The sequence below is a fragment of the Corynebacterium tuberculostearicum SK141 genome (genome assembly GCF_000175635.1).
GTDB lineage: Bacteria > Actinomycetota > Actinomycetes > Mycobacteriales > Mycobacteriaceae > Corynebacterium > Corynebacterium tuberculostearicum_C.
The window spans coordinates 1-52,204 of record NZ_ACVP01000035.1 but is presented as its reverse complement, the minus strand read 5'-3'; the positions used below and the strand labels follow the sequence as shown (position 1 = coordinate 52,204).

Genomic DNA, 52,204 nt, shown 5'->3' with positions numbered 1-52,204 from the left:
CCGTTTAGGCTGAGGTCATGCTTTTTGATTCGCTGCCGCGACCGAGTGTGCGTGTGGCTCCGGGGGTGGGGCATGTGCCGGAATGGGTGGGCGTCGAAAAGCAAAAGGCTTTGGTAGAAGAGATGCGCGGCATTGCGCGCGAGTATGCGGGTACGCCGATGGCGATGGTGCGGCCGCGGCTGAAATCCGGCGGGCAAATGAGCGTATTTCAGCTGCATCTGGGCAGGTATTGGCATTATCCCAGCTATCGGTATGTGGACAATATGGATGGCACGCGGGTTCCGCCGGTGCCGGAGAGCCTGCGGCAGATTGCTCCGGGAGCGCTGCGCGCCGCGGCTGAGGTAGCGCCCGAGCTAGAGCCGTGGGTGGAGAACTTCGTGCCGGAAATGGCGCTAGTTAATTACTATCCGCCGGGCTCGGCCATGGGCATGCACGTGGATGATTCGGAGGAGTCACCCGCCCCGGTGATTTCGCTATCTATTGGGGATGAGGCTCTTTTCCGCATGGGGCATACCGAGTCGCGCACGCGGCCGTGGGATGATATCACCCTGTGTAGTGGGGATTTGGTGGTCTTCGGTGGGCCAAAGCGCTTTGCCTACCACGGGGTGGTGCGCGTTAATGACGGCACGTTGCCGGAGGGGTGCGGGTTGAGTGAAGGACGTATCAACATCACTATCAGACAAGTATCTGCACGGGCGGTAAGCTAGGGATGTTACATAAAGCTTGAAGGAAAGAAGGTTCTCTTATGTCTCGCATCGGCATCATCATCGGCACTACCCGCGATAACTCGGCCGGCAAGGTAGTAGGTGAGTGGATTTATGATCTTGCCCAGGGGCGCCAGGATGGGGTGGAGTACACCCTGCTGGACCTCAAGGAGTTTGATGTTCCGCTGCTGACCACTGACGTCATTCCTGCCACCGCCAATAAGCAGTATGCGGATGAAAAGGTGCAGGCGTGGTCCGATGCAGTGGATGCCTGCGATGGTTTCGTATTTGTTACCCCGGAGTACAACCGCTCGGTGCCGGGTCCATTCAAGAATGCCTTCGACTGCTTGGCCGGGGAGTGGACCGCTAAGCCGGTTGCGTTCGCCGGTTACGGTCCGGCAGGCGCAATCCGCGGCGTGGAAGCATGGCGCACCATCGTGGTCAACTTCTCCATGCCGCAGCTGCGCAATCAGCTCGACTTCGGCTTCTTTACTGACTGGACCGACGGCGAATTCCGCCCCGTGGATGCCAAGGTGGAACGTACCAATTCCTTGCTGGCCGAACTGGAAGACTCCGTCACTGCATAATCAGTTCGCACAGCGGCCACGTTCTGGCCCCGCAATAGACGAACGAGACCGATAGCGTGGCCGCACGTTGGCCAGATACACTTCAGCCCCCGCGCTCTTTCCGAGCAGCGGGGACTGGCTTTTATGTGGCCGGCTTAGTTACTGCAGGCCGAACTGATCCCAAGCGGCAGGGGAGAGGTTCTGGTACACGTGCTTGTGCTCCTGGTACTCGGCCAAGCCGGTGGGGCCAAGCTCGCGGCCGTTGCCGGATTGCTTGAAGCCGCCCCACTCTGCCTGCGGCAGGTACGGGTGGAAGTCGTTGATCCAGATGGTGCCATGGCGCAGGGCGCGGGCAACGCGCTCGGCGCGGCCGGCGTCGGAAGTGTAGACGGCACCTGCCAGACCATATTCGGTGTCATTCGCGATGGCGATGGCCTCCTCCTCGTTGGTGAAGGTCTCGATGGTCACGGTCGGGCCGAAGGCCTCGTCGTGGACGCAGTCCATCTCGCGGGTAGCTCCGTCAATGATGGTTGGCAGGTAGTACACACCAGCGCCTAGGTCGGTGGCGCCGGTGCCATGCTGGCCATTGGTGTCCTCGCTGGTAGCGGCGCGGCCACCGGTGAGGATCTTGGCGCCCTGCTCGCGAGCCTTGTCCACGTAGGCGGCAACCTTCTCGCGGTGCTCGGCGGAGATGAGCGGGCCGGTCTCTGCCTTGTCATCGGTCGGGCCGCCGATCTTGATCTTATTGGCGCGCTCTACCAGGGCGTCGACGAACTTATCGTGCAGGGACTCTTCTACGACGATGCGGGAGCCGGCGGAGCAAACCTGGCCGGAGTGGAAGAAGGCGCCATTGAGGGCGTTGTCCACGGCGACGTCGAAATCGGCATCGGCGAAGATGACGTTCGGGTTCTTGCCGCCGAGCTCGAGCGCGGTGCGCTTGACGGTCTCAGCCGCATTCTTGGCGATGATCTTGCCGGTGACCAGGCCGCCGGTGAAGGAGACCATGTCCACGTCCGGGTGCTGGGAGAGCGGGTTGCCGCAGTTAGCGCCAGCACCGGTGATGAGGTTGCCTACGCCGTCCGGCAGGCCGCACTCCTTGAGGGCGGCCATGAGCAGCATCGCGGTGTGCGGGGTGAGCTCTGCCTGCTTAAGGACGAAGGTATTGCCGGCGGCTAGGGCCGGGCCGACCTTCCAGGAGACCTGCAGCAGCGGGTAGTTCCATGGGGTAATCAGGCCGCAGACGCCGACGGGCTCGGCATCGATGCGGGAACGCAGGTTGGGATCCTGTGGGTCGACTACGCGACCGGCCTGGTGCTGGGCCAGGGTGCCGAAGTACTCAAAAGCGTTGGCGATGTCATCCATATCGCCCAAGGATTCCTCGTAGCGCTTGCCGGTATCAGCGGACTCGGCCTGCGCGAAAAGCTCCTTGTGCTCGCGGATGAAATCGGCCACGCGGATAACCAGCTTGCCACGCTCGGCAGACGGGGTATTGGCCCACTCGCCGTTATCGAAGGTTTCACGGGCAACCTTGATGGCGCGTTCGGTGTCCTCGTCGGATGCTTCGGAGACTAAACCGACGGTGGAACCATCGGCCGGGCAGATAATGGTGCGGGTTTCGCCGCTCTGGGCGGCTTCCCACTTACCGTTGATGAACAGGGACTTCGGGGCGCCATCGGCATGCACGCCCTTCAGCAGCTCGGTCTGGGTGGGGTCGAACAAAGTGTTCTGGGTGCTCAAGTGAAAAGCAACCTTTCTCTCATAGAGGTAGTTGTAGTGGCCAGCTTAGCTATCTTCGCGCCAGGTGCGCTCGGGCTCGGCGCCATCGGAGACATCGGAGTCGCCCGGCTGGGTCTGCTGCATGTAGAGGAAGGCCAAGTGGCGCTCGTAGAGATCCAGCACATTGTTAATGATCTGGTTCTCGGAATAGCCGTAGACGTCATAGCCCAGCGAACCAGTCATGTCATAGACCTCAAGGCGGTAGTACTCGTCGCCCTCGCCCGCGCTGAAATCGGGGCGTTCGGCCGCGACCGGGAAGAGCTGGTAGCGGAACATGCGCTCATTGTGCAGCTTTACTTCTAGGTCGAGCTGGGGCAATTCGACGTCGGGAAGCTCGCTGGTGAGCAAGAGGGCATCGTAGCCGCGGCTGCGCATGTGCGTTGCTACCTGCTCCAAAGCGTAGGTGGCGGTATCGCGCAGGTAAGTATCCATCTCCTTCTTGGAAGGGAAGGTATTGGCGCGGTCGAGGCGGTTCTTCCACAGGTTGGAATCCGAAGGCTCGCGCTCGGTGCGGGAGGAAATCACGCCGTGCATAGCGGTGGTGCGGGCCTCGCGCTGCACGTTTTCTAGGCGCAGGGACTTCCACAGGGAGAACATGATGAGGTAGACCACGAAGGCAAAGGGCAGGCCCATCACGACGGTCGCGGACTGCACGGTGGCGATGCCATCGATCTGTAGCAATGCTAGGGTCAGCGCACCTACGGTTACGGACCAGAAGATGCGCAGCCAGCGTGCGCCATCCTGGCGGTTATCGGTGATGCGAGAGGTGAAGTTGGACATCACCAGCGCGCCGGAGTCGGCCGAGGTGATATAGAGCAGTAGGCCAATAAAGGTGGTCAGGAAGATGACGATGCCAGAGCCTGGGAACTCGTGCAGCATGTCGTAGAAGCCTTGTTCTGGCACGTTAATAGCGTTCTCGGCGAATTCGGGGTAGTCACCGGAGCGGACCATGTCCAAGGCAGTGTTACCAAAGAAGGACATCCACATCAGGATGAACAGGAACGGGAAGGTGAGGGTGCCGAAGATGAACTGGCGCAGGGTGCGGCCGCGGGAGATGCGGGCCAAGAAGAGGCCAACGAAGGTCGCCCAAGCAATCCACCATGCCCAGAAGAAGAGGGTCCAGGACTGCATCCAGGTATCGGCTGCCGCCTGGTCCTCGGCGAAGGCAAAGGTTTCCATGGTCCAAGACGGGAACTTCGAGACATAGTCGCCGATATTGGTCACGATGGCATCGAAGAGGTAGGCGGTCTTGCCAAAGACCACGACGTAGACCATCAGCGCGATGGCCAGGTAGACGTTGAGCTCGGAGAGGAAGCGGATGCCCTTATCCACGCCGGATACGGCCGAGAGGGTCGCAATAGTAATGGCGATGATGATGAGCGCGGCCTGCAGACCGAAGCCCTGCTCAAAGCCGAAGATGAGGTGAATGCCGTAGGACAGCTGCACCACGCCGATACCCAGGGAGGCGGTAACACCGAAGACGGTGCCCAGCATGGCGGCGATGTCGACAGCGGAGCCAATAGGGCCGTGCACGCGCTTGCCGATGAGCGGGTAGAGCGCGGAGCGAATAGCCAGCGGCATATTCAGGCGGTAGGCAAAGTAGCCGAAAGCCATGCCCATGAGGGCGTAGAGGGCCCAGCCGGTCAGGCCATAGTGGAACATGGCGTAGACCACGGCTTCCTTGGCGGCCTGCATGGTCTCGCCCTCGCCCACGGGCGGCGCCATGTACATGGTGACCGGCTCGGCGACGGCGAAGAACATAAGGTCCACGCCGATGCCGGCGGCAAAGAGCATGGATACCCAGGAGAAAGTATTGAATTTAGGCCGCGAGTGGTCCGGGCCTAAGCGAATATTGCCGGCATTGGAGATGGCAATATAAAGGACGAAAACCACGGCGATGGTGGCGGTGAGAACATAGAACCAGCCGAGGTTGGTACCAATCCAGCCGGTGACATTGGCCAGGGTCTCCGCCGCTGATTCACGGCCAAAGCCGGCGTAGAGCACCATGGCGATGATTAACACGCCAGAGATAATAAATACCGGCCAGTTGGTCTTGGGTGCGGGGACCTCGCCCGCGCCTACATCATCGCCGGTTTCTGCCTTGTAGCTGCCGACGAGGGCGCGGACTTGGTAGCGCGGGCTGCGCTTTTTGGTATCCCCAGAGGGGGTTGCGAGAGAGGTGTCTTTACCCCCGTGTTGGGGGGATGTGCTCGAAGTGTGGGGCTCCTCAGGGTCGTGAGGATCGAAGTTTGCCATCTACTTCTCCTAGTGTTGGTTGGTTTGGGCCGAATCTTTCGCACGAGTGCCCCAAAAGTCTCACAAGATCGCAGGGAGAGATAGGTGAGTGAAATGAATCATATGTGGGTGATTTATGCGAAAAGACTTCGGATTTCATCTGCAGAGACGTCCATCCGAACAAGGCAAATATACCTTATTCTGGGCAAACTTCTAGGGGGATGTGTACTCTGGAGATAGTGCCCACACATAAGGCGATGTGGATATTTACAGACTTTTGTATAAATTACAAAATATTCACTTTCGGTGGGGCCATCTTGACGTGTGAGATATTTCACAGAAAGAAGGGGATTTATGGGTTTTATGGACAAGCTGACCAAGAAGCGTTCCGCTAAGAAGGTCACCGATGAAGTAAGCGACGTAGTCGTCGTTGGCGGTGGCTCCGCAGGCTCCGTCATCGCCGCACGCCTGACCGAAGACAAGGACACCCGCGTGCTGGTCCTCGAGGCCGGCCGCCCAGATTCCCTGTGGGATCTGTTCATCCACATGCCATCCGGTTTCTCTTTCCCAATTGGTGCAAAGAACTATGACTGGATGTACGAGTCCGATCCGGAGCCGGAGATGAACGGCCGCCGCGTCTACCATGCCCGCGGCAAGGTTCTCGGCGGATCTTCTTCCATCAACGGCATGATCTTCCAGCGCGGTAACCCGATGGACTATGAGAAGTGGGGCCAGAACCCAGGCATGGAGAACTGGGATTTCGCCCACTGCCTGCCGTACTTCAACCGCATGGAAACCGCCGCTGCGGCCGAGCCGAACGATCCGCGCCGTGGCCACGATGGCCCGCTGTACCTCTCCCGCGGTCCGGCTACCTCCGAGCTTTTCCAGGCCCTGTTCAAGTCCGTGCAGGAGGCCGGTTTTAACCTGACCAATGACGTCAATGGTTACCGCCAGGAGGGCTTCGCTCCGTTCGACCGCAATATTAAGAACGGCAAGCGTTGGTCCGCTGCCCGCGCTTACCTGTACCCCAATATGGATCGCGAGAACCTCGAGATCCGCACCCGCGCTTTCACCACCAAGATCCTCTTCGAGGGCCAGAAGGCCGTCGGCGTCGAGTACGAGTGGCAGGGTGGCGTGCACCGCGTCTACGCCGAGAAGATCGTGCTGTCCGCCGGTGCCATTAACACCCCGCAGCTGCTGGAGATCTCCGGCATTGGTGACCGTGAGATTCTGGAGAAGCACGGGATTGACGTCATCAAGCACCTGCCGGGTGTGGGCGAGAACCTGCAGGACCACCTCGAGGTCTACATCCAGTATGAGACCACCAAGTCCACCGCCTCCTCCCAGCCTTACCTGGATAAGTGGCGCTGGCCGTTCATGGGTCTGCAGTGGCTGCTGACCCACAAGGGCCCGGTTGCTACCTCCCACTTCGAGGGCGGCGGCTTCGTGCGCTCTAATGAGAATGAGGCATACCCGAACCTCATGTTCCACTTCCTGCCGATGGCTGTGCGTTACGACGGCCAGAAGGCGGACGTCAAGCACGGCTTCCAGTGGCACGTGGGCCCGATGTTCTCCGATACCAAGGGCCACGTTCACATCAAGAGCGCCGATATCCACGACAAGCCGTCCATCCTCTTCAACTACCTGAAGACCGACCAGGACCGCCGCGAGTGGGTTGAGGCCGTACGCGTTGCCCGCTCCTTGCTGGATACCAAGGCAATGGAAGAAGTTGGCGCCCGCGAGTTTAGCCCGGGCGTGGATGTACAGACCGACGAGGAAATCTTGGAGTGGGTCCGCAACGACGGCGAGACCGCGCTGCACCCATCCTGCACCGCCAAGATGGGCGCGGAGTCCGATCCTATGGCCGTGGTTAACCCAGACACCATGGGCGTGTGGGGCGTCGAAGGCCTCTACATTGCGGATGCCTCCGTCTTCCCGTCTGTGACCAACGGCAATATCTACGCCCCAACCATGATGGTGGGCGAGAAGGCTGCCGACCTCATCGCCGGCCGCACCCCGCTCGAGCCGAACCACGCCGAGTGGTACAAGGCTAAGCAGGATATGCCGCTCTATGCTGAGGGCGAAGCAGTCCGCGATCACAAGCACTCCATCCAGGGCGCTGACCACTAAGCAGCCTCCCGCCGGATTGCTTTAGCGCCGCGTTCCCCATCCTTGGGGGCGCGGCGCTTTTGCTTGCCGACGTCCCCTTTCCCCGTGCACCTCTCCGCTGGGCCAGAACCATGGTTTAATCGGCGGGCAAGGAAGCGGCCCCGCTGGATTGAAATGACAGAGTAAAGGAGGACATTGATGCTCAGTATTATCGCTTTAGTCATTAGTATCGTTTTCGCCGTATCCGTTCTGAGAAAGCTCGATGACATCGATGCGCACTTAAAGGAGCTGCTCGCCTCGCGCGAAGATGACCAAACACCGTGTTAAGCGTGTGGGTGGCTAAGGAGACGGTGAACAAATTTCGAATTAACCAACTGCAAAAGGCCCATACCGACCGTGAAATGGAATTTTCCTGCGATGTAGCGTGAAGGGCTATGGCTTCGTAGACCAAAGTGGTTTCCAAGCAGTAGTTCCAGTACTTCGTACGCGGGGTAGCCAACACCGCCGACTTCAAGGAAGTATCATTCCCGGATACCAGCGAAAAGAGATAGTCATTTGGCTATTAGAAAGCTTCGCTACGTGTGGTTCGACCCGTACGCAATGTCCGTGAGTGTCTAGCCCTTGATGGAGAACCTGGTGTCAGTGTCGCTAGCCGTACCTACGCCGCCGTCATGTCCGCCGACACCCTGTTCATCACCCTCCCCACAGGGGTGGGTGTGGACATCCACGTGAAGATTCTGGAGAAATTCGCCGCCCATGTCGCGCCCCCCGCGTTGGGTTGGCAGCCGAACCGCGAAGGACCAGTCATCGGCTATCCCCTCGACTAATTCTTGCAGGTCGCAGGACTTTCGCGTGACTGTTAGTTCAGCCCATTTTAAATAGTTCACCGCACACTGTATAGTTCAGCACATGCTGACTATTGCTTCGCGCCTCGACGTCATGAACCGGCTCGGCCGGGCCATGGCTGATCCGACGCGCTCCCGAATCCTGCTAACCCTACTAGACGGTCCGAGCTACCCGGCTGTGCTCTCGCAAAGCTTGGATCTGACGCGCTCGAACGTTTCGAACCACCTGTCTTGCCTGCGCGATTGTGGCATTGTCGTCGCTGAGCCGGAGGGCCGTAAGACCCGCTACGAAATCGCCGATCCGCACCTCGCGGCAGCGCTCGAAGCGCTAGTCAACGCGACACTGGCCGTCGACGAGAACGCCCCCTGCATCGACACTGAGTGCTCGGTGCCCGGCTGCGGCGAGAAAGGAGCGGACGTATGAGTTCAGCATGTGGATGCGAACACGAACCCGCCACGGAGATCGACGAGCTCGATCGGCCATGGTGGAAGGACCCTGAGCTACTGCTGCCGATCTTCTCCGGCGTAGCCCTCATAACAGGACTGGCGCTGGACTGGTCCGACTTGGAGACGCCCGCGACGGTACTGTATTGGGTTGGGCTGCTGTTGGGCGCTTACACGTTCGCGCCTGGAGCGATCCGGAACCTTGTCACGAAGCGCAAGCTCGGCATTGGCTTGCTAATGACGATCAGCGCGGTCGGTGCGGTGATCCTCGGATTCGTCGGAGAGGCCGCGGCGCTAGCGTTCCTGTACTCGATCGCCGAGGCACTGGAAGACAAGGCGATGGACCGGGCCCAAGGCGGACTGCGGGCGCTGTTGAAGCTGGTACCGCAGACCGCGACGGTGCTGCGCGACGGCACAGCGGCCGAGGTCGAAGCGAAGGACCTCGAGGTTGGCGAGCTAATGCTCGTGCGCCCCGGGGAGCGGATCGCCACGGACGGCATCATTCGATCCGGGCGCTCCAGCCTTGACACCTCAGCGATCACCGGAGAATCCATTCCGGAGGAGGTTGCGCCCGGCGACGAAGTGCCTGCGGGAGCGATCAACTCCGCCGGGGTGCTGGAGGTCGAGACGACCGCAGCTGGAACGGACAACTCGCTGACCACACTCGTGGACCTAGTCGAGCAAGCGCAGGCGGAAAAGGGCGACCGCGCCCGGATCGCCGACCGGATTGCCCAACCCCTAGTGCCCGGGGTGATGATCCTGGCGGTGCTGGTCGGCGTTATCGGCTCGCTGCTGGGCGACCCTGAGACGTGGATCACCCGTGCGCTGGTAGTCCTGGTCGCAGCGTCGCCGTGCGCGCTGGCAATCTCCGTGCCGCTGACGGTCGTGGCCGCGATCGGCGCGGCCAGCCAGTTCGGAGTGGTCATCAAGTCCGGCGCGGCGTTCGAGCGACTCGGCGGCATCCGTCACCTGGCAGTGGACAAAACCGGAACCCTTACCCGCAACCAGCCTGAGGTTACCGGAGTGGTCCCGGCAGACGGATTCGATCGGGCCCAGGTGCTTTCCTTCGCGGCGGCAGTTGAGCAGCAATCGACACACCCCCTCGCCGCGGCGATCGCGGCAGCGGGGCCCGAAGCGCCCACCGCCTCGGACATCAGCGAGGAAGCTGGGCATGGCATCGGCGGCACCGTCGAAGGCCGACGGGTGCTGGTGGGCAGCCCCCGATGGATCGACGCCGGGCCACTGAAAGCGCACGTTGAGCGCATGGAGTCCGAGGGCCAGACCTGCGTCCTAGTCACCGTCGATGACGCTCTCGCCGGGGCGATCGGGGTCCGCGACGAGTTGCGGCCCGAGGTGCCCGAAGCCGTGCAGGCCCTGCACGCCAACGACGTGGAAGTAAGCATGCTCACCGGCGACAACACTCGCACCGCCCGGGCGCTGGCTGGAATCGCCGGAATCGACGACGTGCGCGCCGAGCTGCGCCCTGAGGACAAGGCAAGCATCGTCGCCGAATTCTCCTCCAAGACGCCGACGGCGATGATCGGCGACGGCATCAACGACGCGCCGGCACTGGCGGGCGCGACGGTGGGCATAGCGATGGGAGCGACCGGCTCTGACGCCGCGATCGAGTCCGCTGACGTCGCCTTCACCGGCCACGACCTCCGGCTAATCCCGAAGGCGCTGCAGCACGCCCGCCGAGGAAGCAGGATCATCAACCAGAACATCGTGCTGTCTCTGGCCATCATCATCGTGTTGATGCCACTGGCGATCAGCGGCGTGCTAGGCCTGGCCGCCGTCGTGTTGGTTCACGAGGTCGCCGAAGTGATCGTGATCTTGAACGGCCTGCGGGCTGCGCAAGCGAAGCGCTGAGGCTGCGACCGGCAAGTCTCATAAGGGTTAAACCACACGCCGAGCGGACACACCTTGGGCCAGGCACGTCATTCTAAAAGATAGATTGAGAAGCTACCTAAATCACAGAACTTACCTGTTTCGCTGCAGGTGAGAGACTTCTTATAGTGGCATGTGTTAATCCAATCGCATGCGAGTATGGAGGTGTTAGGTGGCTATTAGCGCCCTGGTGACCTTAATGGGCGTGTGGTTCGCGGCGATTGCCTCGCCGGGCCCAGACGTAGTGCAAATCATTCGCTTAGGTGCGCGTTCTACGCGCGCAGCCGTATGGGCGGCGCTTGGTAGTACCACCGGCCTTACCATTTGGACCGTGGCCTCCTTGGCGGGTCTATCCGCGCTGATTTCTGCGCATCCGGGGATCCTCGTGGCGCTGCAGGTTCTCGGTGGTTGTTACCTGCTGTGGATGGCCTATACCGCCATTACCGGCGGCATCAAGGAGCGCCGCGCGCCCGCAACCGTAGTGGGCACCGAAACCCGCGCCCCACAGCCGCGCGGGTTTACGCCGGACGGCATTATCAAGGCGGCCACCGCCTATCGCATGGGTTTTATCTGCGATCTCTCGAACCCCAAGGTGGTCATTTTCTTCGGCGCCATCTTTGCCAATTTCATCGATCCTGGCATGGGCATCGGCGCCAATCTCATGGTGGGTGCCGTCCTGATCCTGGAAAGCCTCGTGCTCTTTGTAGGCGTGGCTTTAAGCACCCGCGCGGTCTCGAAGTGGATGGCTAAGAACTCCGCCTGGGTGGATATTGTCAGCGGTGCGGTCTTCCTTCTGCTGGGTGTCATCATCCTTTTTGAGGGAGTGCGTGGACTTATAGCCATGTAATCTGGGGCCATGATTTTTACCACTACCAGTACCGTCGACGGCTATGAGGTTACGGACTATATCCGCATTATCGCCGGGGAAACCGTCATCGGTATTAATATGCTCAAAGATTTTGGCGCATCCATCCGCAATATCACCGGTGGGCGCTCCGCCGGGTACGAAAGCGAGGCCATTAAGGCACGCGAGGCGGCACTCGATGAGCTGTGGCGCCGCGGGCAGGAGCTCGGGGCCGATGGCGTGGTGGGCATCGCCTTTGATTATTCGCCCATGGGCACCTCGAATGACATGTTGATGGTCACGGCCACCGGCACGGCGGTGAAGCTGCGCGCCCGTGATTAAGGTAGGCAAGAAAGCACTGGCTCTATGCGCTGGGTTATGCGCGGCCGCCGGGCTCATGGCAGGGTGCGAGGAAGAACTGCCGCAGCCGGGCAGCGTGCCGAATGAATCGCAAGGCGCGGCCGATGGCTATATCACCACGCTGCCGGATCAAGGCACAACGGCCAATGGTCAGTACCAGATCATTAACCTGCAAAATCATCGCAGTTTTGTGGTGCACGTGCCGTTTAATGCGGATAAGCGCCACCGATTGCCCGTGGTCGTGGCGATGCACGGCTATGAGATGGATGCCGGCAATATGTTCAAAGGCACCGATCTCTCCCAGGGCGATGCCATCACGGTGTTCGTCCAAGGCGCGGGCAAGGCGTGGGCACCGGCACCCTATGCGGTAACCAGCTTGGAAGATGACCTCAAGTACGTGGATGACACGATTGATTTCGTCCGGCGCCATTATCCCGCCACGGACACCACCTATGGCGTGGGCTTTTCCAATGGCGGCGGATTCGCCCGCGCGGTGACCTGCAAGCGGCCGGGCCTATTCGATGCGGTGGCCACGGTTTCGGCGGCAAAATATGACCGCGTGGAAAAAGACTGTGCCAGCGAGCCCACCGATTACCTGGATATCCACGGCACTAAGGACGCGCTCATGAAATATGGCGGTGGGCGCCAACACGGAGCGCACTACCACTCGGTCAAACAATCGCTGCGCGGGATTGCGAAAGAGAATGGGTGCAATCCGTTTCCAAAGAGGCGTCGGAAAGAAGCGGTGGAGCACTTTACCTGGCGGGTATGTGATGCGCGCACCGAGCAGTACACCATCCACGGCGGCACGCACACGTGGAACGGCGGAGCCACGGACCATTCCGGTTTGGTGAAAGCGGAGTGGACCACCGATACGGTGCTGGATTTCTTCCATATCGCCCACCCGTAGCGATAGCCGCGTGCGGGCTGGGTAAGCTGGGCGGCATGCTAGACATTCCTATCAACGGCGACTCCATCAAATTGGGCCAGTTCATCAAGCTGGCCAGCTTGGTGGCTACCGGCGGCGAGGCCAAAGAGCTCATCGCAGAAGGCGTAGTTACGGTCAATGGCGAGCCCGAGACGCGCCGGGGCGCCATGCTCCACCCAGGCGATGAGGTGTGCATCGAGGACGCCTGCGCGCGCGTGGGCGAGCCGGACGATGACGATGATTACTTTGATGAAGCCACGGCCGACGATGACTTTGATCCAGAAAAGTGGAGGAATATGTAGATGCCAGCATTCGAAGCTGAAGTGGGCATGCCCTACTGGATTGACCTGACCACCTCGGATCCGCGCAAGTCCGCACACTTTTACGAGCAGGTACTGGGCTGGGAGGTTTCCGCCGAGTCCGCAGAGGAAAAGCCCTATCAGATGGCGCGCCTGCAGGGCCTGCCCATCGCCGGGCTTATTCCGCAGCCGGAAGAGGCACCCATGCCGGATACCTGGGTGACCTACTTCTTATCCAAGGACATCGCGGGTGATTGCCAGCGCGCGCAGAACCTGGGCGGGCGCATCCTCGTGGAGCCGCAGCAGGTGCAGCTGGGGCACATGGCCCTGCTTGTCGACGCCGCCGGGGGCATGTTCGGCCTCATCCAACCTGCCGGCCCAGAGCACTTCGTGGCCGCCGGCGAGCCCGGCACCCCGGTCTGGCACGAGCTCACCGCTACCTCGGGCTTCCAGAGCGCGATGGATTTTTATGGCGAGCTATTCAACTGGGAGATCCGCGCCATGCAGTCCGAGGATGAGAACTTCATCTATGCCACCGCGGAAGAAGACGGTGCACCGTTTGCCGGCCTGTGGAACGCCGAGGGGCAGTTCCCGCCGCAGGTCCCGAGCTTCTGGCAGACCTATTTGGGTGTGCGCGATATCGACGCCGCTGCGAAGAAGGCCGTGGAATTAGGCGGCGAGGTCATCCGCGAACCATGGGATTCGCCCTTTGGCCGCATGTGCCTTTTAGCCGATTCCACCGGTGCAACCATCACCCTCGCCGAGGTCGAAGACGCCCCCGAAGAAGAGCCCACCGAGTCGGATGACGTGCTGGGACTCGACCCGCAATAATTGCGATGAGTGAGTCGCCACTGGTCAAACGCGTATTGGCGGTCGTTGCTGTAGTCCCACCCGGCAACGTCACCTCCTATGGCGAGGTGGCCAAGGTAGCCGGCTGCGGCGCGCGCAATGTCGGTACCGTACTAAAACGCCACGGTGCCGGCGCTGCATGGTGGCGCGTTGTCCGCGCCGATGGCGCCTCCCACGATCCCGCCCGCGCCGCGGAGTTCTGGGATCGCGAGGCCATCGCGCACGCCAACGGCCGCGTTAAAATGCACGAGCACGGAATCGACGCCCGCGAATTACAGGAGTTGATGGAGTGAGGGCCTGGGTCATTCTCTTTCTTGCGATTGCCGCCGAAGTCGTGGGCACCGTCGCGCTGAAATACGCAGTGGATCATTTTTGGATCTATGGCGTGGCCGCTTTTTGCTTCATCCTCGCCTTCGCGCTGCTGCACCGCGTGATGCAGGAAGGCGTCAACGTGGGCGTGGCCTATGGTCTCTGGGCATCCGGCGGGGTCATTTCCACCGCGTTGCTGTCCGCCGCGCTATTTGGCGAGCCGCTCGGCGCGGTAAAGCTCGCCGGCATCGCGCTCATCATGGCCGGCGTATTCTGCGTGGAAATGGGTGCGAAACCAGACGAGGATCAAGACCACACGGTGGAGGTGGCGCCGCAATGATCTGGTTTTTGCTTTTCCTCGCCACCGCCATCGAGGTTTCCGGCACGCTGTGCCTGCGCATGTCCGCGGTAACCGGTCGCCGATTCTGGGTGGTGCTCGTTGCCCTGTGTTATGTCTCTGCCTATGGATTCTTGGCGCTCGTGCTCAAAGCCGGCATGGATCTTGGCGTGGCCTACGGCATCTGGGCTGCCACTGGCGTTGCGCTTACCGCCATTGCCTCCTATCTCCTGTTCAAGGAGCCGTTTACTTGGTTAAAATCTTTGGGCGTGGTGCTCATTGTCGGGGGAGTGCTGCTCGTAGAAGCCGGGGCGTAGCACTGACAAAACAAGCACGTTTCGTCTCTCACGGGGTGTGAAAAGGGCGAAACGTGCTTGCTTTACAGAGTGGTCGGTGGCTTTAGTGCACGAAGACGAGGGCGTCGTCGGCAGTGCTGTGGCTATAGCTCTCATCGCATCTGGCGAGCTTATTACCGCGCAGCACCAGCCATATGCTCAGCGGGTAGAGGATAAGCGCTACCGTGACGGCCTGGATGATGGCGGCCACCTCGGAATCGTGCAGGTAGTTCCAGCAAAAGTGCAGGAGGAAAGCGGCGGCTAGGCAGCCGAGAAAGACGCCGATGCGCCACCACAGCGGCTTGGCGGCGGCGTAGAGCGCCCAGCCGATGCCCCAACCAGCCAGCGCGGTGAGCAAGACGTGCAGGCCCGGGCCGGCTACAAGGCGCAGGCCCCACATCTCAAACAGTCCCTGGACATCGCTATCGGGGTGCATGGTGGCGCCCATGGCGCCGTAGAGGATGTTTTCGCAGGCCTCGAAGCCTAGGCCCACCACTGCGCCCACTATCCAGCCATGCCAGGGGCGGTTGAGCTGGCGGAAGGACATGAGTACGAAGATGACGCCGGTAGCCTTGGAGATTTCTTCTGGGTAGGCGCCGCTCCAGGACATCATGGCATCGACCCAGCCGGTGCCGATGGCGAGCTGCATGACCGGCCCAGCGCTAATAAGCGCCAAGGAAACGGCCACCCCGCCGCCCCAAAGGAAAGCCAGTAGGGCCCACAGGCGCGCCGGGCGTGCCCACATGGGGCTGCGTTGCAGCAGGTAGATGACCAGTGCTACGAGCACGGCGGCGATGAGCAGGCTGAGCAGGCCCATCAGGGGAGAGATTAAGAATGTGCTCAGCGTCTGGACCAAGAACGCGATGAGGCCAACACCGGAGAGGATCCACAGCGTGGTGCGAAAGAGCTTGGACATCTAATACATCAACTCCCCGGAGAAGTCAGCGAATTCTGCCTCGGCATCGGCGGGCAGATCCTCTTGGCCGAAGGCATGCCAGATGCGCGAGGCGGTGGCCCGGGCCTGATCGCCCTTGCCGGTCACGGTGACCACCCAATCCTTGTTTTCATCCTTGCCGGTGCCGTCGAGGGAGAGGGCGGCGGTGGAGGAGGGGGCGTCGGCAAGCAGGAGTGCTCCATTCGTGCCGTCGAAGGTAGGGGCGTCGGCCGGCAGGGAAGCCATGGCGAGGGCGCGAACCATGCGACGCAACGTGGTGGCATCGTCCTTGGCATCCTCGGTGAGGGTGGCCTGTACGCTGACATCACCGCAGGTCCAGCCGATGCTGGCGAGGGATTCATAATCGCGCTCGCAGTAGAGATCGGCAACGTCAATCTCCCAATCCTGGCTGGGCTCGGTCAGGGTGACCTGCTCGACGTCCGCGGAGGGATCCGCCAGCGCCGCCTGCACAATTGTGGGCAAAGCGAGAACCACCGCCACGAACGCAATGACGGCGAGGAAAAGGCGCCGCGGATGCGCTGGAGGAAAGCGATAAAATTCCATAGCCCACACCTTATCTTGCTGCTTTGACCTAGAGTGGCAAGCATGAAAGATCTTTATCAACTAGTCAATGGACCCTGGCTGGAAAGCCACGTCATTCCCGATGATCGCGGCGTGGATGGCACCTTCCACGCGCTGCGCGATGAGGCGGAGGAACTCGTGCACGAGATCGTGGACAAGGACACCGGCCGCCCGGGCAAGCTCTATGCCTCCTTTATGGATACCGAGGGGGTCAACGCGGCCGGCATGGCTCCATTGGACGCGGATCTGGACCGTCTGAGCGCGGCCGACCCAGAGGAACTGGCGCAGCGCCTGGGTGAACTTGAGCGCACCGGTGTCGGCTCCCCGGTGACCTTCTGGGTATCCAAGGATTCCGGTTCCGAGGACGCCATTGCTTATGTCATCCAATCCGGCTTGGGCCTGCCGGATGAGGCTTATTACCGCGAGGAAGCCCACGCGGAAACGCTGAGCGCTTATGAAAAGCACGTGGCCGAAATGCTGGAATTCCTCGACCCAGCCCGCCTCTTTGGCCTGGGCGCCGAGGTAGCAGCCCACCGCATCGTCAGCTTGGAAAAGGAGCTGGCCGCTGGCCATTGGGACGTGGTCTCCACCCGCGATGCGGTTAAGACCTATAACCCCTGCGAATTTAGCGAGCTGCCCACCATGACCCGCGCTCTGCTCTCCGGCGGCAACCTGCCAGAGCACCGCGTGGTCAATATGATGCCGTCCTACCTCGAGCACTTCGAGAGCCTCTTTACCAGCGCGCGCATGGCCGATTGGCAGCTGTGGGCCACCTGGCACATCCTGCGCTCCCGCGCGGCCATGCTGCCCGAGGAAGTAGGCGCGAAGAACTTCGAGTTCTATGGCACCAAGCTCTCCGGCGCCACCGAGCAGCGCGACCGCTGGAAGCGCGCCGTGGGCTTGGCCGAGTCCCTCGTGGGCGAAGAGATTGGCCAGGTATTCGTGGATAAGCACTTCCCGGCTTCCTCCAAGCGCGAGATGGATGAGCTGGTGGACTACCTCATCGCCGCCTACCGCGAGCGCATCTCTCAGCTGGAGTGGATGACGCCGGCCACCCGCGAGCGCGCGCTGGAGAAGCTGTCCCAGTTCAAGGCCAAGATTGGCTTCCCGGATTCCTGGCGCGATTACTCCGGCCTCGAGGTCTCCGGCAAGGGCGCGGACCTGCTGGCCAATGCCCGCGCCGGCTCCGCCTTCTCCCATGACTTTGAGCTGGCCAAGATTGGCAAGCCGGCCGACCGCGATGAATGGGTGACCACCCCGCAGACGGTCAACGCCTTCTATAACCCGGTGGTCAATGACATCACCTTCCCAGCCGCCATCCTGCGCCCGCCGTTTTATAACCCGGATGCCGATGCCGCAGAAAACTTCGGCGCCATCGGTGCCGTCATCGGCCACGAGATTGGCCATGGCTTTGATGACCAGGGCTCGCAATTTGATGGCCAGGGCAACCTGAACTCCTGGTGGTCCGAGGAGGACCGCGCGGCCTTTGACAAGCTCACCGCGAAGCTGGTGGAGCAGTTCAATGGCCAGGTACCGACGGTGCTCAAGGAAGCCGGCATCGACTCCACCGGTGTCAACGGCAGCTTCACCCTGGGTGAAAATATCGGTGACCTAGGCGGTTTGGGTATCGCTGTGGTGGCTTTCAAGAACTACTGCGCCGATAAGGGCATTGATCTGCAGGGCAAGGAGGAAAAGTTCGAGGTAGACGGTGCCGAGCCGGAACTGGCCGAGCATACCTACAACGGACTGCAGCGCTTCTTCTTGTCCTGGGCCCGCGTATGGCGTACCGCCATCCGCCCGGAGATGGCCACCCAGTACCTCGCCATTGACCCGCACTCGCCGGCGGAGTTCCGCTGCAACCTCATCGCTGCCAATATCGCGGAGTTCTACGAGGCCTTTGACGTAGCGGAGGATTCTGCGATGTACATTGCGCCGGAGGATCGCGTCACCATCTGGTAGCCCTTTTAGCCGGTAGGCGGTGCGCGTAGGCTCGGTGGCATGACTAACGCAGATGCTAACCAGGACCCGCACCGCCCGCTGGAGCCCGGCCAGGAGTGGCACATCGGCGGCCAGGACCGCCAGATGGAGGAAAAGGAACAGCTCGAGCAGCTTGTTGCCTATATCGACGCCCACTATGACACCCCGGATTTTCGCCCGCCGTGGGCCGGGGGAGGCTCCCCTGAGGCGGATCAGTATTGCGCGCTCTTGCCGGATCGCATTACCCATGCGGCAATGATGGTGCTCGGTACTGCGGTGGACCATGCGCTACCGGGCACTGCATACACGGAGGGCATTAGCGTAGAAGAGTCTGAGGTGGGCGCCATTTTCCGGCCTAGCACCCCCACCGGCCGGTGGGCGGTCTCGCTCCATTCGGGCGGTTGGTGGCGCGGCAGTGGTCAAGCGCTGGAGATGCAGTGGCGCCCCGAGGTAGCCGCCGCCGCGCAGCTATCCGGCACCACCATTATTGACGTGGATTATCCGCTCGCCCCCGAGCACACCGTGGCGGAGATGGTCACTGCCGTGCAGCAGGCCATTGACTATGCCCGCGCGCAGGGTGCTTCCAACGTTACTACCTGGGGTTATTCCTCCGGCGGGGCGCTAGCGGCGCTGGCGCCTGCCGACGCCCTCCTGCTCACCTTCCCCGACTTCGGCGCCCTGGCACATCTGCCGGAGGACCTGCGCGCTGGATACGACATCCCAGCGGACCTATCTGAGCTAGGTCCGCACACTTTCGTGCAGACCGCCACCGAGGATGAGATTGCCGCGCGCGTTTCCGTGCCCGGTGCCGCGGCGCGCGATTATGTTTCCACCCACCGTGTGTCCACCCCGGCGGTGGCGCGGCAGCGCGTGCGGGATGCGGCCGCGTTCCTGGCAGGCGAGCTAGAAAAATAATAGGTTCCTGGCGGTTCCATACTAAAAGGGAACTAGTTTCAACAAGGGTGCGACTAGTTCCGCATGACTATATCCACCCATGGCGCGCTATCGCGCCTGCATAAATTCGCCGGCGTGATCATCGCGCCCTTCCTCATAGTCGCAGCGTTAAGCGGCTTTCTCTACGCCTTGGCACCCACCTTTGAACCGTGGATTTACCACGATGAGGTAACCGCCACCGCGCCAGGCAACCCACGCAGCCTAGACGAGCAGATAGCCGCCGCCCAGCGCGAGCACCCAGATGAGCACGTGGTTCAGGTCGAGCCTTCCGAGGATCCGCAGGAAACCACCCGCGTGCTATTCGCAGACCCCAGCGCACCTAACGCCAGTTACACCCACGCCGTCTTTGTGGATCCGGTGGATCTGCATATCACCGGCGAACTACAACAATATGGCGGATCCCGCGCGCTACCCTTCCGTACGTGGGCCTCCAATGGCCACCGCACCCTGTGGCTGGGCGAGCCTGGCCGCCTCTATGCCGAACTTGCGGCCTCGTGGCTCGGTGCGCTGAGCATCCTTGGCCTTTACCTGTGGCTTAAGCGTAAGCAGAAGAAAAGAAAGCGGCCTTCCAAGCCGCTGACGTTGCATGCCCGCGTGGGCACTTGGTTGCTGCCAGGCTTTCTCTTCCTGACCGTCACCGGCCTGACGTGGTCGCTGGTGGCGGGTACCGCGATTGGCAAGGTGCGCGAGGAGTTGAATTGGAAGGAACCGTCCGTGGCAACCTCCGTTGCGGAAGCGGGCGCTAGCAACGAAGCGAGGGAGCATTCCGGCCACGCTGGTCACAAGGGACATGCAGGCCATGGGGGTCATGCGGGACACGAGGGCGCTGCGAAACTCGCCGGGGCCCAAACCGCATTGTCGGCAGCTCGCAGCCAAGAATTGACCGGGGTTCTGGAGATGACCCCACCGGAAAAGCCAGGCGATGCGTGGGGCGTGCGCGAGGCTCGTGCGGCCTTCAAGCTGCGCAGTGATGCCGTTGCAGTGACCCCGAATGGAGAGGTCATCGACCGCATCAATTCCGCCGACTGGCCACTTGCCGCACAGCTAACCTCGTGGCTTATCCAGCTGCACATGGGGACGCTCTTTGGTATCTATAGCCAGATCGCCTTGGCGGCGCTGGCCTTGGGATTGCTCGTGGTGAGTGGCGCAGGCTTGTGGATGTGGTGGATAAAGCCGCGCCGCGGCCTGCCCGAGCTAAAAATTACCCCCGCCGTGCTGGCGGGGGTGGTGGCCTATTCGATCATCGCGCCGCTCTTTGGCGCCTCGCTTGTGATCTTTTTCCTAGGCGATTGGATTGTGCGGCGGTTGCGCGCCCCGCAGTGGGGCCGAGGCGCTGCCGCAGGTGAGACTACTCCTCGCCCTCGGGGCGGATCTTCATCTCGGAGTCTTGCCACAGACCGGAACGGGTAATGTCCTCATAATCGATCTCGGCGGGGACTGGGGCATTGCCCTGTGAATCGGTACGCAGCTCGTACTTTTCAATGGCGCCCCAATCGCGGGCCCAGTCATTATTGAGGTAGCTCGGGATCTCATAGGAGTAGTTGACCGCCTCCGCGGTGGACATGGCGCCACCGCCGGAGAAGGACTGGAAGTCCGTCAGCGAGGTCTGTGCCGAGGAATCCGGCAGGATGCGGTACTCCGGGATTTCCGTGACACCGGCAAAGTGGTCAAAGGTGCGCTGGCACGGGAACTGCAGGGCTACGGCCCAGTCCAGCAGCGCCGGGGTGTCCTTGGAGAACTGGTTATTGATGGTATCCAGCTCCGGTACGCGCGGCGGGGTAAAGGCCAGCCAATCTTCCTCATCGGTGGAATCATCCGTGGCTACCAGGCGCACCACATTGGCGTTCTTGGGTAGCTTATCCAGCGGCAGGCGCAGGTTGCGCCACTTGGGCGTGGCGCCGACGGCGGAGAGTTCTTCCTCGCCGGTATTGGTGACCTTGCCGGAGTCATCGATGGTGCCGTACTCGAGGCTAAGCTCCATGCCTTCCTGCTCCACCCCGTTGACATCGTGGTGGTGGATATTGCCGGCTGCGGACACGGCGAGCACCGGGGTATTGTCCTTGGTCTCTGGCAGGTTGTACCACTTGGTGGTCACCTCAGAGGTGGAGTCTTGGTCTTCGTTATAGGAACCGAGCACCGGCACCTTGGTGTAATCCAGGTTGAACGGCAGGTGCATGGTGGAACCATTGACGCCCTGGGTGCCGCGCACGCCGCCCTCAGAGGTATTGGTGGTTTCCTTGGACTTCTTTTCCTTCTTTTCCTTCGACTCCTGGGAATCGGCGGAACCGCTCGCGCCGCCGGATTCAGCATCCGCGCCGGAGGTAGCGGTCTCGGCGCTATCGGAGGAGGAATCGCTGGAGCCATCGGCGATGGCACCCACGGAGGCGGAGTTCTGGTTTTCCGGCTCGATGGATTCGGGGATGAAGTTCGGGTCGAAACCAGTGTGGGTTTCGTCCTCATCCACCAGGGAATCGCCCAAGTCGCCGTCCACCGGGGTCAGGAAGGAGTCATTGGTATTGGTCTCCACCATGGTCTGATCCGCCAGCGCGCAGGTATTGCCGCGTAGGGAAGCCAGGTTGCCCTTGCCCACGGAGTAGGAATCCGCCTGGGAGACGGTGGCCTTGGCAAAAGAAGCACAAGAAAGCGCTACCACGATGGCGCAGGCCAGGGCGATGGGCGCGGACATGATGCCGGCCGAACGCGAGACCTTGGCGGCGGCATTCTTTTCAAATTCAGCGAGTGCGCCAGCCTCTTCCGCCTGGGACTTGCGGTAGCTATGGCGCAGGGACTGCACCACGCCGATGGCGAAGATAATGAGGGCTATGGCGAGGAGCACCTTATTGGCCTCGATGGCTTTGAGCTGCACCGTGCGATCCCACCACGGAATGCCAAAGGAGGATACGTACCACCACGCGTTCCAGCCGGCGAAGGAGATCGCGAGCAAGAAGACCACCGCGGCGATGGCGAAGGTGCGAGCGCGCGGCGAGCGCAGCGCAAACTGGGAGAGCACCACGGCACCGAGCGCCGCAATGACACCGGCCACGCCGGCGTAAATGCCAAAGTGGTGGGTCCACTTGGTCGGGGTGAACATGAGGAAGAACATGGACAGCGCCACGATGATGAGCAGGCGCTGGGTCGGGCCGACGGCAGCGCCGACGACGCGACGGTTCTTGATAAAGGCCGCCACGATGAGCACCAAGCAGAAGAGCATGGTGAAGACCGCGAAGCGGCGGGTCAGCGAGCCATCCACGGATTCCTGGAAGAGGGTGGAGTAGCGCGCGTACTCGGCGTACCACGGCAGGGAGGGGCCGACCTCGGAGCGCACGCGGGTGGATTCCAGCACGGTGGAGAGCGTTTGGTCACCAAAGGCGGCGACCATGATGGCGGTGCCAGCGCTCAGGAACGGCGCAATGAGCGAAAGCCAGCCCAGGGCGCCACCGCCCATGGATGGCACGCGCTCGGCCATGGCGCGGAAGAGGTGCGGCAGGCTGACCAGGAAGACGCCCACGGCAAAAAGGCCGGTGGGGCCGGCGGCCAGAGTGATGGTTGCGGCGATGGTGCCCACGGCCGCCGGAAGCAGGCGGCGGGTGGCAATGGCGCGCTCGAAGGAAGCCCAGGTAAACATCACGCCGAGCGCCACGATGGGCTCTGGGCGGGTGCCGTTGTTATATGGCAGCCAGAAGGCCAAGAACATCAGCGCTGCGGTCCAGTGGGCGACCCGGCGGCCGTCGACAAGCTGGCCAAAGCGCGGCAGCATCTCGCGGGAGAGGATAAACCAGATAATGAGCCCGGAAATCAGGCCCGGCAGGCGCACGAAGACCGAGGCGGTAGAAATCTGGGAGAGTACGGCAACCAGGTCATAGTAAGGGGAGCCGAAGGGCGCCTCCGGCACGCCGTACCAGCGGTAGTAATTGGCCATGTAGGTCGCGTGATCGAAGACGCGGCTCATGGAGAAGATGAAGCCATCATCGGAGGTATTGGCGCCGAGGATGTACCAGAATCCCAAAATGGCAGCGACCACCCCATCGAGCGGGCGCACCTTCTTCCACGTCTTGGGCATGAAGCCGAAGCGGCGGCCATCGAGGCGGTCGATGCGCCACAGGCAGAACAGGGACACGACCACCATGGCGATGCCCAGCCACATGGCAATGGTCTTGAGCAACGTCGGGGACGAGGTAAAGCGGGAGTTGATATCGACGTGGACATTGAGGCCGTCGTCAAGCAGGGCTTGCACGTCAGCCTTATCGTCGATTTCGGTATAGACGCCGGTGACCTGCGGGCGCAGATCCTCCTCGGTGGTCTTTTCATGATCGCCTACGCTCACGGAGGTGCCATCGCCCGTAGCGGAGATTTCAATCTTGGCGTCCTTGGGGAGCTTGGCTACCTCTTTGGCGTTGAGGGTAAGCAGCACCTCATCCAAGGACACAACGGACAGGCCCTCGTCATTCGCGCGGACGAAAAGGCCGCGGTTGGAGGCCTTCTTGGACTCCGGCGGGACGGTGCCGTAAACCATGGACTGGCCCTCGCGCAGTTCATCGACTGCGGAGATGGGGATGGTGGCCTTCAGGTCCTCCGGGGCGACGGAAATGAGCGGCGCGTTGATGGACTGCACGGAATCATGCTGCGGCCAATCATAAGAGGACTGGGTTTGGGTCACCGGCAGTAGCGGGGTCGCTACAAAACACAGGAAACCAATCAGCCCGGCAATGATTGCGGTCCACCGCAGGCCCGCAGGGGCGGCGGCGAAGCGGGAGCCGGCAGCGGCAGGTCGCGCTTGGGTGGTATTCGTAGTGAGGCTATCTGACACGGCGAATAGTTTACGTCAGATAACCCCCTCGGCCCGCGGGCACACCCTGCCGCGGGCGGGAAGTGTGGGTGAACTTACTTGCTGCGAACGGCTGTTACAAAGGGGCCGGTTTGCTGCAACTTCCAGCCCTTATCAAAAACGTCGGCATTGAAGAAGACCGCGCGGTAGCGAATATTCGGCTGGTTAGGATAGATATCTTCTGCCAAGTGGAACTTGAAGCCATCGTCCTTATTTTCCAGGTCGCCGCGGAACATGATGACATCCGGGCCGCGCCAGGGAGCAGAAGCCAAGGCCTTGCGGAACTCATCCGGCTGCATATCCCAGGAATCATTGGCCCAAGTTTCAATCTGCTCGTTGCGGGTGCTGAACTCGCCCAAGGGATTGGCGTAGTGGCTGGTAAAGGCGTTAAAGCCCCAGTAGGGGTAATAAGACATGAAGGTCTTTTCATCCGTAAGCACCACCGTCTCATCCGGCGTATAGCCCTGGTCCTGAATGAAGTTGTGGATATCCAGGTAGTAGTGGGCGGAATCGCTGGTGAAGCGGTCCGCGCGCTCGCCATAGCCATCGGTATCGCTATAGGCGTGATCGATGGCGTCCTCGTTAGCCTCTGGGATCTGCTGCGCATAGAAGACGCCGGCCAGGGCCAAGATGATGCCAAAGACCGCGGTGATCTGCTTATTGGTGGTGTGGGAGAAACGCGCCGGGTAGAGGCGGTGCACGCCGAGTAGACGAATCTCTGCCAGGGCCAGGATGCCGGCGGTGGCAAAGAGGAGCACCACGATCACCTCGAGGCGGAAGCTGAGCAGCGTGGTGCCGGCCAGCGTTGCCACCATAGACACCATGGTCCACAGGTAGGTGCCAAGGAGGGAGATGCCCAGCGCGCGTACCTCCACGTCATTGAGGCGGATGACGATGTAAATAAGCCCCATGAGGCAGAGGAAGCCCACAATGCTGAAGGACAAGAAGGGCACTGGAATTTGCGTGCCTTCCTCCGGCAGGTAGTGCTGCGCGGTGGTCTGCAGCGGCACCGGTGAGTGCATGACCGACCATAGGTAGGGCCCCCAGGCGATGAGCGCGATGGCAATGGAGCCTACCGCCATGATTACCAGGCGCAGGATGGGGCGCCACGTATGCTCATAGAGCGCGGTAAACAGCGCGATGAGGCTGACTACTGTAAGTGCGGCCGCACCGGTGAAAAGGGTATAGAACGTAGCGGAAATGCCTAGGTAGAGCGTTATTCCCAGGGTGGCCAGCCAGGAGCCGCGGAAGGCGCGGGCGCTCAGTACCGCAATGGCGGGCAGCCCCATGGCAATGACCGCGGAATAGGGCTCCTCGGCCGCGATGGTGAGCGTAATTGCGGTGGTCACCAGGGCGATGGCGGTGGCGACCGGCAGGGAACTGGTCAGGCGCTGCCAGATGGGCACCAAAACACAGCCGGCCACGGCAATGGAGATGAGCGCCCAGGGCTGGTAGACCTCCCAGCCCGGAATTCCCATGAGCGCACCCAAGCGGCCGCCCAGCCAGAACCAGCCAATCGGATAGAAGGACGGCATGTCCTGGTAGTTCATGTCCGCATAGCCCATCTCATCCACGGAGCGGGTGAGGAACTGGGTGCGGAAGGCCTGGTCTACCTGCACGCCATCGAGCCACAAGCGGGAGGCGGACAACGGCAGGCCCACGGCGGCCAGGGTCAATAGGGCCGGGGAGAGGTAGGTGACCGCGTAGGTCAGCCAGGACCGCCAGCGCGGCCGGGTAAAGGACTCCTTGTAGTGGTCATAGAGCCACCACACGCACAGCCCGCCGGCCAGGGCCAGCGTGAGCACCACCCCCACCGTGGTCAGCGCGCGGGTGACCATGGAGGTATTAAAAGACGGCAGCGAGACCGTCTTGAAGGCAAACCAGCCCAGCAGAGTTACCACGCCACCGGCCAGGGCGGCCAGCACAATACCCAGCAGGGTTGCGCGAGGGGTCAGCGCATCGGCGCGGTAGGCCTCGGTGCGGTTATCCTCGCTCACGGGCGTTGACTGGGCGGGTACAGCGGTGCTTGTCATGCCCATTAGTTTCGCATACCCAAGCCCCACAGCCCAGATTTGGCGCGGGCAGGTGAGCACTTGCTTGCCGACGTCCCCCTGATACACCACCGCCCCCGTCACCTCCCTCGCCGCGGGCGTGCGGCGAGGAAGTAGAGCGGGGGCGAGCCGGCCGGCTAGCGCCAGCGCGGAAAGCTGCGGCGTTTAGAACGGCAGCTTGCGGAAGATGGCCTGCGGGATGAACTTGAAAGCCAAAGACACGTACTCAAACAGTGGGTGTACGAAGATGGACTGCTTGCCCTCGAGCACGGCCTTGACGGTGGCCTCGGCAACGTCGGAGACGTTGACGGTCAGTGGGGCGTCGCCAGCCTCGGCGGACATCTTGGTGCGCACCTGACCCGGGCGCACAACCAGCACGTTGGCGCCGGTGCCCCGCAGGGCCTCGCCCAGGTTGATGTAGAAGCCGTCCACGCCGGCCTTGGAAGCGCCGTAGACAAAGTTGGAACGGCGCACGCGCATGCCTGCCACGGAGGACATAGCGATGATGGTGCCGTGGCCCTGGTGCTTGAACTTCTCGCCCAAAAGCACGCCTACGGACACCGGTGCGGTGTAGTTGGTCTGCGCGGAGGCGACGGCCTTGTCGTGGTTTTGCCACAGCTCTTCCTGGTCACCCAGGGTGCCGAAGGCAACGATGGCCACGTCGACGTCGCCGCGGGCCCAGGCCTTATTAATAACGTCTGGGTGGGAGTCGAAGTCGGTGGCATCGAAGTCCAGGACCTCTACGTCAGCGCCGCGGGATTCCAGGTCAGCCTTGGCCTGGGCGATGCGCGGGGACTCAGGGCGGGCGGCCAGGGTGACCTTGGCCGGGCCGCGCTGCAGGAACTCGGAGACGACGCCGAGGCCGATCTCGGAGGTGCCGCCCAGAAGCAGGATGTGTTGTGCTTGGCCTACTGCATTAAGCATGGTCAGTAAATCTCCTTAAAGGTGTTATTTCCAGTGATTAGTGCAGCTCGAGGCGGCGGGACATATCGGAGGCAAAGACGCCGGTCGGGTCGATCTCGTTGCGGGTCTTCAGCCAGCCTTCCATGCCCGGGTACATCTTGTGGAAGTTCTCCGCGGAGGTGCGGGATTCCTTGGCCAGGTAGAGGCGGCCGCCGAATTCCATCACGCGGCGGTCCAGGTCATCCAGGAACTTGCCCAGGCCCGGACGGATGGGGAAGTCCACGCAGACGTTCCAGCCCGGCATCGGGTAGGACAGCGGCGCGCGGTTGCCTTCACCGAAGAGCTTGAACACGTTGAGGGCGGAGTAGTGGCCGGAGCGCTGCATATCGCGGATGATCTCCTTGAACGGCTCCACGGCCTCGGTCGGTACCACGAACTGGTACTGCAGGAAGCCCTTGGAACCGTAGCCGCGGTTCCACTCGCCGATGAGATCCAGCGGCTGGTAGAACTGCGTCAGGTTCTTGACCTGGTTCTTCGCCGGTGCGCCCATGGTGTAGTACGCCAAGCCCACGGCGGAGAGGGAGAGCTTATTCATGGTCCAAGACGGGAAGATATCCGGCACCGTCATCAGCTGCGGCGCGTTGAACTTCAGTGGATCCTTGGCCAGCTTCGGGGCGAGTTCTTCCAGCTGTGCCAGGGTGGCCAGCGAGCCGCGAGAAATGGTGGAGCGGCCCAGCTTTGGTTCGGGCGAAATAACATCGAACCAGGCGGAAGAATAGGTGTAGTTGTGCTCGGAGCCATCGGAGTGGAAGGCGATGGTCTCATCCAAGTTATCGGTGCGGTCCGTATCCGCGATGAAGTAGGCGGTTTCCGTCTTGGTCATGCGGATGGTGGCGCGCAGGATGATGCCGGTCAGGCCCATGCCGCCGACGGTGGCCCAGAAGAGGTCGCCGCTCGGGTCATCCTCGGAGCCCTCCGGGGTCAGGTGCAGCACGCGGCCATCGGCCACGAGCAGCTCCATGGAGACCACGTGGTCACCAAAGGAACCGGCGGAGTGGTGGTTCTTGCCGTGAATATCCGGGCCGATTGCGCCACCGATGGTGACCTGGCGGGTACCCGGCAGAACCGGAACCCACAGGCCATATGGCAGGGCGGCCTTCATCAGCTGGTCCAAGGTGACGCCGCCATCGACGTCCACCAGGGCGGACTCCGGGTCGATGGAGTGAATCTTATTGAGTTTTTGCATGTCGATGACCAGGCCGCCGCCATTTTGGGCGGGGTCACCGTAGGAGCGGCCCATACCGCGGGCGATGACGCCGCGGCGCAGGTGGGCGGGCTTATCCGAGTTATCTTCTGCAACCTGGGCCACGGCCTTCTTGATGACGTCCACGTCTTCGGTGGCGAGAACGTGGGCGGTCGTCGGGGCGGTGCGGCCCCAGCCGTGCAGGGACTTTTCAGTAGTATGTAATTCCATCTCTTACTCTTTGCTCGACGGATGTATGTCGCTTCTCTACCCTACCTAGCTCACATGAGGGCAGGCGGAGTGACGCGAGTGATATTCGGAACAAAACGGACGCTTGTACTGCCCGAATGTGTCCGTTTATAGATCCATAAGCGCGCGGATTTCCTCCGGCAGCTCTTCCTGAGATTCAATAGTCGGGCCGTCATATTCCCGCAAGAGTTCATAGACGCGAGCCCGTGAGGAGGAATCCAGCATGGGCAATTCCTCTGCCATCAGGCGAGTCATGAAAGGGCTCAACGGCACATCGGTATGTTCTGTGGCCTCGAAGTGGCCGTTGCGCTTATCGTCCTCTGCGCGCACATCCTGTGCCGCTTGCTGCGCCGGCGTCATATGCTTTGTCTTTTCCGAGTACATGCGCATTAGCTTACCGCCGCTTAAAGTAGTCGCTATGACCAACAACCGTGAGACGCATGATCAGCGCCAAGACAACTACGCCCTCGATGACACGCTGGCTGGCCGCATCACCCAGGCCGCCGCCGTGGGCATTGCGACCTCCTATCCGGATTGGATCAAGTCCAAGGGCGGTTTGATCACCGCGTATACCTTGTCTTTCTTTGGCTTTAGCGCCCTAGTGGCCTATACCAACGCGCACGCCGAGCAGGACGGCGATGAGCCGCGCTCGCCGCAGGATAGTGACGATCAAGGCCTCAAGCCGTGGGCCATTTTTGCCGCAGTGGTGCTGCTGCTCATCCTGGGCGGCTGGATGAACGTTGCCCTTTCCCGCCGCATGGTGAAGTTCCTGCGCAAGCGCGGTGCCAAGCGTCCGTGGACCCTCTTGGGTGCCATAGGCGCGGCGCTGACGTTCCTTATTAGTGAGCTGGAAGCTCGCGATATTGCAAAACTAGCTTCCTAAAATTTGCGTATGGTGGGGCTCATGAACGCAGGGGTCACCGATATCGCACAGGCGCGGGCCAAACGCGCCGATAGCGTGGTATCCCTCAAGCGCGAGCCCCTCACCATCATTTGCCAAGCCGCGAATATTCGCGCCGATGGCGAGGTGCACCGCCAGATTGGTTTTAGCGATGCCCTGACCTTCACCGAGCTGCACCGCGTACTGCGCATCTGCTTTGGCCTGCCGGAGGAGGAATCTCCCTGGCACTTTTATGAACACACCGAGGCCCGTGGCCCGCGCATCGATCCGGAGCGCCAGGCCTCCGAATTCCTCTGGCGCGAGGGCGATCAAATCGACTTCGCTTGGGGACTGTGGGACTTCGAGCTGGTAGTAGCCGAGATCTATCCCCGCGATAATGGCACCCCAGAGGCGCTGTGCGTAGGCGGCTCGGGCTCGCTCTTCCAGCCCTTTGAGCTGACCAGCGTGAACCGTGAATTGACCGGCCAAGAGGTTACCGATGAAGTCTTTTCCGCGGTATCGTCCCCCGTGCGCGATTTGATTGAGCGCACCAAACTCTATGACTTCGTCCCACTGCTGCAAGCGATGGACCTAGGCAGGGAAACCGACCTCACACCGCATACTTCCCGCGTGCTCGCCAGCTTGCCGCGGGAGGTGACCCATGAAGGCAAAGACGCCTTTTGGTCCATGGCGCTTGCCCTATCCTGCATGGGTGGCGCGGAGCTGACCGATTCCGTCGTGGAGACCACTATGGATGCGCTCGGCTGGGTCAATGACGATGGCACGGCGCTCTCCGGCGCCGACGTGCGGGAACTGTGTGCGGCGTCGTTGCAGCAATTGGCCGGGATAGGCGCCTATGGCGCCGAATCCGCCGCGCCGGTGGATCGGTTGGACATGTACCGAGCGCTCTTGCGCGGGTAGGCTACTCACTCGTGACTAATTCCGCTGACGACGCCGTAGAAGTAAAGCCCTCGTCCACCTCGCTGCACACCCAGCTGGTGCGTTTTATTTCCGTGGGCGTATTTACCGCCGCCATTGACTACGGTCTCACGCTTTTATTGACGTATTTAGGCCTGCACCGTTCCGCCGCCAAGGCCATCGGTTGGGTCTTTGGCACCATCGCTGCCTACCTGGCCAATGCGCGGTGGACCTTTGGGGCCAAGGTATCTGGTCGCACGGCCGCGACCGTGGGCATCTTGTACGCCTCTACCTTTGCGGTCCAAAACTTCCTGTACTGGGTGCTCAATGAGCCGCTTATGGCCCTCGGCTTTGAGGGGGCGGTGAAAGACACCATCGCCTTCGTCATCGCCCAAGGCGTGGCCACGGTGACCAACTTCGCCATTCAAAGGGCCTTTATCTTTAAGGAAAGATAGATGGCAGCAGCCTCCCCACGGACGTGGCGCGGCGCGGCCCAGCGGGCTTCGCGCTCGACCAGCCTGCGCGCGCAAAGCGCCAGGTTCGCGGTGACGGGGGCACTTGCCGCGCTTATCGACGTCTCCTTAACCTGGCTCCTGCAGATCGGCTTCGGCCTGCTGAGCGCCGATCCGGCGCGGGCGGTGGGCTTTATCGTCGGTACCTGGGCGGCCTATCTGCTCAATCGCCGTTGGACCTTCCAGGCCAAAGCCACCGCGGTGCGCTTTGCCGGGGTACTTGCCACCTATGGCGTGACCTTCGTGGTCAATATGGTGGCCTATAAGTTCCTCTTTGAGCTTTTCGACGTCCACTGGGAGTGGAACTCCACCCTCTCCCTCGTGGTGGCCTTTGCTATCTCGCAGGGCACCGCCACCGTGGTGAACTTTGCGGTGCAACGCTGGATTATTTTTAGGAAGGCGGGGGTCCGGGTCGTCGCCAAGCAGGATCCGTCCTAGCCCTGGTTAGGCCGGCGGAAATCTTCTTGGCGCCCGCGGTTGTGGAGCTTGAGCCATTCGATAAAGCCGGCCGGGTCGTGGCGCTGGACTAAGAAGAACCAGCCAAAGCGGGCAAATTCCTGGGGCAGTAGCTTGCGCATGCCGCGCTGCCACAGCAGGTAGCCGCGATTGCGGTAGGTGAAAAAGCGCTTGAACTCACCTTCTGGGTACTGGGTATGCATTTTGCCACCCAGGATGGGCTTGAACTCATCCGATCCGTCCGGGTGCAGGTAGCTGGTGGTCAGCGCCGTGCCGAAGGAGAGCCCGGAATTAACCAGCCGGCGGTGGTATTCCACCTCATCGCCGCGGATAAACAGCCGGTAGTCCGGAACGCCAATGATCTCCATGGCCGCGGCGGAAATCAGCGCGCCGTTAAAAAGCGAGGCGATGCCGGGCAGGAAATCGCCCTCCAGCTCGTCCATCCGGCGGCGCCATACCAGCCCCTGGCGCAGGGGGAAGGCCAGGCGGCCGGGATCGTCAATATTGCATACCGCCGGGGAGACCTCATGCAGGCGGTTGGCTTCTGCCACTCGATACAGCTCCGCTAGTACCGCGTGATCGGCAGGGCGGCCGTCATCATCGGCGCACCACACGGCATCGGCGCCCAAAGACAGCGCGGTGAGAAAACCTAGCGCAAAGCCACCGGCGCCGCCCAGGTTGGTTTCCGAAGGCACGTAGACACCCCGGTCACCCGCCATGGATTCGACGAGTTCGCGCACCGCATCTTCCGCGCCATTATCCACCACGACTACCCACTGCACGGGGTGGGTTTGGTGGACTACCTGTTCAAGCGAAGCCCGCAATAGCTCGGCGCGCTGATGGGTAACAATGACGGCGGCGGTGGAACCGGTGGAAGTCAGGGTGGCAGTCATGGGTTCCATCTTGCCACCGGGGTAGGGGGACCAACGCAGAAACACTCCGTGCGGGTGAAGCGAAAACTAGATATGGCCGCAGCTTTGTGGATACTGTGAAATGTATGGAAAATATCTGGCCGCCTTTTGCGGTGACCATTCGGGCCAGCGATGATACTGGCCGTGGAGTCGACCTGCGCGTCATGCGCGATGAAGACATCGCGTGCGTGGCCACGGTAGGTGCGGCAGATATCTATGGCACCGACATTCCCGAGCACGCCTTTCCCTGGCTCTTTGATGAAAAGCGGAATACTCCCGCTGCCATGGCGCAGCACCGGTGGGAGCACCGGGCGCAGCTGCGCGCCAATAATTGGACCCTGGATTTCATTGCCCGCGACGCAAAGACCCAAGAATTGGTGGGCGTGGTGGACCTAGCGGCCGAAAACTTTGCGGCCGCGCGGGAAGTGCAGACCGCATCATGGGTACTGCGCCGCTTCCAAGGCCAAGGCTATGGCACGCTTATCCGCCAAGCGATGGCCGAGTTTTCCTTTACCCACCTCGATGCGCATTCGCTGCGTACCTGTTGGATAGAAACCAACCGTGCCTCGGCCCGGGTGAGTGAAAAGATGGGCTACCGCATAAGTACCGAGAAAAAGGAAGAGCCTGCCGGCCCAGAAAAAATTAACCGGCCGGTGGTCAGCGCGCGCCTTAGCGCCGCGGACTATCACCGGCCGGATGGCTTGCAGCTGGAGGTAACCGGAGTGGGCGACCAGCTGCTGCGTATGCTCAGCTAGTTTCCGCTGGTGTCCTCATTCTCAAAACGCTCGCGCAGGTCGCGCACATACTCGCCCACCTCAGGGCCTTCGTATTCACCGACAACCTCGGAAACCTCGCCCACCGAGCGGATCTCGCCATGGTCGATCCACAGCGCGGTATTACACAGCTGCGCCAAAAAGTCATTGGAGTGGGAGGCAAAGACCAGGATGCCGGAGCGCTTCACCAGCTCTTGCAGGCGCACACGGGCCTTGGCCATGAAAGCGGCGTCGACGGCGCCGATGCCCTCATCCAGCAGCAGGATTTCCGGCTCAATGGATGTCACCACGCCGAGCGCCAAGCGCACGCGCATTCCGGTGGAATAGGTGCGCAGCGGCATGGAGAGATAATCGCCGAGTTCAGAAAACTCCGCAATCTCATCCATCTTTTTCTTCATCTGCTTGATGGACTGGCCCAAAAAGAGGCCGCGGATAATGATGTTGTCGTAGCCAGAGACCTCTGGGTCCATGCCCACGCCCAAATCAAAGACGGGGGCCACGCGGCCGCGCACATCGGCAGAACCACGGGTGGGCTCGTAAATGCCAGACAAAAGGCGCAGCAGGGTGGACTTGCCGGCGCCGTTATGGCCCACCAAACCCACGCGGTCGCCCTCGCGCAGGTGCAGGTTAATATCCTTTAGCGCCTCCACCACGACGGTGTTCTGGGCATTTTTGCCAATGGCGCCGCCGGCGGAAGAAAGCATGGCCTTTTTTAGCGAGCGGGATTTGGCATCAAAGATAGGAAAGTCCACGCACGCGTTATACGTATCAATCGAGACCATCAGTCTGTATCCTTTCGAGGAATCTCAGGAAGTGCAGGGCGTGGGCTTAAACCCAGTAACTGACGCGGAAGCGCCACTTGCGCATGACCAAGCCGGCGATGAGCAGGCCGAGAACGGTGCAGCCGATGACGATCCACCAGTGGTAGGCGGCCACCGGCTCGCCGATCATGGGCGCACGGACGATTTCCAGGTAGTGGTAGAGCGGGTTGATCTCAGCGATGCGGGCGCGGCCGGCCACCGCACCGCCCTGGTCCTTCAAGGTATTGGTCATCCACACAATCGGGGTGACGTAAAACAGCAGCTGGGTGAGTGCTTCTAGCAACGGAGCGACGTCACGGAAGCGGGTAGCGATGATGCCAAAGAACATCGTGACCCACACGCCGTTGACCAGCAACAATGCTAAGCCAGGGAGGAAGAGGAAGAACTCCCATCCCAAGTTGCGCGGGAAGATAAGGATGAGCAGCAACCAGATGATGAGGTTATGGCCCAAAAACAGCGTCTGGCGCCACACCAAGCGGTAAACGTGCACCGACAGCGGGGCGGGGAGCTGTTTAATCAAGCCCTCGTTGTCAATGAAGACGGTGGAGCCTTCCTTGATGCAACCCGAGATGAAGGTCCACATAATAAGGCCCACGGTGACGTGGGGGAGGAACTCTGCGACGGGAATCTGGAAGAGCATGGAATACAACAGGCCCAAGGCAAGGGCCATCACGCCGGTGGCGATGGTGATCCAAAACGGGCCCAGGACAGAGCGGCGGTAGCGCTGCTTAATATCTTGAATGCCCAGTTTGAACCACAGCTCGCGCTGCTGTGCACCCTGCACCAGGTCCGCGAAGGCGGCCTTGAGGGTCTCGGACTGGGACGCTGGGGTGGCCTCGCCGTCTGGCTGGGAGGTCATGCGGGCGATATCAGCGCGCAGTTGATTGTTATCTTGCACGCTCAACACCCTAGCGCGCGGGCTGGGCAAACGGGAACTACACGCCGCCAGCCTGCGAAAACAGCGATATCCAGCGAAAATTCAAATTTGGGAAACTTGGGCCAAACGCGTATACAGTAGGGAACCGACCGCCACTGTGTGGCGATGCCTAGCGCGATAAAGAAGGGGACCGTAATGCCAGCAGGAGCTTCGGCACACTACGACGTATTCAGTGTGCGCGGTTTATACACCGGGCTATCTGATGGTTGGACCTACCTCAACGCGCACGCGGTGCCCCAAATTTCTGAGCGCGTCGCCTCCGGCGTGGCGCGATCCTTCCGGATGTCCACCGCAGTGGCCACCCAGGAGGGCCCAGGCGGCGCCCACTCCGCCACGCCCGCGCCGGGCCGTTTGGAAGGCGATGGTAATTACACCGCCGCACGCATGGCTGTAGCGGATCTGACCGGGTCCAAGGCAGACCGCGTAGTGCTTGGCCCGTCCTTGCCCGTGTTGTACCAGTCCTTGGCGCAGACGGCCCGTCCGCTATTGGGCAGCAATTCCTCGGTGGTGCTCTCCAAGCTGGATCCGCCGTCTTTGTACTCGGCATTCTCTGAGGTCAAGGCAGAAACCCGCTGGGCCCAGCCAGACTTGGGCACGGGTGAGCTGCCAGGTTTCCAATTTGCCGAGCTGGTCGATGGCTCCACGCGCCTCGTTGCCTTCTCCGCCGCGCACGAGCTTTTGGGTACGGTATCCCCGGCCGCTGAGATCATTGACACCGTCCATGAGCGCTCCCGCGCCTGGACGCTTCTCGACGTCTCTGCGATCGCTCCCTACCGCCCCATCAACTTTGATGATCTCGGCGCCGATATCTTAGGCCTCGACCTGGGATTGCTGGGCGGACCGCAGCTAGCGGCGCTTGTCTTCCGCGATACCCGCATGTTCCGCCGCCTCGACGCCCTCGATCCGGTGCATACCGGCAAGGGTTCTCGCAAGCTGGAAACACCCATTTCCTCTGGCTTGGCCGGCGGTGTCGGACCGCTCGTGGACCATCTTGCCGCCCTCGCCGGTGGGGAGAGCGGCTCGCGCCGCAAGCGCCTGCGCACCTCCATGGATGCGCTCAGCGTCTACTTGGAGGATCTGCGCGCTGACCTCTATTCCTTCTTGAGCACCCTGCCCGCCGTGCATATTCTTGGCGTGACCGGGGAGGCGGCCGCGGGCGCCTCCGACGATCGCCTGCCGCGCCTCACCTTCGCAGTAAAGGGTGTTCCGGCCGAGACCGTGCACAAGCGCCTCTTTGATAACGGCCTTGTTACCACGCTTGCCCCGCAGACCCCGTTGCTCACGGAGATGGGCGTGGAAGAAATCGGCGGCGCCGTAACCGTTGCGCTCGGCCCGTTCAACACCTATCACGACGTTGAGCATCTCATCCGCGTCGTAGCCTCGCTGGCTTAAACGGTAAGCACCAAGGTGCCGGTGACCTCGCCACTGTCTAGGGCGGTGTGGGCCTGGGCGGCGTCGGCAAGCGGGTAAGTGGCGTGCAGCGCGTGCTTTACGCGGCCGTCTTCCAACATGGGCCATACATTTTCTACCGTGCCCGCCACAATCTGTGCCTTGTCTTCTAAGTCGCGGGCGCGCAGCGTCGTGCCCTGGACGGTCAGGCGCTTGGGCAGCATGGCGCCCAAGTTGATTTCCGCCTTGGTGCCGCCCTGCATGCCAATGATGATGAGCTTGCCGTCCTTAGCCAGGCACTTCATATTCTTTTCCAGATATTTCGCGCCGATGATGTCCAAGATGACATCGCAGCTTCCCTTCAACTCTTCTACGAAGTCCTGCTCCTTATAGTTGATGAGAATATCGGCGCCCAGCTCGCGGCAACGCTCCAACTTCTCCTGCGAGCCAGCCGTAACCGCCACCTCTGCGCCGAGCGCCTTGGCTACCTGAATGGCAAAAGTGCCAATGCCGCCGCCCCCGCCATGGATGAGGACGCGCTGGCCTTCGTGAAGGCCCGCCTCAATGCCCAGGTTGGACCACACGGTGCACCCGACCTCAACCACTGCTGCAGTTTCCTCGACGCTCAAACCCTTAGGCACGGGAAGCAGCTGGCCCTGCGGAACCGCGACGTATTCGGCGTAGCCACCACCGGCAAGCAGGCAGCCCACCTCGGTGCCTACCTCCCAGTTCGTATCTCCGGCATCGGCGATGGTGCCTGCTGCTTCTAAGCCCAAGATTTCCGACGCCCCCGGTGGTGGCGGATAGGCACCCATCGTCTGCAGGATATCGCCGCGGTTAACGCCTGCTGCCTGCACCTTCACAAGCACTTCGCCTAGACGCAGCTGCGGGACATCGACTTCGTGGAGCTCTAAGGACCGACGATCCTGCGGGTCGGTCTGAACGATGGCCTTCATGTGTGTTGTAGTCATGGATCCAATCTAACGAACCTGGTGTGTCCTGTGCCACGAAATTCGGGGTATCCTGCGGGGACATTCAGTGCTGCAGGTGGCTTTTTGGGAAACCGGGCTATCTATTTAGTACACTGACCAAGTTGCTTCGTAGGCACGATGGGTGTTTTCGAAGAACATCATGGAGACGTGGCAGAGCGGCCGAATGCACCGGTCTTGAAAACCGGCGAGGTAATACCTCCGCGGGTTCAAATCCCGCCGTCTCCGCTGCAGGCACAGTCCCTAGTCAGTGATGGCTAGGGACTGTGCTTTTTCTATTGCGTGCCGGCTTAAGGCAGTGACGATGCCATAGCGCAACCAAATGGGAATTTCTATTACGTAAATCCGAGCCCGGTAGTTGAGCCGTCAACAGTCAAACTGGCCGTCGGATATGAGGTATTAGAATTCCCATTCGACGGCATGTATTAGTTCTTTAATACGTTTGCCTATTCAGTATTAGAAAGAGAATGGGCCACCTAAGAGTCCTGTGAGATTATATGTCAAATCAAATCCTGCACCACTAGATACATTGGTGCTGGTGAAGGTGCAATTGAGTGCATAGTTTGCGCTAGAAGGTATGCAAAAATGCAACTTAGATAGAGGGAAAGCTAAGTGGCTCTTAAGTCAGCATTAGAAAGGATGAAAACAAAGTCCCTGCATACAGATCTGCAGTAGCCATCTTTGTGACTGGTCCGGGTAGCCTGAAGTGCTTTCTTGGAAGAGGTAGCCCGGCTGTGACAGATCGAGAATGTATAAAAAGAAATAAATTATGCACTCCCCGTATGGGGGTAAAACTACGTCTCATTATTCACAATTGTCACGCGGACTGTGGTTCCAATTTTTCCAGGGCCTTCCAATTCTGTGTGCAATGACCAGCAATAATGGAGTGTTTCCCGCCTGGATTGCCTGAAAAATACCTGCCAACGCGATTGGATAGGGCTGGAAGCGAGCTTGCTTGTTGGATAGTGTCATTTCCAGCGACAAAAGCTGCACTAAATGTTGAGAATGAGAAGTTCATTCGTTGGAACATCGCTCGCGTCGCCCTACACGACGGTTATCGAAAGATAATTCTCACTGACCCAAACTCAACTCTCTTTAGGGGAAAATATGTTCAAGAACCGTGTTCGTACCGCCGCTCTCGCCGGCGCTGTTGCAGTTGCTACCGGTATCTCCGGTCTGGCTGTTCCCGCTTTCGCAGAAGACAACGCTGTTTCTAACACCATCGGTGGCGGCTTCAACGAGGCTGACAACTCCGCTGCTAAGGGTGTAGTTGCTAACAACGTTTCCGAGCGTGACCTGCTGAACAAGACCGACGCAACTGCGAACTACATCGTGAACCACAACCAGTGGTACGACCTGTACCACAACGCTGCACAGGCAGCTACCGACGGACTCGACCCATCCGAAGAGGCTGCTTTCCAGAACCTGAAGCGCGAGGCTGAGAAGGCTGGTCAGCAGCTGGCACAGGCTGAGCAGAACGTACAGGACGCACGTGCTTCCGTTGCTTACGCACTGGAGAAGGACGAGGCAGCTAACAAGGCTTGGGACAACGCAGACTCCAAGAAGGCTGCGCTGAACGCTGCTGAGGCTGCTGCTGTTTCCGCTATCGCTCCGGCCGTAAAGGCTGCCAACGCTGAGGGCCAGCAGGGCGGCCAGCCGAACCTGCAGGTTCCGGCAACCGGTTCCGTTGCTGACCTCAAGGCTGCACTCAAGACCTACGAAGGCGCATACGACCACGCTGGTGAGCGCGACGCAGACCAGGCAGCAGGCGACTTCATCCCGCGCGACTACATCGGTCTGCTGGAGACCCTGATCTCCACCACCAAGGATGAGCTGGGCAAGGTAGAGGCAGCTCAGGCTGCTTACGACGAGGCTGTTGCAGCTGCTAAGGATGCTTCCCGCGAGGCTCAGAAGTCCGACGTTCTGGTTCGCCAGGGCTTCCTGAACCGTGCATTCGCTCAGGTTCGCGTCCTGCGCGCTCTCGAGGCACGTTTCGCTGTCTCCACCCGCGAGATTGAGCTGCGTGAGTCCCCGGAGAACAAGAACGTTGTCATCGACGGTCAGACCAAGACCCTGCGTACCGCTTACGCTGAACTCATCACCGGTGGTTCTAACGGCATCCTGAACGTTGCTATCAACGACACCACCGCTCGCCTGCAGAACGCTGATGTCAAGGCTCTGAAGGGCTGGAACGGCGACCTGGATAACTTCGACGGCTCCCTGGCAAAGGAAGGCGAAGAGAAGGTCTACGACGCCATGAAGGAAGACGCACAGCGTAAGGCATACGAGGCCATCGACTCCGAGCGTGACTGGGAAGAGGCTGTTAAGAAGGTCTCCAACGAGGATGACAAGATCATCGCTCAGCAGCTGAAGGAGACCGCACAGGACGAGGCTCAGAAGGAGCAGGAAGAGAAGCGCGCTGAGGAGTCCGCTAAGCAGCAGGAGCTGCTGGAGCAGCTCATCGCAGCTATCAACAACAAGAACCAGGAAGACACCCCGGCTCCGGCAGAGACCGAGACCCCGAAGCAGGATCCTAAGGACAACGACAGCTCCTCCAAGCTGTCCCCGCTGGGCATCGCTGGCATCGTAGTTGGCGTGCTGGGCGCAATCGCTGCTATCTTCCCGTTCCTGGGCAAGCAGCTGAACCTGGAGCTGCCGCAGCTTCCGCAGCTGCCGCAGCTTCCGCAGCTGCCTAAGCTTCCTTTCTAAGTTAAAGGAGCATAGAAGCTTATAGCTTCTGAGTGAGGGAGTGCAGTATTGAGGCACCCTACCGATTCGGTAGGGTGCCTACTCACGTTTTGGGACGGATGCGCCGGGAGACAGTGAAGATTAAGTCAGGAGCCATAAAGCGTTTACATTGAGCTCCTACCTTGAGTTACGGACTTGCAAACACCGTTAACCTTGAGGCGATTATGACAAATTACATTTCCTACTTGGCCGAGGACCAGATACCGGCATCGTATGACTGGCTGTGGAGCGGGCTAGGAGCCGTCATCGTCATCGCCTTGTTGGTCTTTTGGGTGGCCTCGCTCATTTCCATCATCCGTTCGGGATATAGCGTAGGCGTCAAGGTATTGCTGGTGATGGCAGCATTTGCTTACCCATTCCTGGGGCCGCTTGTATGGTTCCTTTTTGCGCGAAATAAGGAGCATAAGACCAAAATCGACCGTTAGGCAGCGGTCCTTTCACGGAGCAATTGGCTAGTGCTGCTCGAGCCAGGAATTGATGCCGCCGCGCAAGGACACGACGTAGGGGAAGCCGCGCTTGCGGAGGACATCGACGGCCTGAGCGGAGCGGATGCCGCTGGCGCAGTAGATAACGGCCGCAGCATCTGGTTCGATGTGGGGATCTTCGCCGGCGAGGATGCGGTCGAGCTCAAAGTGCGTGGAATTGGGGATGGCGGATTGGGCACGCTCGGGGGAGGTGCGGACGTCGATAAGGGGGGCGTGTGGGGGAACCTCGCGGACCTCGGGGGCGTCGGCAGGCTGGGTGGGTTGTGCGCCGGTGGACCGGAGGGGAATGTATTCCCAGGTACCCGATAGGGCGTCGAAGTAGCCGAGCGTGCCGATGAGTGGGGTGCCTACGCCGGTGATGAGTTTGAGGGCTTCGAGCGCCATGGCTGACCCGACAACGCCGACCACTGGGCCGAGGACTCCGGCCTGCGAGCAGGAGGGAACCTCGCCGGGTGCGGGAGCTGTAGGAAAGACATCCTCGTAGACGGGGCCGTGGCCGGACCAGAAAACGCTGAGCTGTGCATCGAAGCCGAGGATGGAGGCCCATACGTGCGGGATGCCGAGCTCGTGGGCGGTCCAGGAGCTGAGGTAGCGGGCGTCGAAATTATCGGTGCCGTCGAGGATGAGATCGCAGCCGCGCAATTGTTTTAGGGCCGTCGCCGATTCGAGGCGGCCGTGGCAGGTGATGCCCACCTCTGGATTGAGCGCGCGGACGGCGGCCGCGGCGGAATCCGTCTTCGGTGTACCGATGGCGGCGGTGGTGTGGATGACTTGGCGGTGCAGGTTGGAGGGGGAGACCACGTCGTCGTCGAAAAGCGAAATGCGGCCCACCCCCGCGCCGGCGAGGTAAAGCAGGGCCGGGGATCCCAGGCCACCGGCGCCGATGACCGCTACGTGCGCGTCGCTGAGCTTGCGCTGGCCTTCCTCGCCCCAGAGCGCTTCCTGGCGGGCATAGCGGATGCTCATTCCAGACCCACCCAGTTGGTGGAGCCATCGCCGTGGCTTTGTTCCTTCCAGATGGGGACTTCCGCCTTGACCCGATCGGCGCATTCCTCGGCGGCCCGGAAGGCATCGCCGCGGTGCGCGGCGGCCGCTACTACGGCAAAGGCGAGGTCGCCGACCTTGAGATCCCCCGTGCGGTGGGCGGCCCACAGGCGCACTGGGTGGTTGGCAGCGACGGAATCGGTGACTTCTTGTAGCTTCTCCGGCGCGGATGGGTGGGCGCTATAGGAAAGAAGGGTGACATTCGGCCGGCCGCCATCGTGATCGCGGACGATGCCCTCAAAAGTGACGACGGCACCCATGGCGGCAGTGGCGGCCTCTTCCTTGGCAGCGGCAAGGAGGGATTCAAGGGGTTGATCGCTCAGAAGCGTGCCAATGGTGCAACCGGTTTGCTCGGCCACATAGGAGGGATCAGTGCTCATGTTTTCCTTCTAACATATCGACGATCGGAACGATTAATTCTTCCAAAACCGCGCAGCCGTCTTTTACCCCGCCGGTGGAACCGGGAAGCGTCATGGCAAAGGTGGAGTCATTGACGCCGGCGATGGCGCGGGAGGCTACCGCGGTGGGTACGCTTTCCAATCCCTTCTGCCAGAAGGCTACCGCTATGCCGGGCAGCTCGCGGGTGATATGTGGGGCGACGGCCTCTACCGTGCGGTCATCGTGCGTCAGCCCGGTGCCGCCGGAGGTCAGGATGACCGCGGGCTTTTCGGCGAAGGCGGCGGCAACGGCGGCGGCGATTTCGGCATCGGGGACGATGCGTGCGTCGGGACAGTCAAAGCCCTTGCGGCGCAAGAAATCCACCGCGATGGGGCCGGAGCGATCGTCGTAGATGCCCGCGGCGGCGCGAGTAGAGGCGACGATGACGATGGCGGTGCGCTGTGCGCTCATAGTGGGTAAACCTCCACTTCCTGGCCTTCTTCAAGGCGTTGACCGGCAGGGATGCGGATGAGATGGGTGGCGTCTGCCGCTTGGGCGAGCAGGTGGGAGCTGGCACCACCGAGGATATGGGCGTGGGAATCGACGCGCCCGCGGCGAAATTGGTCCTTGTGCGGGAGGCCCTCGATGCCCGCGGCCAGGGGGACGTGGAAAGGCTCTGGTGCCCAGCCGAGCGCAGGCGCGACGAAGAGGCGGAAACTTACCAACGTGGAAATGGGGTTTCCGGGCAAGCAGATCACTGGGGTGTTGTGGAAAGTGGCGATGCCCTGCGGGCCACCGGGTTGCTGGTCCACATGGCCGAACCAGCCATCGAGCACCTGGCGGACTACTTCAAATTTCCCGGCGGAGATTCCGCCTGAGGTAATGATGGCGTCCGGGCGGTGCTGCGCGATGGCTTCTGTGAAGGCTAGTTCTAGGGCCTGCGGGTCATCGTCGGTAGTGATATAGCCCGCGACGTCGATGCCGGCGCGGCGGGCCATTGCCGTTAAGAGTGGCGCATTGGCATCCGGAATGGCGGCGCTGCCGTGGCCGATTTCCGCGCCGCCGGTGCAGATGAGGATGCGGGCGGGGCGGTAGACCTCTACCTCGTCGATTCCTTGGGAAGCGAGGGCGGCCAAGCGCACCGGCGTGAGCTTATCGCCGCGGGCGGCGAGGAGGGCGCTTTCTTCCAGGTCCGAGCCGGTGCGGCGGATGAATTGGCCTGGCGACGTCTTTGGCACGGTGATGCGGCCGCCCGGGGAGAGGAATTCTTGTGGTTCGCAGCGCTCGATGGGCACGATTGCTGCAGTTCCATCCGGCACCTTGGCGCCGGTCATGATGGGGCAGGCGCTGGCAAGCGGGCCGTCGAGTACCTGGGCGGGCTCCGTGCCGGCCGCGATGGTGGGGCCCACCGGGTAGGTCCCGGCCGCGCACTGCGGGAGGGCGTAGCCATCCATCTGGGAGTTATCAAAGCGAGGGGAGGGGAAGCCGGCGTGTATGTCTGCAGCTAGAACCATATCCTGCGCCTGGGTGAGGGGCACGGTGGTGGCTTGGCGTGCGGGCAGGGCCGCTGCGACCTCGCGCGCGTGAGTCTCGGGTGTGCGCATGGCGGCTAGTTTACCCGCGGTCTCGACATGGCATGGGCGTGCGGGGCATAGTAGAGGGCATGTTGACCGTTCACTATTTCGCCGCCGCCCGCGCCGCTGCGGGCGTGGCTTCTGAGCAGGTAGAAGCCCCCGCCACCTTGGGTGATCTGGTGGCGCAGCTGAGCGAGGAGCATACCGGCACCACCGAGGCCGGCATGAGCCTGAAAGAGGTCTTGGGGCGCTGTAGCTTTCTTATCGACGGCGCCGGGAACACCGCCATGGATTCCCCGCTGGCTGGTGTTACCCGGGTGGACGTCCTGCCGCCGTTTGCGGGCGGCTAGTCGCGCTGCCGCAGCGGGCTAGTAAAGAAGTTGATGACGCTGCTGACTATGGACAGCACGATGGCGCCGATGATCGCGGCGCCCCAGGAGTCGATGACGAGGTGGCCGATTCCCAGGTCCAGGGAATTGAGCGTCCACTCCACGATGATGAGCGCGGCGCCGTTGATGACGAGGGAGAAAAGTCCGAGCGTCAGGCAGGTCAGCGGCGCGCCGAGGACGCGCAGGACCGGCATGACCACGGCATTAATAATGATGAAGACGATGGCGATGGCGATGAAGTTGCCGGTCTCTGCTGGGGTGATGGTGATGCCGGGAATGACGGCAACTACCGCCCACAGCGCCACCGCGATGGCAAAGACATTCAGGGCAAAGTTGATGAGTGAGCGCATTTAGCCTCCTATGGTTGCGTTCCACGCCTGCAGCAGGGTGTCGGTTTCTTCTTCGGTGGTCACGGTAATGCGTATGCCTTCGCTAAACGCGCGCACGAGCACGCCGCGTTCGGCCAGGCGAGCGGCCACTTCCTGCGGGGTACCAAGGCGGGCCAGATTCGCGGCCGGCAGCCAGACATGGTTTGCCTCGGAATGCGGCACTCCCCAGTCCTGCAAGGCTTCTTCTAGGCGCTCGCGCTGGGCGACGGCCTCATCAGTGCGCTCCCGCAGCGAATCCTGCGCTGCCAGGGCTGCGCGGGCGCCAACCTGCGCCACGGTGCTGGCGGAAAAGGGGATGGCCACCTTATTGAGGGCCTCAATAATATTTTCCGGGCCAAAGGCATAACCGATGCGCACCCCGGCCAGGCCATAAGCCTTTGAGAAGGTGCGCAGGCACACCAGGTTGGGATAGGTGCCCACTAGCTCCGTACCCAGCGGAATGTTGGTGGCGCGGTTGTATTCGATATAGGCCTCGTCGAGGGCAACGAGGACGTCGGCAGGCACGGCATCCATGAAAGCGGCGAACTCGTCCTTGGTCACCGTGGTGCCGGACGGGTTATTGGGGTTGCACACGAAGATAAGCCGGGTCTTGTCCGTAATCTTCTGCGCCATGGCCGGCAGATCCACGCGCTGGTCTGCACCTAGCGGAACCGGGATGGGGTGGGCGCCGACTACCTGGGCGAAGATGGGGTAGGCCTCGAAGGAGCGCCACGGGAAGAGGACTTCTTCACCAGGGGTAGCGGCAATTTCTACCAACTGTTGGCACAGCGCCGACGATCCGGTGCCCACCGCTACCTGCTCGGGATCCACACCTAGGTGCGCGGCGAGGTCCTCGCGCAGCGCGGTGGCCGCAATATCCGGGTAACGGTTAGCCTTCGTCACGGCCTCCGCCATGGCCGCAGCCGCCTCCGGCAGCGGCGGGTGCGCGGCCTCGTTGGAGGAGAGCTTGAGCGCGTCATCGTTGCGCGCGCCGGCGGCGTAGGCGGGGATGGCTTTCAGGTCTGGGCGAATCATGCCTCCCACTTTAGGGCCTGCGTCTTTGCTGCGGGCGGGAAAGCAGGGGGCTAGTTTGGCAGCAGCGGGGCAGGCAGGTATTCTCAAACGAGGTTCCTTGAGAACCGTGGAGATGTGCCAGAGCGGCCGAATGGGGCTCCCTGCTAAGGAGTTGACCCTTCTGGGGTCCGGAGGTTCGAATCCTCTCATCTCCGCCATCTAATCCCGAGCGAGCGCGCTCGGGATTTTTTAATTCGCGTTTTCTATTCTCGTCGGCTCCGTGCAGCGGAGAAATCTGCTATTTGCGCTGGTACTTGGCGCAGCGGCGGAAGAGCGTGAGCATGCCAACGCCGAAGATGAAGCTTCCGGTAAAAGCCGCAGCGCGTAGGGAAGTGACCTCGTGGAAGAGGGCAGGCACCATGAGAATGGCGATAACAGAGCTAATGACTCCTAGGGCGAGGAAAGTAATCGTCACGATAGGTCCCGGTGTGGATTGCTGCGGCATGGGGGTCAGTCCTTTCATCACTCAATTCTGATGAAAATAACTCTAGGTTGCCCTCTTAAGAGCCGCAATAGGAAATTCCCAAGAGACTAAGCGGGGCCTTAGGATTCTAGGGCAGGAAAGACCTCGTCACGCAAGAGATGGGCGAGCTCGCGATCCGGGTTGGTCGGGTCTACCCACGCGATTTCGGCAATTTCTGCGGCAGCGCGGGCAAGGACGGGGCGCGGATAGGTAAAGATGCGTCCGCGCACGGTTTCTCCGGGTTCGTTGGCGGCCGGCGCGTCGAAGGTTCCGAGCGGGGAAAGCTCCGGGAGACGGACCTCCACACCGATTTCCTCTGCGACCTCGCGGGCTGCGGCCTGTGCGGGGGTTTCGCCAGCCTCAAGCTTGCCTCCAGGTAACTGGAACTTGGTGGAGGATTCCTTGCGTACGGTGAGAACATGCCCCAAGGAATTGCGGAAAACTACGGCAGCAACTTCAATCATGGGCCCGACTATAACCTCGCGGCGTGCAGGCGGTGAACTTAGATGTGGTGCCTGGTGGTGCTCCTTAATTCATGAAGCGGGGCACCCAGTCGCGTTCAGCTACGGTAAGGGCGGCGGCAATCTGTTCGTGGGTTAAGCCATGGCCGATGGTGCCGGAATCGATCGGGGCGCCGTCTATCACCGCGTAGAGGGTCCAGCCATTATTATGTTCAAAATCCACGCGTAGCTCATCCGGGTGGCCAGCTAGGCAGGTGCCGGAGCTTTCCAATTGAGCGGGACTCGGCAGGCCCGTGGCGCTCAGGCCTTCTACTATGTCGGTGCCGCCATCGGGGCGCAGCACCATGAGGCAGGTGCTGTACATATAGGTGGTCTTGCCGTTGCTGGTTTCGGAACCGCGTTTGACCAGGTTTCCTACTAGGGCCGGGTAGAAGACTAGCCAGTTATTATCCCAGGCCTGCTGGATTCGCTTGCGGTACGACAATGCGCGGCGGATACCCCAGATAGCTGCACAAAGGATTATCCCGAGCAAGGAGAATCCAATAAGGGGCGCACGGGCAGCCAGCAGCACCAGAGGAAAAGCGGAGGTGAGGATGCCAGTTAGCCCGAAGACCATCCCTACGACCATAAAGAGGGATAGGGAGGCATTGCGTCCGGGCGCCGGACCGGCGGCGGCAATGGCCTCACGCAGGGCCGAGCGCTTGGGGTGTGGGTGTGGTTTGTGTACGCCCGCGATGCGGGCGGCACGCGCGAAGCGCAGGCCCGGCGAAGTATCGAATTGCAGGGGGCTTTGGGGCAGGTACATAGCGAGGTGCTCCTTCGCGTAGGGGCTGGCCTGCACTGTTGAGAATACGGGAGGATGCTGCGCAGTGCGCCTTTATTGGGACTCAAACCGAAAATGAATATAAGGTGGTGGACATGAGTGACTCGAGGTTTCCCCGCTCGGTGTTTGCGGTTGGCACCGACCCTGATCCGCGTTTCACGCTCGCTAATGAGCGCACGTTTTTGGCTTGGATCCGCACGTCTTTGGCGTTGATTGCTGGCGGCGTGGCGCTCGAGGCCTTTGACGTTCCGCTGCCGGCCGGTCTGCGTTCTGCGGTGTCGGTATTCATGCTGGTCGTCGCCATTATTCTGCCGCTGGTGGCGTGGGTGCATTGGAAGCAGTCCGAACGCGCAATGCGCGAGGAACGCCCGTTGCCCTTTAGCTTTGCTATCCCGGTGCTCGTCGTGGTGATCATGGTGGTAGCGGGCGCGCTCGTAGTGGGCGAGTTCCTTGGCTAGCCCACTTTTTGATCCCGGCCTGCAGCCCGAACGCACCCGCCTATCGTGGCAGCGCACCCTTTTGGCGTTGTCCTTGGTGGTGCTGGGCGTAATGCGGGCGGTAAGCGTGCATGTCTTTTTGCCGCTGGTTTTTCTCGCCGCCGGCGTTGTGGCGTTGGCCTTGGCGGTGTGGCAGCGTGCCTCGCTTGTCGACGCCGCCTTATCCGCCCACCGCTCCCTCCCGCACGCGGTCATCCTTGCGAGCACCGCGGGACTCGTGTCCCTGCTGGCCTCCTTCGCACTGTGGGGCCTTTTCTTCTAGGTTTTCACCCGGCTCGGGGAACCGTGTCGCTGTATATTATGCCTATGCCTAAATCCCTATCTCTCCCTCTTGTCGTCCTCGCGGCGACCGCCGTCGCCGCCTTGGGTGGGTGTTCCAATTCCCCTGAGTCCGCCGGGCCCGCGGATAAGCCGAATTTCACCGGCACCGCCCCGAGCACCTCTGCGGCGGCCGCGTCCGATACTGAAGCCGAGACTGAGTCCTCGGCCACGGGCTCCCCAGCAGTAGAAACCACCACCGAAGCCGCAGCGGCTAAAGATGAAAACGATGCAGACAAGGGCACCGAGGGCGGCGGGGAAAATAAAATCATCCCGGTAGAGGCCCTCGATTCCCTGTGGGTGCCGGCGTTGTGCGATAACCAAGCGGGCAACTTGGAAGGTGGCCAGCTGCCACAGCATCTTAAGACCGGGATGCTTTTCGACGTCGCCGCGGCGGGCCTGAAGTTGAATCAGGACGATACGCCGAAGGGCGCCTACGCGGATATCAACGGCGATGGCAGGGACGAAGCCGTCATTACCTACGTCTGTAATCAGGGCGGTACGGGATGGCCGGATAACCTGCTTATCTATGACAACGACCTGAACTACATCACCAAGGTGGATGATTGGGAGCGCGAGGGAATGCGACCAGCGCGCGGGCATATCCAGCAGCTGCAGTGGACCAAAGACACGGTCACCGTTACCTGGCGTGCCTATGCTGACGATGACCCGGCCTGCTGCGCTACCCAAGAATTCACCGGAAACCTCACGTTGGACGGGGATACGCCGCACCTTGAGGTAACCGGTCACCGGCAGGTTGCCAGCTAGCGGCATTCCCTGCAGCATGGCGTAGTCTAAATGGGCTGTAATTAATACTCAGGGAGCTAAATCCCAGAGGCAAGAAAGGCAGGGCAGGGCGATGGCGGAGACCACCGAGCAGGCTAGCGATATCGTCGAGGCGTGGCTGAAGCAAGAAGACGCCATCGATCCACAGAAGGCCCCGCGCCTGCAAGAACTTTTGGGTAGGGTGCCGCTGCAGGATCTCATCGCCGTCGTCGAGCGGCAAAATGCCATCCGCGCGGCGCTGGCCCTGCGCCTGCTGCCGCGCCAAAAGTCGATCGCCGTCTTTGACGCCCTAGATGCTAAGCACCAGGCGGATATCATCGATGAGCTGGGAAATTCCGATGTCTATGAGTTCTTTGATGAGCTCGACCCGGAAGACCGCGTGGCCTTGTTGGATGAGCTGCCCGCGGAAATCGCGGATCGCCTGCTGCGCTCGCTGACGCAATCCAAGCGTGATGTCACGGGCGTGGTGCTGGGCTATGACAAGGGATCGGTGGGCCGCCGCATGTCGCCCGAGGTTCCCGTCATCCACCCAGAGATGAGCGTGCGGGATGCCCTGTACAAGCTGCGGGAAACCGCACACGAGCTAGAGACCATCTATACCGTGCCCATTACCCGCGAGGATCGGCGCTTGGTAGGCGTGGTCAGCCTGCGCGAGATTTTTACTGCCGATGCCGCGCTCACCATGGCCGATATTATGCAGGAACCCGTCTTTGCCCAGGCCGGCGATGATGCGGAGGAAACCGCGCGGTGGTTCCTGCCGCTGGATATGCTGGCGCTGCCCGTTGTGGATGAGTCGCACCGCCTTGTTGGCCTGCTGACGTGGGATGACGCCACCGACATCGTAGAGGAAGAAGACAGCGAGGACTCCGCTCGCGCCGGCGGTACCGAGGCCCTCCAGCAGCCGTACCTCTCCACGCCGCTGCTTAAGCTGGTGCGTTCGCGCATCGTGTGGCTGCTCGTGCTGGCTGTCTCTGCGCTGCTAACGGTGCAGGTGCTGGATTCCTTTGAAGACACACTGGCCAAGGCCGTGGTCCTTTCGCTTTTTATTCCGCTGCTGACCGGCACCGGTGGAAATACCGGCAACCAGGCGGCGACCACGGTGACGCGTGCCTTGGCGCTGGGCGACGTCCGCACGCGCGACCTCCTCGCCGTCATGTGGCGCGAGCTGCGCGTCGGCATGCTGCTCGGCGCTGTGCTGGGACTAGCTGGCCTGGCGCTGGCCACCCTGGTTTATGGCCTAAGTATCGGCCTCGTCATCGGCTCAACGCTGTTTTTGATCTGTTCCATATCCGCGACCGTCGGCGGGCTTATGCCCATCGTGGCTAAGACCATCGGCGCCGATCCGGCGGTCTTTTCCAACCCCTTCATCTCTACCTTCTGCGATGCCACGGGCCTGATTATCTACTTCCTGATTGCCAAGACCGTGCTGGGCATCTAGCACGCCTCGCTACGGTTCGGGGGTGAGGAAGTGGTGGGGGAATTTCCGGTTTCGGGCAGGTGCGGTGTGTGCTCTACGGGGGTACGGGGGTGACTGCGTGTGGCGGGATATGGTTTCTGCGTCACATGTTTTGTATGGTCAGTGCATGCTTCGCAGTGAACTGGATAACTTTCGGTCTGCTGCTTCGGCCTAGCTAATAAACTGGGAAATACGGAGCATATCCCACAGCACAATCCTCTCTAAGTGAAGGAGCGCGCGGTATGACCACCCCGCATACTCACGAATCTACCGCCCACACCGAAGGTGACGAGGCCCCCGGAGCGCCGCGCAGCGAGTGGCGCCGCCAGTTCATCGGCCTTTTCATCGGCTTGGGTTTGGCCGTACTGGTCTTCTTTATCTTCCCCTCGAATGCGATCGAGACCGTACAGGGCTCTGCGGGTGCAGATCCGGAAGCCGAGTACACGCTCAGCGCCATCCGCACCGTCGCTGCCGTAACCATCTTGATGGGCGTGTGGTGGATGACCGAGGCGATTCCGCTCGCCGCTACCGCGCTGCTGCCGCTGGTCATTTTCCCGCTCGCCGGTGTGGGCACGATTAAAGAAGTAGGCGCCCCTTACGCCTCCGCCACCATTTTCTTGTTCATGGGTGGCTTCCTTATTGCGCTTGCTTTGCAGCGCTGGAACTTGCACCGCCGCCTAGCGCTGTACGTGGTGAAGATCATCGGTACCTCGCCCAAGCGCCTGATCTTGGGATTCATGCTGGCCACCGGCTTTTTGTCCATGTGGGTATCTAATACCGCTACGGCAGTGGTGATGCTGCCGATCGGCACCTCGGTGCTGGCACTGACCGCGGAAACTGTAGGCGGCTGGGATAAACAGAAGAAGTTTGCCACGGCACTGATGCTGGGTATCGCGTATTCCGCCTCCATCGGTTCGCTGGGTACGCTCATCGGCACCCCGCCGAATGCCTTCCTCAACGCATATATGGCCGATACCTGGGGCGTTACCCTTGGCTTCGGGCGGTGGATGGCGGTCGGTGTGCCGCTTGCAGCAATCTTCTTGCTGATTGCCTGGGCACTGCTCATCACCGTTTTCAAGCCGGAGATGAAGGATATTCCAGGCGGCCGCGAGCTTATCAACGACGAAATTGAAGCCCTCGGCCCCTGGACCCGCCCCCAAATCATGACCGGCATCATCTTCATCCTCGCCGCCGCAGCCTGGGTTACCCTGCCGCTGGTGCTCAAGGAATTTGAGAACTACGACGATGCCATCGTGGGCATTGCCGCCGGCATCCTGCTCTTTATCCTCCCCGCGGATAACCAGCGCCGCATCCGTTTGCTGGACTGGAAGACGGCCAATGAAATGCCGTGGGACGTCCTCCTGCTCTTCGGCGGTGGCCTGTCGCTGTCCTCGGTCTTTAATTCCTCCGGCCTGTCCCTGTGGATTGGTGAAATGGCCAAGGGGCTTAGCGTCCTGCCCGTTGTCCTCATCGTCTCTGCCGTGGCTGCGCTGGTGCTCTTCCTGACGGAGATCACCTCCAATACGGCGACGGCGGCTACGTTTATTCCGATTATGGGTGGCGTCGCCGTGGGTGTGGGGCTTACTGCCGATGGCGATATCAACGTCCTTCTCCTCACCATTCCGGTGGCCCTCGCGGCAACCTGCGCATTCATGCTCCCAGTTGCCACCCCGCCGAACGCCATTGCCTATGGCTCTGGCTACGTCAAGATTGGCGAGATGATCAAGGGTGGCCTTGGTCTCAATATCATCGGCATCGTCCTCATCACCCTGACGGTGTACTTGCTGGCAGTGCCAATCTTCGGCCTGTCCATCTAGTTCCAGAGCGGAGTCCGTAGCCATTCCCTAAAGAGTACCAGCGTCATTAGGGAATGGCTACATCCGTTACTGTGCTGGCTGAATTTTTAGATAGCGGGAAAACCGATCCTAACCGCCCTCATTCCAGCCAGGTAAACACCGGGTGAACAGGCGATTTGTTAGTTTTCCGTACCGTGGGTATAGTAAATTCTCGTTGCACAGCAGAGCACACGCACTGCTTACCAACGGTCTGCGCCCGTAGCTCAACGGATAGAGCATCTGACTACGGATCAGAAGGTTGGGGGTTCGAATCCCTCCGGGCGCACAAAATCAGCCGCCTTCGGGCGGCTTTTCTTGTATCTCAGCCCGTCCCACCCAGGTCTCGATCTATGAAGTCTTCCGCCCTCGTCTCC

54 protein-coding genes and 3 tRNA genes are annotated in these 52,204 nt (G+C 61.3%); 35 read left to right on the top strand and 22 right to left on the bottom strand.

Annotation, left to right across the window (positions count from 1 at the left end; translation table 11 throughout):
• The first annotated feature begins 17 nt into the window (after nt 1-17).
• Together CORTU0001_RS10510 and CORTU0001_RS10505 are read left to right on the top strand one after the other, a co-directional pair.
• Nucleotides 18-707: an alpha-ketoglutarate-dependent dioxygenase AlkB gene (locus CORTU0001_RS10510; protein WP_005329805.1), complete on the top strand. Its 690-nt coding sequence runs from the start codon at nt 18-20 to the stop codon at nt 705-707.
• Between the two features lie 38 nt (nt 708-745).
• Complete coding sequence (locus CORTU0001_RS10505) at nt 746-1,291, top strand: NADPH-dependent FMN reductase (protein WP_005329792.1); 546 nt, start codon at nt 746-748, stop codon at nt 1,289-1,291.
• A gap of 138 nt (nt 1,292-1,429) precedes the next feature.
• Here the strand turns inward: CORTU0001_RS10505 and CORTU0001_RS10500 are convergent, their stop codons facing one another.
• Nucleotides 1,430-3,007, bottom strand: coding sequence for an aldehyde dehydrogenase family protein (locus tag CORTU0001_RS10500; RefSeq protein WP_005329791.1), 1,578 nt, complete (start codon nt 3,005-3,007; stop codon nt 1,430-1,432).
• Between the two features lie 45 nt (nt 3,008-3,052).
• Nucleotides 3,053-5,302 carry a choline BCCT transporter BetT gene (gene betT, locus CORTU0001_RS10495; RefSeq protein WP_005329789.1) on the bottom strand — a complete coding sequence of 750 codons (2,250 nt, stop codon included), beginning with the start codon at nt 5,300-5,302 and terminating at the stop codon, nt 3,053-3,055.
• A gap of 333 nt (nt 5,303-5,635) precedes the next feature.
• Here betT and betA point away from each other — a divergent pair, with 333 nt between their 5' ends.
• From betA to CORTU0001_RS10430, 13 genes are all read left to right on the top strand, one after another.
• Nucleotides 5,636-7,411, top strand: a complete 1,776-nt coding sequence (betA, locus tag CORTU0001_RS10490) for a choline dehydrogenase (RefSeq protein WP_005329785.1) — start codon at nt 5,636-5,638, stop codon at nt 7,409-7,411.
• Nucleotides 7,412-7,588: 177 nt separating this feature from the next.
• Entirely contained in the window at nt 7,589-7,717 is a 129-nt protein-coding gene (locus CORTU0001_RS10485) for a hypothetical protein (RefSeq protein ID WP_005329784.1), read from the top strand.
• 344 nt (nt 7,718-8,061) lie between these two features.
• Nucleotides 8,062-8,217 (top strand): hypothetical protein, encoded by a 156-nt coding sequence (locus tag CORTU0001_RS11660; protein WP_034668769.1) that lies wholly within the window; start codon nt 8,062-8,064, stop codon nt 8,215-8,217.
• Between the two features lie 82 nt (nt 8,218-8,299).
• Nucleotides 8,300-8,659, top strand: a complete 360-nt coding sequence (gene cmtR, locus CORTU0001_RS10475) for a Cd(II)/Pb(II)-sensing metalloregulatory transcriptional regulator CmtR (protein WP_005329783.1) — start codon at nt 8,300-8,302, stop codon at nt 8,657-8,659.
• Nucleotides 8,656-10,548: a heavy metal translocating P-type ATPase gene (locus CORTU0001_RS10470; protein ID WP_034668767.1), complete on the top strand. Its 1,893-nt coding sequence runs from the start codon at nt 8,656-8,658 to the stop codon at nt 10,546-10,548. Before cmtR ends, CORTU0001_RS10470 begins: the two co-directional genes overlap by 4 nt.
• Before the next feature lie 190 nt (nt 10,549-10,738).
• A complete protein-coding gene (locus CORTU0001_RS10465; RefSeq protein ID WP_005329771.1) occupies nt 10,739-11,413 on the top strand; it encodes a LysE family translocator in 675 nt (224 codons plus the stop codon).
• Nucleotides 11,414-11,422: 9 nt separating this feature from the next.
• On the top strand, nt 11,423-11,752 hold the full coding sequence (locus tag CORTU0001_RS10460; protein ID WP_005329769.1) for a YbjQ family protein: 330 nt from the start codon (nt 11,423-11,425) through the stop codon (nt 11,750-11,752).
• Nucleotides 11,745-12,680 (top strand): CE1 family esterase, encoded by a 936-nt coding sequence (locus CORTU0001_RS10455; RefSeq protein ID WP_005323227.1) that lies wholly within the window; start codon nt 11,745-11,747, stop codon nt 12,678-12,680. The genes CORTU0001_RS10460 and CORTU0001_RS10455 overlap by 8 nt, the downstream gene beginning before the upstream one ends.
• Nucleotides 12,681-12,715: 35 nt before the next feature.
• Entirely contained in the window at nt 12,716-13,000 is a 285-nt protein-coding gene (locus tag CORTU0001_RS10450) for an RNA-binding S4 domain-containing protein (protein WP_005323225.1), read from the top strand.
• The gene (locus CORTU0001_RS10445; protein ID WP_005329768.1) at nt 13,001-13,828 is read left to right on the top strand and encodes a VOC family protein; all 828 of its coding nucleotides are present in this window, start codon (nt 13,001-13,003) and stop codon (nt 13,826-13,828) included.
• Between the two features lie 5 nt (nt 13,829-13,833).
• Nucleotides 13,834-14,139 carry an MGMT family protein gene (locus CORTU0001_RS10440; protein ID WP_005329767.1) on the top strand — a complete coding sequence of 102 codons (306 nt, stop codon included), beginning with the start codon at nt 13,834-13,836 and terminating at the stop codon, nt 14,137-14,139.
• Nucleotides 14,136-14,495: a DMT family transporter gene (locus CORTU0001_RS10435; protein WP_005329766.1), complete on the top strand. Its 360-nt coding sequence runs from the start codon at nt 14,136-14,138 to the stop codon at nt 14,493-14,495. The genes CORTU0001_RS10440 and CORTU0001_RS10435 overlap by 4 nt, the downstream gene beginning before the upstream one ends.
• On the top strand, nt 14,492-14,809 hold the full coding sequence (locus tag CORTU0001_RS10430; RefSeq protein WP_005329765.1) for a DMT family transporter: 318 nt from the start codon (nt 14,492-14,494) through the stop codon (nt 14,807-14,809). Before CORTU0001_RS10435 ends, CORTU0001_RS10430 begins: the two co-directional genes overlap by 4 nt.
• An 82-nt stretch (nt 14,810-14,891) precedes the next feature.
• Here CORTU0001_RS10430 and CORTU0001_RS10425 read toward each other — a convergent pair whose 3' ends face one another.
• Nucleotides 14,892-15,743, bottom strand: a complete 852-nt coding sequence (locus CORTU0001_RS10425) for a PrsW family intramembrane metalloprotease (RefSeq protein ID WP_005329764.1) — start codon at nt 15,741-15,743, stop codon at nt 14,892-14,894.
• On the bottom strand, nt 15,744-16,325 hold the full coding sequence (locus CORTU0001_RS10420; RefSeq protein ID WP_005329763.1) for a hypothetical protein: 582 nt from the start codon (nt 16,323-16,325) through the stop codon (nt 15,744-15,746).
• 42 nt (nt 16,326-16,367) lie between these two features.
• Here CORTU0001_RS10420 and CORTU0001_RS10415 point away from each other — a divergent pair, with 42 nt between their 5' ends.
• The 3 genes from CORTU0001_RS10415 (at nt 16,368) to CORTU0001_RS10405 (ending at nt 20,684) form a co-directional block, all read left to right on the top strand.
• Nucleotides 16,368-18,302, top strand: coding sequence for a M13 family metallopeptidase (locus CORTU0001_RS10415; protein WP_034668764.1), 1,935 nt, complete (start codon nt 16,368-16,370; stop codon nt 18,300-18,302).
• A 39-nt stretch (nt 18,303-18,341) separates the two neighbouring features.
• Nucleotides 18,342-19,235, top strand: coding sequence for an alpha/beta hydrolase (locus tag CORTU0001_RS10410; protein ID WP_005323216.1), 894 nt, complete (start codon nt 18,342-18,344; stop codon nt 19,233-19,235).
• Nucleotides 19,236-19,298: 63 nt separating this feature from the next.
• On the top strand, nt 19,299-20,684 hold the full coding sequence (locus tag CORTU0001_RS10405) for a PepSY-associated TM helix domain-containing protein (protein WP_034668761.1): 1,386 nt from the start codon (nt 19,299-19,301) through the stop codon (nt 20,682-20,684).
• On the opposite strand, the gene CORTU0001_RS10400 is transcribed toward CORTU0001_RS10405, so the two are convergent.
• The 5 genes from CORTU0001_RS10400 to CORTU0001_RS10380 form a co-directional block, all read right to left on the bottom strand.
• Nucleotides 20,623-24,081, bottom strand: a complete 3,459-nt coding sequence (locus tag CORTU0001_RS10400) for an arabinosyltransferase domain-containing protein (protein ID WP_005329761.1) — start codon at nt 24,079-24,081, stop codon at nt 20,623-20,625. The genes CORTU0001_RS10405 and CORTU0001_RS10400 overlap by 62 nt on opposite strands.
• 74 nt (nt 24,082-24,155) lie before the next feature.
• Nucleotides 24,156-26,132 carry a galactan 5-O-arabinofuranosyltransferase gene (locus tag CORTU0001_RS10395; protein WP_084771689.1) on the bottom strand — a complete coding sequence of 659 codons (1,977 nt, stop codon included), beginning with the start codon at nt 26,130-26,132 and terminating at the stop codon, nt 24,156-24,158.
• Between the two features lie 183 nt (nt 26,133-26,315).
• The gene (dprE2, locus tag CORTU0001_RS10390; protein ID WP_005329756.1) at nt 26,316-27,074 is read right to left on the bottom strand and encodes a decaprenylphospho-beta-D-erythro-pentofuranosid-2-ulose 2-reductase; all 759 of its coding nucleotides are present in this window, start codon (nt 27,072-27,074) and stop codon (nt 26,316-26,318) included.
• Between the two features lie 37 nt (nt 27,075-27,111).
• Nucleotides 27,112-28,527, bottom strand: coding sequence for a decaprenylphosphoryl-beta-D-ribose oxidase (gene dprE1, locus CORTU0001_RS10385; protein WP_005329755.1), 1,416 nt, complete (start codon nt 28,525-28,527; stop codon nt 27,112-27,114).
• A 126-nt stretch (nt 28,528-28,653) separates the two neighbouring features.
• On the bottom strand, nt 28,654-28,929 hold the full coding sequence (locus CORTU0001_RS10380; protein WP_034668779.1) for a hypothetical protein: 276 nt from the start codon (nt 28,927-28,929) through the stop codon (nt 28,654-28,656).
• Between the two features lie 34 nt (nt 28,930-28,963).
• Between CORTU0001_RS10380 and CORTU0001_RS10375 the strand changes: the two genes are divergently transcribed.
• From CORTU0001_RS10375 to CORTU0001_RS10360, 4 genes are read left to right on the top strand one after another with little or no spacing between them, the layout of a single operon-like run.
• A complete protein-coding gene (locus CORTU0001_RS10375; protein WP_005329751.1) occupies nt 28,964-29,428 on the top strand; it encodes a hypothetical protein in 465 nt (154 codons plus the stop codon).
• 9 nt (nt 29,429-29,437) lie between these two features.
• Nucleotides 29,438-30,346 carry a plasmid pRiA4b ORF-3 family protein gene (locus CORTU0001_RS10370; RefSeq protein WP_084771687.1) on the top strand — a complete coding sequence of 303 codons (909 nt, stop codon included), beginning with the start codon at nt 29,438-29,440 and terminating at the stop codon, nt 30,344-30,346.
• An 11-nt stretch (nt 30,347-30,357) separates the two neighbouring features.
• The gene (locus CORTU0001_RS10365; RefSeq protein WP_005329747.1) at nt 30,358-30,798 is read left to right on the top strand and encodes a GtrA family protein; all 441 of its coding nucleotides are present in this window, start codon (nt 30,358-30,360) and stop codon (nt 30,796-30,798) included.
• Nucleotides 30,799-31,293, top strand: a complete 495-nt coding sequence (locus tag CORTU0001_RS10360; protein ID WP_005329746.1) for a GtrA family protein — start codon at nt 30,799-30,801, stop codon at nt 31,291-31,293.
• On the opposite strand, the gene glfT1 is transcribed toward CORTU0001_RS10360, so the two are convergent.
• Entirely contained in the window at nt 31,290-32,213 is a 924-nt protein-coding gene (gene glfT1 / locus CORTU0001_RS10355; RefSeq protein ID WP_005323205.1) for a galactofuranosyltransferase GlfT1, read from the bottom strand. The two genes, CORTU0001_RS10360 and glfT1, sit on opposite strands and share 4 nt — an antisense overlap.
• Before the next feature lie 95 nt (nt 32,214-32,308).
• Here glfT1 and CORTU0001_RS10350 point away from each other — a divergent pair, with 95 nt between their 5' ends.
• Nucleotides 32,309-32,977: a GNAT family N-acetyltransferase gene (locus CORTU0001_RS10350; RefSeq protein WP_005329744.1), complete on the top strand. Its 669-nt coding sequence runs from the start codon at nt 32,309-32,311 to the stop codon at nt 32,975-32,977.
• Here CORTU0001_RS10350 and wzt read toward each other — a convergent pair.
• Nucleotides 32,974-33,777: a galactan export ABC transporter ATP-binding subunit Wzt/RfbE gene (gene wzt, locus CORTU0001_RS10345; RefSeq protein ID WP_005323203.1), complete on the bottom strand. Its 804-nt coding sequence runs from the start codon at nt 33,775-33,777 to the stop codon at nt 32,974-32,976. The two genes, CORTU0001_RS10350 and wzt, sit on opposite strands and share 4 nt — an antisense overlap.
• A gap of 46 nt (nt 33,778-33,823) precedes the next feature.
• Nucleotides 33,824-34,675 carry a galactan export ABC transporter permease subunit Wzm/RfbD gene (wzm, locus tag CORTU0001_RS10340; RefSeq protein WP_050776609.1) on the bottom strand — a complete coding sequence of 284 codons (852 nt, stop codon included), beginning with the start codon at nt 34,673-34,675 and terminating at the stop codon, nt 33,824-33,826.
• A 213-nt stretch (nt 34,676-34,888) separates the two neighbouring features.
• On the opposite strand from wzm, the gene CORTU0001_RS10335 reads away from it, so the two are divergent.
• Nucleotides 34,889-36,145, top strand: coding sequence for an aminotransferase class V-fold PLP-dependent enzyme (locus CORTU0001_RS10335; RefSeq protein WP_005329740.1), 1,257 nt, complete (start codon nt 34,889-34,891; stop codon nt 36,143-36,145).
• Here the strand turns inward: CORTU0001_RS10335 and CORTU0001_RS10330 are convergent.
• On the bottom strand, nt 36,142-37,098 hold the full coding sequence (locus CORTU0001_RS10330; RefSeq protein WP_005329739.1) for an NAD(P)H-quinone oxidoreductase: 957 nt from the start codon (nt 37,096-37,098) through the stop codon (nt 36,142-36,144). The two genes, CORTU0001_RS10335 and CORTU0001_RS10330, sit on opposite strands and share 4 nt — an antisense overlap.
• Before the next feature lie 177 nt (nt 37,099-37,275).
• Here CORTU0001_RS10330 and CORTU0001_RS10325 point away from each other — a divergent pair.
• The 3 genes from CORTU0001_RS10325 (at nt 37,276) to CORTU0001_RS10315 (ending at nt 40,304) form a co-directional block, all read left to right on the top strand.
• Nucleotides 37,276-37,359, top strand: a tRNA-Ser gene (locus CORTU0001_RS10325).
• An 879-nt stretch (nt 37,360-38,238) separates the two neighbouring features.
• Nucleotides 38,239-39,840 carry a hypothetical protein gene (locus tag CORTU0001_RS10320; protein WP_005329737.1) on the top strand — a complete coding sequence of 534 codons (1,602 nt, stop codon included), beginning with the start codon at nt 38,239-38,241 and terminating at the stop codon, nt 39,838-39,840.
• Nucleotides 39,841-40,043: 203 nt separating this feature from the next.
• A complete protein-coding gene (locus tag CORTU0001_RS10315; protein ID WP_005329736.1) occupies nt 40,044-40,304 on the top strand; it encodes a hypothetical protein in 261 nt (86 codons plus the stop codon).
• A 27-nt stretch (nt 40,305-40,331) separates the two neighbouring features.
• Here CORTU0001_RS10315 and CORTU0001_RS10310 read toward each other — a convergent pair whose 3' ends face one another.
• From CORTU0001_RS10310 to CORTU0001_RS10295, 4 genes are read right to left on the bottom strand one after another with little or no spacing between them, the layout of a single operon-like run.
• Nucleotides 40,332-41,330, bottom strand: a complete 999-nt coding sequence (locus CORTU0001_RS10310; RefSeq protein ID WP_005329734.1) for a ThiF family adenylyltransferase — start codon at nt 41,328-41,330, stop codon at nt 40,332-40,334.
• Nucleotides 41,327-41,788, bottom strand: coding sequence for a molybdenum cofactor biosynthesis protein MoaE (locus CORTU0001_RS10305; RefSeq protein ID WP_005323197.1), 462 nt, complete (start codon nt 41,786-41,788; stop codon nt 41,327-41,329). The genes CORTU0001_RS10310 and CORTU0001_RS10305 overlap by 4 nt, the downstream gene beginning before the upstream one ends.
• Nucleotides 41,778-42,257, bottom strand: a complete 480-nt coding sequence (locus CORTU0001_RS10300; protein WP_005323196.1) for a MogA/MoaB family molybdenum cofactor biosynthesis protein — start codon at nt 42,255-42,257, stop codon at nt 41,778-41,780. The genes CORTU0001_RS10305 and CORTU0001_RS10300 overlap by 11 nt, the downstream gene beginning before the upstream one ends.
• The gene (locus CORTU0001_RS10295; RefSeq protein ID WP_005329733.1) at nt 42,254-43,390 is read right to left on the bottom strand and encodes a molybdopterin molybdotransferase MoeA; all 1,137 of its coding nucleotides are present in this window, start codon (nt 43,388-43,390) and stop codon (nt 42,254-42,256) included. Before CORTU0001_RS10295 ends, CORTU0001_RS10300 begins: the two co-directional genes overlap by 4 nt.
• Nucleotides 43,391-43,449: 59 nt before the next feature.
• On the opposite strand from CORTU0001_RS10295, the gene CORTU0001_RS10290 reads away from it, so the two are divergent.
• On the top strand, nt 43,450-43,710 hold the full coding sequence (locus CORTU0001_RS10290) for a MoaD/ThiS family protein (RefSeq protein WP_005329732.1): 261 nt from the start codon (nt 43,450-43,452) through the stop codon (nt 43,708-43,710).
• Here the strand turns inward: CORTU0001_RS10290 and CORTU0001_RS10285 are convergent.
• A complete protein-coding gene (locus tag CORTU0001_RS10285; RefSeq protein ID WP_005323193.1) occupies nt 43,707-44,099 on the bottom strand; it encodes a phage holin family protein in 393 nt (130 codons plus the stop codon). The two genes, CORTU0001_RS10290 and CORTU0001_RS10285, sit on opposite strands and share 4 nt — an antisense overlap.
• A complete protein-coding gene (hisC, locus tag CORTU0001_RS10280; protein ID WP_005329730.1) occupies nt 44,100-45,152 on the bottom strand; it encodes a histidinol-phosphate transaminase in 1,053 nt (350 codons plus the stop codon).
• A gap of 108 nt (nt 45,153-45,260) precedes the next feature.
• Here hisC and CORTU0001_RS10275 point away from each other — a divergent pair.
• Nucleotides 45,261-45,349 (top strand) — tRNA-Ser (locus tag CORTU0001_RS10275).
• A gap of 80 nt (nt 45,350-45,429) precedes the next feature.
• On the opposite strand, the gene CORTU0001_RS10270 is transcribed toward CORTU0001_RS10275, so the two are convergent.
• The 3 genes from CORTU0001_RS10270 to CORTU0001_RS10260 form a co-directional block, all read right to left on the bottom strand.
• Nucleotides 45,430-45,654, bottom strand: a complete 225-nt coding sequence (locus CORTU0001_RS10270; protein WP_034668758.1) for a hypothetical protein — start codon at nt 45,652-45,654, stop codon at nt 45,430-45,432.
• Between the two features lie 80 nt (nt 45,655-45,734).
• Nucleotides 45,735-46,118: an NUDIX hydrolase gene (locus CORTU0001_RS10265; RefSeq protein WP_005323190.1), complete on the bottom strand. Its 384-nt coding sequence runs from the start codon at nt 46,116-46,118 to the stop codon at nt 45,735-45,737.
• A 64-nt stretch (nt 46,119-46,182) separates the two neighbouring features.
• Complete coding sequence (locus CORTU0001_RS10260; protein ID WP_005329725.1) at nt 46,183-46,920, bottom strand: hypothetical protein; 738 nt, start codon at nt 46,918-46,920, stop codon at nt 46,183-46,185.
• Nucleotides 46,921-47,033: 113 nt separating this feature from the next.
• Between CORTU0001_RS10260 and CORTU0001_RS10255 the strand changes: the two genes are divergently transcribed.
• The 6 genes from CORTU0001_RS10255 (at nt 47,034) to CORTU0001_RS10230 (ending at nt 52,116) form a co-directional block, all read left to right on the top strand.
• A complete protein-coding gene (locus tag CORTU0001_RS10255; protein WP_034668755.1) occupies nt 47,034-47,396 on the top strand; it encodes a YidH family protein in 363 nt (120 codons plus the stop codon).
• Entirely contained in the window at nt 47,389-47,697 is a 309-nt protein-coding gene (locus CORTU0001_RS10250; RefSeq protein WP_005323186.1) for a DUF202 domain-containing protein, read from the top strand. The genes CORTU0001_RS10255 and CORTU0001_RS10250 overlap by 8 nt, the downstream gene beginning before the upstream one ends.
• Before the next feature lie 44 nt (nt 47,698-47,741).
• Nucleotides 47,742-48,521, top strand: a complete 780-nt coding sequence (locus CORTU0001_RS10245; protein ID WP_244262114.1) for an LppP/LprE family lipoprotein — start codon at nt 47,742-47,744, stop codon at nt 48,519-48,521.
• A 91-nt stretch (nt 48,522-48,612) separates the two neighbouring features.
• Nucleotides 48,613-49,977, top strand: a complete 1,365-nt coding sequence (gene mgtE, locus CORTU0001_RS10240; RefSeq protein ID WP_005329721.1) for a magnesium transporter — start codon at nt 48,613-48,615, stop codon at nt 49,975-49,977.
• Nucleotides 49,978-50,237: 260 nt separating this feature from the next.
• A complete protein-coding gene (locus CORTU0001_RS10235; protein ID WP_005323181.1) occupies nt 50,238-51,812 on the top strand; it encodes an SLC13 family permease in 1,575 nt (524 codons plus the stop codon).
• Nucleotides 51,813-52,043: 231 nt separating this feature from the next.
• Nucleotides 52,044-52,116, top strand: a tRNA-Arg gene (locus CORTU0001_RS10230).
• Nucleotides 52,117-52,204: the final 88 nt, after the last annotated feature.

Excerpts from the sequence above, each read along its gene's own strand:
- CORTU0001_RS10510 (WP_005329805.1), top strand. The coding sequence starts at position 18 with ATGCTTTTTGATTCGCTGCCGCGACCGAGTGTGCGTGTGGCTCCGGGG.
- CORTU0001_RS10505 (WP_005329792.1), top strand. The coding sequence starts at position 746 with ATGTCTCGCATCGGCATCATCATCGGCACTACCCGCGATAACTCGGCC.
- betT (WP_005329789.1), bottom strand. The coding sequence starts at position 5,302 with ATGGCAAACTTCGATCCTCACGACCCTGAGGAGCCCCACACTTCGAGC.
- betA (WP_005329785.1), top strand. The coding sequence starts at position 5,636 with ATGGGTTTTATGGACAAGCTGACCAAGAAGCGTTCCGCTAAGAAGGTC.
- CORTU0001_RS10485 (WP_005329784.1), top strand. The coding sequence starts at position 7,589 with ATGCTCAGTATTATCGCTTTAGTCATTAGTATCGTTTTCGCCGTATCC.
- CORTU0001_RS11660 (WP_034668769.1), top strand. The coding sequence starts at position 8,062 with ATGTCCGCCGACACCCTGTTCATCACCCTCCCCACAGGGGTGGGTGTG.
- cmtR (WP_005329783.1), top strand. The coding sequence starts at position 8,300 with ATGCTGACTATTGCTTCGCGCCTCGACGTCATGAACCGGCTCGGCCGG.
- CORTU0001_RS10470 (WP_034668767.1), top strand. The coding sequence starts at position 8,656 with ATGAGTTCAGCATGTGGATGCGAACACGAACCCGCCACGGAGATCGAC.
- CORTU0001_RS10460 (WP_005329769.1), top strand. The coding sequence starts at position 11,423 with ATGATTTTTACCACTACCAGTACCGTCGACGGCTATGAGGTTACGGAC.
- CORTU0001_RS10450 (WP_005323225.1), top strand. The coding sequence starts at position 12,716 with ATGCTAGACATTCCTATCAACGGCGACTCCATCAAATTGGGCCAGTTC.
- CORTU0001_RS10445 (WP_005329768.1), top strand. The coding sequence starts at position 13,001 with ATGCCAGCATTCGAAGCTGAAGTGGGCATGCCCTACTGGATTGACCTG.
- CORTU0001_RS10440 (WP_005329767.1), top strand. The coding sequence starts at position 13,834 with ATGAGTGAGTCGCCACTGGTCAAACGCGTATTGGCGGTCGTTGCTGTA.
- CORTU0001_RS10430 (WP_005329765.1), top strand. The coding sequence starts at position 14,492 with ATGATCTGGTTTTTGCTTTTCCTCGCCACCGCCATCGAGGTTTCCGGC.
- CORTU0001_RS10425 (WP_005329764.1), bottom strand. The coding sequence starts at position 15,743 with ATGTCCAAGCTCTTTCGCACCACGCTGTGGATCCTCTCCGGTGTTGGC.
- CORTU0001_RS10420 (WP_005329763.1), bottom strand. The coding sequence starts at position 16,325 with ATGGAATTTTATCGCTTTCCTCCAGCGCATCCGCGGCGCCTTTTCCTC.
- CORTU0001_RS10415 (WP_034668764.1), top strand. The coding sequence starts at position 16,368 with ATGAAAGATCTTTATCAACTAGTCAATGGACCCTGGCTGGAAAGCCAC.
- CORTU0001_RS10410 (WP_005323216.1), top strand. The coding sequence starts at position 18,342 with ATGACTAACGCAGATGCTAACCAGGACCCGCACCGCCCGCTGGAGCCC.
- CORTU0001_RS10405 (WP_034668761.1), top strand. The coding sequence starts at position 19,299 with ATGACTATATCCACCCATGGCGCGCTATCGCGCCTGCATAAATTCGCC.
- CORTU0001_RS10395 (WP_084771689.1), bottom strand. The coding sequence starts at position 26,132 with ATGACAAGCACCGCTGTACCCGCCCAGTCAACGCCCGTGAGCGAGGAT.
- dprE2 (WP_005329756.1), bottom strand. The coding sequence starts at position 27,074 with ATGCTTAATGCAGTAGGCCAAGCACAACACATCCTGCTTCTGGGCGGC.
- dprE1 (WP_005329755.1), bottom strand. The coding sequence starts at position 28,527 with ATGGAATTACATACTACTGAAAAGTCCCTGCACGGCTGGGGCCGCACC.
- CORTU0001_RS10380 (WP_034668779.1), bottom strand. The coding sequence starts at position 28,929 with ATGTACTCGGAAAAGACAAAGCATATGACGCCGGCGCAGCAAGCGGCA.
- CORTU0001_RS10375 (WP_005329751.1), top strand. The coding sequence starts at position 28,964 with ATGACCAACAACCGTGAGACGCATGATCAGCGCCAAGACAACTACGCC.
- CORTU0001_RS10370 (WP_084771687.1), top strand. The coding sequence starts at position 29,438 with ATGGTGGGGCTCATGAACGCAGGGGTCACCGATATCGCACAGGCGCGG.
- CORTU0001_RS10360 (WP_005329746.1), top strand. The coding sequence starts at position 30,799 with ATGGCAGCAGCCTCCCCACGGACGTGGCGCGGCGCGGCCCAGCGGGCT.
- glfT1 (WP_005323205.1), bottom strand. The coding sequence starts at position 32,213 with ATGGAACCCATGACTGCCACCCTGACTTCCACCGGTTCCACCGCCGCC.
- CORTU0001_RS10350 (WP_005329744.1), top strand. The coding sequence starts at position 32,309 with ATGGAAAATATCTGGCCGCCTTTTGCGGTGACCATTCGGGCCAGCGAT.
- wzt (WP_005323203.1), bottom strand. The coding sequence starts at position 33,777 with ATGGTCTCGATTGATACGTATAACGCGTGCGTGGACTTTCCTATCTTT.
- wzm (WP_050776609.1), bottom strand. The coding sequence starts at position 34,675 with ATGACCTCCCAGCCAGACGGCGAGGCCACCCCAGCGTCCCAGTCCGAG.
- CORTU0001_RS10335 (WP_005329740.1), top strand. The coding sequence starts at position 34,889 with ATGCCAGCAGGAGCTTCGGCACACTACGACGTATTCAGTGTGCGCGGT.
- CORTU0001_RS10330 (WP_005329739.1), bottom strand. The coding sequence starts at position 37,098 with ATGAAGGCCATCGTTCAGACCGACCCGCAGGATCGTCGGTCCTTAGAG.
- CORTU0001_RS10320 (WP_005329737.1), top strand. The coding sequence starts at position 38,239 with ATGTTCAAGAACCGTGTTCGTACCGCCGCTCTCGCCGGCGCTGTTGCA.
- CORTU0001_RS10315 (WP_005329736.1), top strand. The coding sequence starts at position 40,044 with ATGACAAATTACATTTCCTACTTGGCCGAGGACCAGATACCGGCATCG.
- CORTU0001_RS10310 (WP_005329734.1), bottom strand. The coding sequence starts at position 41,330 with ATGAGCATCCGCTATGCCCGCCAGGAAGCGCTCTGGGGCGAGGAAGGC.
- CORTU0001_RS10305 (WP_005323197.1), bottom strand. The coding sequence starts at position 41,788 with ATGAGCACTGATCCCTCCTATGTGGCCGAGCAAACCGGTTGCACCATT.
- CORTU0001_RS10300 (WP_005323196.1), bottom strand. The coding sequence starts at position 42,257 with ATGAGCGCACAGCGCACCGCCATCGTCATCGTCGCCTCTACTCGCGCC.
- CORTU0001_RS10295 (WP_005329733.1), bottom strand. The coding sequence starts at position 43,390 with ATGCGCACACCCGAGACTCACGCGCGCGAGGTCGCAGCGGCCCTGCCC.
- CORTU0001_RS10290 (WP_005329732.1), top strand. The coding sequence starts at position 43,450 with ATGTTGACCGTTCACTATTTCGCCGCCGCCCGCGCCGCTGCGGGCGTG.
- CORTU0001_RS10285 (WP_005323193.1), bottom strand. The coding sequence starts at position 44,099 with ATGCGCTCACTCATCAACTTTGCCCTGAATGTCTTTGCCATCGCGGTG.
- hisC (WP_005329730.1), bottom strand. The coding sequence starts at position 45,152 with ATGATTCGCCCAGACCTGAAAGCCATCCCCGCCTACGCCGCCGGCGCG.
- CORTU0001_RS10270 (WP_034668758.1), bottom strand. The coding sequence starts at position 45,654 with ATGAAAGGACTGACCCCCATGCCGCAGCAATCCACACCGGGACCTATC.
- CORTU0001_RS10265 (WP_005323190.1), bottom strand. The coding sequence starts at position 46,118 with ATGATTGAAGTTGCTGCCGTAGTTTTCCGCAATTCCTTGGGGCATGTT.
- CORTU0001_RS10260 (WP_005329725.1), bottom strand. The coding sequence starts at position 46,920 with ATGTACCTGCCCCAAAGCCCCCTGCAATTCGATACTTCGCCGGGCCTG.
- CORTU0001_RS10255 (WP_034668755.1), top strand. The coding sequence starts at position 47,034 with ATGAGTGACTCGAGGTTTCCCCGCTCGGTGTTTGCGGTTGGCACCGAC.
- CORTU0001_RS10245 (WP_244262114.1), top strand. The coding sequence starts at position 47,742 with ATGCCTAAATCCCTATCTCTCCCTCTTGTCGTCCTCGCGGCGACCGCC.
- mgtE (WP_005329721.1), top strand. The coding sequence starts at position 48,613 with ATGGCGGAGACCACCGAGCAGGCTAGCGATATCGTCGAGGCGTGGCTG.
- CORTU0001_RS10235 (WP_005323181.1), top strand. The coding sequence starts at position 50,238 with ATGACCACCCCGCATACTCACGAATCTACCGCCCACACCGAAGGTGAC.